At 31.6% G+C, this 57,671-nt stretch carries 60 protein-coding genes (2 of these 60 cut by a window edge); 59 read left to right on the top strand and 1 reads right to left on the bottom strand.

Features of this window, described 5'->3' with window-relative positions:
• From C245_RS22615 to C245_RS0102050, 59 genes are all read left to right on the top strand, one after another.
• Positions 1-436 carry the 3' end of a glycosyltransferase family 2 protein gene (locus C245_RS22615; RefSeq protein WP_017494983.1) on the top strand. Its footprint begins 443 nt before the window's first position, so the window shows 436 of its 879 coding nt (coding positions 444-879); its start codon lies off the left edge, out of view; its stop codon occupies positions 434-436.
• Between the two features lie 44 nt (positions 437-480).
• Positions 481-2,289, top strand: coding sequence for an asparagine synthase (glutamine-hydrolyzing) (asnB, locus tag C245_RS0102340; protein WP_017494982.1), 1,809 nt, complete (start codon positions 481-483; stop codon positions 2,287-2,289).
• The gene (locus tag C245_RS0102335; protein ID WP_017494981.1) at positions 2,286-2,801 is read left to right on the top strand and encodes a DapH/DapD/GlmU-related protein; all 516 of its coding nucleotides are present in this window, start codon (positions 2,286-2,288) and stop codon (positions 2,799-2,801) included. Before asnB ends, C245_RS0102335 begins: the two co-directional genes overlap by 4 nt.
• 5 nt (positions 2,802-2,806) lie before the next feature.
• Positions 2,807-4,000, top strand: a complete 1,194-nt coding sequence (locus tag C245_RS0102330) for an EpsG family protein (protein ID WP_017494980.1) — start codon at positions 2,807-2,809, stop codon at positions 3,998-4,000.
• A 42-nt stretch (positions 4,001-4,042) separates the two neighbouring features.
• Entirely contained in the window at positions 4,043-5,134 is a 1,092-nt protein-coding gene (locus C245_RS0102325) for a glycosyltransferase (protein ID WP_017494979.1), read from the top strand.
• Between the two features lie 9 nt (positions 5,135-5,143).
• Positions 5,144-6,286, top strand: coding sequence for a glycosyltransferase family 4 protein (locus C245_RS0102320; protein WP_017494978.1), 1,143 nt, complete (start codon positions 5,144-5,146; stop codon positions 6,284-6,286).
• 89 nt (positions 6,287-6,375) lie between these two features.
• Positions 6,376-7,224, top strand: a complete 849-nt coding sequence (locus C245_RS0102315; protein WP_017494977.1) for a glycosyltransferase family 2 protein — start codon at positions 6,376-6,378, stop codon at positions 7,222-7,224.
• Positions 7,221-7,820, top strand: coding sequence for a DapH/DapD/GlmU-related protein (locus C245_RS24670; protein ID WP_017494976.1), 600 nt, complete (start codon positions 7,221-7,223; stop codon positions 7,818-7,820). The genes C245_RS0102315 and C245_RS24670 overlap by 4 nt, the downstream gene beginning before the upstream one ends.
• 63 nt (positions 7,821-7,883) lie before the next feature.
• Complete coding sequence (locus C245_RS0102305) at positions 7,884-8,807, top strand: glycosyltransferase (protein ID WP_017494975.1); 924 nt, start codon at positions 7,884-7,886, stop codon at positions 8,805-8,807.
• Entirely contained in the window at positions 8,807-9,409 is a 603-nt protein-coding gene (locus C245_RS0102300) for a sugar transferase (protein WP_026109816.1), read from the top strand. The genes C245_RS0102305 and C245_RS0102300 overlap by 1 nt, the downstream gene beginning before the upstream one ends.
• Before the next feature lie 10 nt (positions 9,410-9,419).
• Positions 9,420-10,061, top strand: coding sequence for an acetyltransferase (locus C245_RS0102295; RefSeq protein ID WP_017494973.1), 642 nt, complete (start codon positions 9,420-9,422; stop codon positions 10,059-10,061).
• A gap of 13 nt (positions 10,062-10,074) precedes the next feature.
• Complete coding sequence (locus C245_RS0102290; protein ID WP_017494972.1) at positions 10,075-10,299, top strand: hypothetical protein; 225 nt, start codon at positions 10,075-10,077, stop codon at positions 10,297-10,299.
• 2 nt (positions 10,300-10,301) lie between these two features.
• Complete coding sequence (locus C245_RS0102285) at positions 10,302-11,354, top strand: 3-oxoacyl-ACP synthase III family protein (RefSeq protein ID WP_017494971.1); 1,053 nt, start codon at positions 10,302-10,304, stop codon at positions 11,352-11,354.
• Positions 11,355-11,356: 2 nt separating this feature from the next.
• Positions 11,357-11,749, top strand: coding sequence for a VOC family protein (locus C245_RS0102280; protein ID WP_017494970.1), 393 nt, complete (start codon positions 11,357-11,359; stop codon positions 11,747-11,749).
• A complete protein-coding gene (locus tag C245_RS0102275) occupies positions 11,749-13,332 on the top strand; it encodes an HAD family hydrolase (protein WP_017494969.1) in 1,584 nt (527 codons plus the stop codon). Before C245_RS0102280 ends, C245_RS0102275 begins: the two co-directional genes overlap by 1 nt.
• Before the next feature lie 3 nt (positions 13,333-13,335).
• The gene (locus C245_RS0102270; RefSeq protein ID WP_017494968.1) at positions 13,336-13,554 is read left to right on the top strand and encodes an acyl carrier protein; all 219 of its coding nucleotides are present in this window, start codon (positions 13,336-13,338) and stop codon (positions 13,552-13,554) included.
• A 4-nt stretch (positions 13,555-13,558) separates the two neighbouring features.
• Positions 13,559-14,311 carry an SDR family NAD(P)-dependent oxidoreductase gene (locus C245_RS0102265; RefSeq protein ID WP_017494967.1) on the top strand — a complete coding sequence of 251 codons (753 nt, stop codon included), beginning with the start codon at positions 13,559-13,561 and terminating at the stop codon, positions 14,309-14,311.
• Between the two features lie 9 nt (positions 14,312-14,320).
• The gene (locus C245_RS0102260; protein WP_017494966.1) at positions 14,321-15,460 is read left to right on the top strand and encodes a DegT/DnrJ/EryC1/StrS aminotransferase family protein; all 1,140 of its coding nucleotides are present in this window, start codon (positions 14,321-14,323) and stop codon (positions 15,458-15,460) included.
• 34 nt (positions 15,461-15,494) lie between these two features.
• The gene (rfbC, locus tag C245_RS0102255; protein WP_017494965.1) at positions 15,495-16,043 is read left to right on the top strand and encodes a dTDP-4-dehydrorhamnose 3,5-epimerase; all 549 of its coding nucleotides are present in this window, start codon (positions 15,495-15,497) and stop codon (positions 16,041-16,043) included.
• Positions 16,043-16,888, top strand: coding sequence for a dTDP-4-dehydrorhamnose reductase (rfbD, locus tag C245_RS0102250; protein WP_017494964.1), 846 nt, complete (start codon positions 16,043-16,045; stop codon positions 16,886-16,888). The genes rfbC and rfbD overlap by 1 nt, the downstream gene beginning before the upstream one ends.
• Before the next feature lie 52 nt (positions 16,889-16,940).
• A complete protein-coding gene (gene rfbA / locus C245_RS0102245; protein ID WP_017494963.1) occupies positions 16,941-17,825 on the top strand; it encodes a glucose-1-phosphate thymidylyltransferase RfbA in 885 nt (294 codons plus the stop codon).
• Between the two features lie 84 nt (positions 17,826-17,909).
• Positions 17,910-19,880, top strand: a complete 1,971-nt coding sequence (locus C245_RS0102240; RefSeq protein WP_026109815.1) for a nucleoside-diphosphate sugar epimerase/dehydratase — start codon at positions 17,910-17,912, stop codon at positions 19,878-19,880.
• A 203-nt stretch (positions 19,881-20,083) separates the two neighbouring features.
• A complete protein-coding gene (locus C245_RS0102235; RefSeq protein ID WP_017494961.1) occupies positions 20,084-20,947 on the top strand; it encodes an ABC transporter permease in 864 nt (287 codons plus the stop codon).
• 3 nt (positions 20,948-20,950) lie between these two features.
• Positions 20,951-22,252: an ABC transporter ATP-binding protein gene (locus C245_RS0102230; RefSeq protein ID WP_017494960.1), complete on the top strand. Its 1,302-nt coding sequence runs from the start codon at positions 20,951-20,953 to the stop codon at positions 22,250-22,252.
• Between the two features lie 3 nt (positions 22,253-22,255).
• Positions 22,256-23,077, top strand: a complete 822-nt coding sequence (locus tag C245_RS23545; protein ID WP_017494959.1) for a glycosyltransferase family 10 domain-containing protein — start codon at positions 22,256-22,258, stop codon at positions 23,075-23,077.
• 127 nt (positions 23,078-23,204) lie between these two features.
• Positions 23,205-23,804: a CatB-related O-acetyltransferase gene (locus C245_RS22605; protein WP_017494957.1), complete on the top strand. Its 600-nt coding sequence runs from the start codon at positions 23,205-23,207 to the stop codon at positions 23,802-23,804.
• A complete protein-coding gene (locus C245_RS0102210; protein ID WP_017494956.1) occupies positions 23,794-24,720 on the top strand; it encodes a GDP-L-fucose synthase in 927 nt (308 codons plus the stop codon). The genes C245_RS22605 and C245_RS0102210 overlap by 11 nt, the downstream gene beginning before the upstream one ends.
• A gap of 2 nt (positions 24,721-24,722) precedes the next feature.
• Positions 24,723-25,898, top strand: coding sequence for a DegT/DnrJ/EryC1/StrS aminotransferase family protein (locus C245_RS0102205; protein ID WP_198288036.1), 1,176 nt, complete (start codon positions 24,723-24,725; stop codon positions 25,896-25,898).
• The gene (locus C245_RS0102200) at positions 25,899-26,720 is read left to right on the top strand and encodes an alpha-1,2-fucosyltransferase (RefSeq protein ID WP_017494954.1); all 822 of its coding nucleotides are present in this window, start codon (positions 25,899-25,901) and stop codon (positions 26,718-26,720) included.
• Between the two features lie 3 nt (positions 26,721-26,723).
• Positions 26,724-27,797, top strand: coding sequence for a GDP-mannose 4,6-dehydratase (gene gmd, locus C245_RS0102195; protein ID WP_017494953.1), 1,074 nt, complete (start codon positions 26,724-26,726; stop codon positions 27,795-27,797).
• Positions 27,797-28,822, top strand: a complete 1,026-nt coding sequence (locus C245_RS23540; protein ID WP_017494952.1) for a glycosyltransferase — start codon at positions 27,797-27,799, stop codon at positions 28,820-28,822. Before gmd ends, C245_RS23540 begins: the two co-directional genes overlap by 1 nt.
• The gene (locus tag C245_RS0102185; protein WP_017494951.1) at positions 28,819-29,661 is read left to right on the top strand and encodes a glycosyltransferase family A protein; all 843 of its coding nucleotides are present in this window, start codon (positions 28,819-28,821) and stop codon (positions 29,659-29,661) included. The genes C245_RS23540 and C245_RS0102185 overlap by 4 nt, the downstream gene beginning before the upstream one ends.
• The gene (locus C245_RS0102180) at positions 29,662-30,561 is read left to right on the top strand and encodes a glycosyltransferase family A protein (protein ID WP_017494950.1); all 900 of its coding nucleotides are present in this window, start codon (positions 29,662-29,664) and stop codon (positions 30,559-30,561) included.
• 35 nt (positions 30,562-30,596) lie between these two features.
• Positions 30,597-31,742, top strand: coding sequence for a glycosyltransferase family 4 protein (locus tag C245_RS0102175; RefSeq protein ID WP_026109814.1), 1,146 nt, complete (start codon positions 30,597-30,599; stop codon positions 31,740-31,742).
• Positions 31,735-32,346: a glycosyltransferase family A protein gene (locus C245_RS23535; RefSeq protein WP_017494948.1), complete on the top strand. Its 612-nt coding sequence runs from the start codon at positions 31,735-31,737 to the stop codon at positions 32,344-32,346. Before C245_RS0102175 ends, C245_RS23535 begins: the two co-directional genes overlap by 8 nt.
• Positions 32,347-32,678: 332 nt before the next feature.
• Complete coding sequence (locus C245_RS0102165; RefSeq protein ID WP_017494947.1) at positions 32,679-33,176, top strand: glycosyltransferase family A protein; 498 nt, start codon at positions 32,679-32,681, stop codon at positions 33,174-33,176.
• On the top strand, positions 33,124-33,681 hold the full coding sequence (locus C245_RS0102160; protein WP_017494946.1) for a hypothetical protein: 558 nt from the start codon (positions 33,124-33,126) through the stop codon (positions 33,679-33,681). Before C245_RS0102165 ends, C245_RS0102160 begins: the two co-directional genes overlap by 53 nt.
• A gap of 4 nt (positions 33,682-33,685) precedes the next feature.
• Entirely contained in the window at positions 33,686-34,591 is a 906-nt protein-coding gene (locus tag C245_RS0102155) for a glycosyltransferase family 2 protein (RefSeq protein WP_017494945.1), read from the top strand.
• A 33-nt stretch (positions 34,592-34,624) separates the two neighbouring features.
• Positions 34,625-35,293 carry a cytidylyltransferase domain-containing protein gene (locus tag C245_RS0102150; RefSeq protein ID WP_017494944.1) on the top strand — a complete coding sequence of 223 codons (669 nt, stop codon included), beginning with the start codon at positions 34,625-34,627 and terminating at the stop codon, positions 35,291-35,293.
• Between the two features lie 15 nt (positions 35,294-35,308).
• Complete coding sequence (gene neuB / locus C245_RS0102145; protein ID WP_017494943.1) at positions 35,309-36,349, top strand: N-acetylneuraminate synthase; 1,041 nt, start codon at positions 35,309-35,311, stop codon at positions 36,347-36,349.
• A gap of 43 nt (positions 36,350-36,392) precedes the next feature.
• Positions 36,393-37,502, top strand: a complete 1,110-nt coding sequence (locus tag C245_RS0102140) for an acyltransferase (protein WP_157495762.1) — start codon at positions 36,393-36,395, stop codon at positions 37,500-37,502.
• Positions 37,503-37,512: 10 nt separating this feature from the next.
• Positions 37,513-38,640: a UDP-N-acetylglucosamine 2-epimerase gene (gene neuC, locus C245_RS0102135; RefSeq protein WP_017494941.1), complete on the top strand. Its 1,128-nt coding sequence runs from the start codon at positions 37,513-37,515 to the stop codon at positions 38,638-38,640.
• On the top strand, positions 38,640-39,581 hold the full coding sequence (locus C245_RS0102130) for a polysaccharide deacetylase family protein (protein WP_017494940.1): 942 nt from the start codon (positions 38,640-38,642) through the stop codon (positions 39,579-39,581). Before neuC ends, C245_RS0102130 begins: the two co-directional genes overlap by 1 nt.
• Positions 39,575-40,369 carry a hypothetical protein gene (locus C245_RS0102125; protein WP_017494939.1) on the top strand — a complete coding sequence of 265 codons (795 nt, stop codon included), beginning with the start codon at positions 39,575-39,577 and terminating at the stop codon, positions 40,367-40,369. Before C245_RS0102130 ends, C245_RS0102125 begins: the two co-directional genes overlap by 7 nt.
• 66 nt (positions 40,370-40,435) lie before the next feature.
• Entirely contained in the window at positions 40,436-41,344 is a 909-nt protein-coding gene (locus C245_RS0102120) for a polysaccharide deacetylase family protein (protein WP_081603500.1), read from the top strand.
• Positions 41,341-42,177: a GNAT family N-acetyltransferase gene (locus tag C245_RS0102115; protein WP_017494937.1), complete on the top strand. Its 837-nt coding sequence runs from the start codon at positions 41,341-41,343 to the stop codon at positions 42,175-42,177. The genes C245_RS0102120 and C245_RS0102115 overlap by 4 nt, the downstream gene beginning before the upstream one ends.
• A 6-nt stretch (positions 42,178-42,183) precedes the next feature.
• Complete coding sequence (locus C245_RS0102110) at positions 42,184-43,572, top strand: hypothetical protein (RefSeq protein WP_017494936.1); 1,389 nt, start codon at positions 42,184-42,186, stop codon at positions 43,570-43,572.
• Positions 43,569-44,630, top strand: a complete 1,062-nt coding sequence (locus C245_RS24765) for an acyltransferase family protein (RefSeq protein WP_017494935.1) — start codon at positions 43,569-43,571, stop codon at positions 44,628-44,630. Before C245_RS0102110 ends, C245_RS24765 begins: the two co-directional genes overlap by 4 nt.
• Positions 44,623-45,711, top strand: a complete 1,089-nt coding sequence (locus C245_RS0102100; protein ID WP_017494934.1) for a glycosyltransferase family 4 protein — start codon at positions 44,623-44,625, stop codon at positions 45,709-45,711. The genes C245_RS24765 and C245_RS0102100 overlap by 8 nt, the downstream gene beginning before the upstream one ends.
• A gap of 18 nt (positions 45,712-45,729) precedes the next feature.
• Complete coding sequence (locus C245_RS0102095) at positions 45,730-47,163, top strand: MBOAT family protein (RefSeq protein WP_017494933.1); 1,434 nt, start codon at positions 45,730-45,732, stop codon at positions 47,161-47,163.
• Complete coding sequence (locus tag C245_RS0102090) at positions 47,163-48,044, top strand: hypothetical protein (RefSeq protein ID WP_017494932.1); 882 nt, start codon at positions 47,163-47,165, stop codon at positions 48,042-48,044. Before C245_RS0102095 ends, C245_RS0102090 begins: the two co-directional genes overlap by 1 nt.
• A 3-nt stretch (positions 48,045-48,047) precedes the next feature.
• Positions 48,048-49,199 (top strand): glycosyltransferase family 4 protein, encoded by a 1,152-nt coding sequence (locus C245_RS0102085; protein ID WP_017494931.1) that lies wholly within the window; start codon positions 48,048-48,050, stop codon positions 49,197-49,199.
• 4 nt (positions 49,200-49,203) lie between these two features.
• The gene (locus tag C245_RS0102080) at positions 49,204-50,742 is read left to right on the top strand and encodes a glycosyltransferase family 2 protein (RefSeq protein ID WP_017494930.1); all 1,539 of its coding nucleotides are present in this window, start codon (positions 49,204-49,206) and stop codon (positions 50,740-50,742) included.
• Positions 50,743-50,746: 4 nt separating this feature from the next.
• Positions 50,747-51,742, top strand: a complete 996-nt coding sequence (locus C245_RS0102075) for a glycosyltransferase (protein ID WP_026109812.1) — start codon at positions 50,747-50,749, stop codon at positions 51,740-51,742.
• A gap of 8 nt (positions 51,743-51,750) precedes the next feature.
• Entirely contained in the window at positions 51,751-52,305 is a 555-nt protein-coding gene (locus C245_RS0102070; RefSeq protein ID WP_026109811.1) for a serine O-acetyltransferase, read from the top strand.
• Positions 52,305-53,423: a glycosyltransferase family 4 protein gene (locus tag C245_RS0102065; RefSeq protein WP_017494927.1), complete on the top strand. Its 1,119-nt coding sequence runs from the start codon at positions 52,305-52,307 to the stop codon at positions 53,421-53,423. The genes C245_RS0102070 and C245_RS0102065 overlap by 1 nt, the downstream gene beginning before the upstream one ends.
• Entirely contained in the window at positions 53,420-54,505 is a 1,086-nt protein-coding gene (locus C245_RS0102060) for a glycosyltransferase (RefSeq protein ID WP_017494926.1), read from the top strand. The genes C245_RS0102065 and C245_RS0102060 overlap by 4 nt, the downstream gene beginning before the upstream one ends.
• A 17-nt stretch (positions 54,506-54,522) precedes the next feature.
• Positions 54,523-55,872: an O-antigen ligase gene (locus C245_RS0102055; protein WP_017494925.1), complete on the top strand. Its 1,350-nt coding sequence runs from the start codon at positions 54,523-54,525 to the stop codon at positions 55,870-55,872.
• Positions 55,873-55,928: 56 nt separating this feature from the next.
• The gene (locus C245_RS0102050) at positions 55,929-57,323 is read left to right on the top strand and encodes a sugar transferase (RefSeq protein WP_017494924.1); all 1,395 of its coding nucleotides are present in this window, start codon (positions 55,929-55,931) and stop codon (positions 57,321-57,323) included.
• Position 57,324: 1 nt separating this feature from the next.
• On the opposite strand, the gene C245_RS0102045 is transcribed toward C245_RS0102050, so the two are convergent.
• Positions 57,325-57,671 carry the 3' end of a DUF4105 domain-containing protein gene (locus C245_RS0102045; RefSeq protein WP_017494923.1) on the bottom strand. The gene runs 790 nt beyond the window's last position, so the window shows 347 of its 1,137 coding nt (coding positions 791-1,137); its start codon lies beyond the right edge, outside the window; the stop codon is at positions 57,325-57,327.

Here is a 57,671-nt window from a genome sequence, read left to right as displayed (position 1 = left end):
CCCTAATATTAAAACGGTTTACGGGCTAAAAGATTACATTAAAAATCCCTTTTCACAAACATCTTCTTTTGTGTTTAGAAATTCCAATGAACCCCTCCCGGACTGGTTTGGTAGGGTGCATGCAGGAGATCAATCATTAGTTGTCCTAAAGACAGGGATAAATGGTAGAATAAAATATCATAGTGATTTGTTTTCAATTTATCGGTTGAATACTACTAGTGTTACATTTACTTCTAAGTACAATGTTTATGAGAAATTTGAAGAAACTTTAAGATATTGGCAGTCTTTTCTTGGGAGTGATTACGGTTTTGTTTTAAAAGTGTTAGAATTTAAAAATAATCAATATATTAAGTTTAGCAAAAGTAAATCACGTATTTATCGAGGTTTTTTAGTCTATAAAATAGAATTAATTAATGTTTTTTCAAAATTTATTTAAGCTAAGATTTTTGATTATTCACTAAAATAAGTAGCTAATTAACTATGTGTGGTATATATATAACAAATATCCCTTTCGAAAAGGAGGAGGTTGTCAATAAATTAAAATCGATTGAATTTAGAGGTCCTGATAATTTAGGTTATGAGAGAGTAGGAGATATTTCGCTCGGACACTTAAGATTATCTATTTTAGATCTGGATGGTAGATCTAACCAGCCCATGACTTATGAACATCTCCATATCGTCTTTAATGGAGAGATTTATAATTTTCCCGATATTAAAGATGAATTAGCTGCTTTAGGGTATCAGTTCCATACTAAAAGTGATACAGAAGTTTTACTTTGTGGATATAAGGAGTGGGGCGCAGAGATCGTTTTAAAATTGAACGGAATGTTTGCTTTTTCTATTTATGACGTTGTCCAAAATAAGATTTTTTGCGCTAGAGATAGAACGGGTGTTAAACCCTTTTTTTATTTTTGGAAAGATGGTAAGTTTGAAATATGTAGTCAATTACGACCATTAATTAATTCCGAAAGTAAAATATCAGAAGAAGCAATTTCTATGTATTTGGATTGTGGTTATGTCCCTAGTCCTTTTTCTATATTAGAAGATGTCTACAAATTGCCACCAGGAAATACAATGTTAATTGATTTGAAGAATCAAACAAAAACAGTTGCTGAATATTGGAATTTAAGGCCTGTAGTTTTAAGCACGATTTCCTATGATGAGGCCAAAAAACAATTGCATCAACTTTTAATTGATGCAGTTAAAATTAGACTTCAATCCGATGTTCCAATAGGGACATTTCTTTCAGGAGGAATAGATTCTGCCTTAGTGTCTAGTATTGCAGCAAAGTTATCAAAAGAGTCGATAAATACTTTTACTATTGGATTTGAGGATATTCAATTTGATGAAAGTAAAGTAGCCGCTCAGTTTGCTGAAATTATTGGAACGAATCACACAGAAACAATTTGTGGACCAAAAGACGGATTGAAGATGTTAGAGAAACTAATAGAAGTTTATGACGAACCTTTTGCGGATAGTTCAGCCTTACCTTCTTTACTTCTCAATTCGGTAACCAAAAAACATGTAACAGTTGCTTTGTCAGGAGATGGTGGAGATGAAAGTTTTTTGGGCTATGTAAATTTTGATATGCTGAATCGTTTTAACAAAGTTAAAAAGGTTCCTTTTTTTATTAGAAATTTTTTTGCATTGTTTTATAATGAAGATATAATTAAACTTCAACCTGCGACCATTAATTCTTTACTGAGAACGAAATCAAGTGATGATTATAGTTGGGGAATATTTACAACTTTTGATAGTATTCAAAAAAAACGAGATACGAAGTGGTTTGATAATTATAGTAGTTTTAGATATTTGGCAAAAGACTGTATTCAAAAAATGGCTGATTTAAACATTAAATTGTGGCTAGAGAATGATAGTAATACGAAGGTAGATAGGGCAAGTATGGCTTATTCGGTTGAGGTGAGGAGCCCTTTTTTAGATTACAGAATAATTGAATTCGCGAGAACATTACCTGTTTCTTATAGGTATGACCAAGGGATAAAGAAGAAAATTTTAAGAGATATATTATCAGAATACATACCCGAAGAAGTTTTTAATCAGCCCAAGAAAGGATTTGCAATACCCTTGCACGAGTGGATTAGAAATGATTTGAAACAGGAAGTGATTTCAGAATTATCAGATGATTTTTTACACAAAGTTCCAAACTTGGATGTTCTTAAATTCAAAAAACAACTAAGGCTTCATTTGGAGAACAAAATGGATTATACATTTAATATATGGAAGTTATTTATTTTAGCAAAATGGTATAAAAATATAGGAATTTTATGATTCTGTTTATTAAGAGGTTATATAGGAAGTTTTTTTGGTCGGATGAAAAGTATGCGAGATACGTTGGAGTTAAAATCGGGGATAGCTGTTCTATTGCTACAAGGTTTTTTGGTTCAGAGCCTTATTTAATTACGATCGGTAATCATGTTCAAATAACTAATGATGTTCGGTTTGCAACACATGGTGCTGGATGGGTTTTGAGGATGAAATATCCTGATTTTGACTGTTTTGGAAAAATAGTAGTTGGAGATAATGTTTACATTGGTAATTGTGCATTAATTATGCCAGGAGTTACCATTGGCGATAATGTAATTATAGGTGCAGGTTCTGTAGTTACTAAGAGTATTGCTAACGGAATGATTGTGGGAGGTAATCCAGCTAGAGTAATCAGTAATATCACTGATTTTGAAAAAAAAATGATTCCTTTTAATACAAAAACTAAAGGTCGCGATTCTATTGAAAAGAAAAGGATATTATCGGATATGGATGAAGAAAAGTTTTTAAAGAAATAAAGAAGATGTGGAAAAAATCTGATTTATTAAATATGACCATATTTGTAATCTCCCCATTTATGGCTATTCCAACAATTTTACTTGGGATTATAAATAAATCAAAGTTTTCATTGCAGTTATTGGTATTATTGTTTGGAGTTGTAAGTTATATTTATATTCCTAATCTATCTGACGACAGAGCAAGATATTTTGAATTTTATAGGGATTTTAGTGATAGTTCATTTCTAGAATTGTTTGGTTATTTAATGTTGACAGGACAGGATTTTATTTTGCAATGCATGTTTTATTTTGCTTCACAAATTAGTTTACCTGCTCAATATGTTTTTGCGTTCACAACAATTATAACAATGAGTTTGATTTTTTCAGTGTATTATAAAATTACTAAAAATCAAGGTGTAACTACAGTTGAACTCAGATCCTTTTCTTTTTTAATTTTATGTTGTTCGATTCCGTATATTGACCTGCTATCAGGAACCCGCTTTATGTTTGCAGCATCTTTTGTATTAATGGGATTTTATATGGGTCTCGTTGAAAGAAAGTTTTTTTCTTTGCTTCTATTGCTTGTTGCCGCTTTTATTCATTTTAGTACACTAGTTTTTATTCCTATTTTTATAGTTTTATTTGTTTTCCCAAATAATGATAAATTCTATAAAATCGTGTTTTTAATTTCACTTCTTTTTATGCTGATTCCTCAAGAAGTGATTAACTCAATATTCAACACTTTTGGTTTTTCAGGGGGGCTAGGTGCAAAGAAAGAGGCATATCTGGAAGGGGAGGATTTTGTAAAAAAAGCTTTAGAAGAATCTTATCTTTCACGGATAGGTAATTTTTTAAATTTACTTTGGATTTTTGGAAATTATTTTTATCTAATCCTAACAAACAACAGGAATGATGTTTTAAGGAGGATGGTTTTATTTACAGCAACCGTTATTAATGTATTTTACTCAGTACCAACTGTTTTTTTTAGATACGCAATTATTTTAAAATTTTTATTTGTATTTGTATTGATTTTTGATCTGTATAAATATAAGAAGAAGTTACCTGCATACGGTTTTGTTGCAATACTGAGCTGTCTTTGGTTTCTTCAAGTAATAGGTGGTTTGCCTAATATTGTATCTACTTTTTCTAAAAAAGAGAATTTTTTTTTAGCTTCTATACTTGCTGATGCTCCTATGAGTGAAAAGGATTTTTTAGAGTAAAAGTATTTTATATAATAGTTTACGTGTAAGTTATAAAAGTTAATGAAGAAAACCATATTTGTTGTTGCATCTCTTGATTCCGGAGGAATTGAAAATTATTTGTTGCGTTTTTTACGTTTTTTTGAAAATAAAATAGAGCCTACTGTTATATGTAGAGGGAACCATTTTGGTGAGCTTGAAAGCGAATATCGAAAAATAAGCAACATTAATCTTGTTAAAATGGATTTGACAAGATTTGAAATTAAGAATTATTATAAGTTTTATTCTTTTCTTAAGGATAGTAAAGCGGATAGTTTTGTAGATTTTACGGGAAGTTATGCTGGTGTTTTAATGTTGCTAGCAAATATGGCAGGAATAAAGATACGTAATCTATTCTATAGAGGCTCAAGTCATGATTTTGAACCAACATTTCTAAAAACCTTATATGTTGATTCCCTGAAAGTTTTAGGCAAATTAAATGCAACTAAAATTTTATCAAATTCAAATTCCGCACTTGATTTTTATTTTCCTAAGCGTAATTTGAACGATCTAAAATTTAAAGTCATTTACAATGGTATTGATGCCACAAAAATGATTGGCAATAAATATAATAAATGTGACTTCGGGATACCATCAGATGGTTTTATCATAGGGCACACTGGTAGATACAATAGAGCAAAAAACCATGAAACAATCATTAAAGTAGCCGAAAGGATTTGTGTTAAATACGATAATATTTATTTCGTACTATGCGGTAAAAACACAGATGTTTACTTGGCGAAGCAAATTGAGGATAGTGATGTTTTAAAGAGGAAGGTTAAATTACTTGGCTATAGAGATGACGTGCCTAGTATACTGACAATTTTCGATTTATATTTTTTTCCCTCAATTACTGAGGGACAACCTAATGCATTAATCGAAGCTATGGTCTCAGGATTACCAATAATTGCATCTAATATCGGTCCAATTATTGAAACTGTTCCTGAGGTACTCCATAATGAATTAGTAAACCCATTAGATGTTGATTGTTTTTGTAATCTCATTGAAGAGTATTATGTAAATAATTTGAAAAGAAGTAATTCTAATTTCTCTGAATGGGCAATTAAGAGGTTTTCTTCAAGTGAATTGTTTAATGAATTTTTTATGGAATTGTAATAAAAAGTTATGAAAACGATCGTTCATATTATAGATACATTGTGTGTAGGTGGTAGAGAGAATTCAGTAGTTGATATATGCAATCATTTAGATAAAAGAAAATACAAAGTGTTTATTGTTACTTTGACTAATGATTTTAATGATTTGGAATATAGAATAAATTCAGATGTGGCTTTTTTTTCTCTTCCTTTTAAGCATGATCAATTGGTTGGTTTTAAGGTGATTCCTTCATTTTTGAAAGCCGTTGGGAGTTTATCTAATCTGCTCAATTCAATATCACCGGATATAATTCATACTCATTCCTATCTTCATAGATTACTAATTCAGAATGTAGCAATAAAAAGAGTCAAAAATATCGTAAAGTGTTTTCACACAGTACATACTTCGGGGATGTACTATAATTCAGATAAGTATTTGGATCAGTTTAAGTTTTTATTTGAAAAATTTACAATTGGATTGATAAAACCTTCTTTGATTGGGATTTCTGATGTTGTGCAAAAAAATAACGTCAAGTTATACAAGAATCAGTCGAAGATTTCAAAGTATATACCGAATGGTGTCGATTTAGAAATTTATAATAGAAATATTTATAATATAAAAGCATCTAGTTTTGGTTTCAGTGAAAAAGACGTTATTATTACTTATGTAGCAAGATTTTGTGAGGGAAAGAATCATATTACATTATTGAAAGCAATAAAAATAGTTGTCGAAAAATATCCTTTTGCGAAGCTGGTTTTGGCAGGAGATGGAGAAATTAGAAAAGATATTGAGGCCTTTTTGATTAAAAACGAATTGACCCAAAATGTATTTTTGTTAGGGTCCATAAATAACGTTGCTGAACTGTTGTCCATTTCTACGTTTTGTGTTTTTCCTTCAGAATTTGAAGGTTTTTCATTAACACTAATTGAAAAAATGGCAATGGGATTACCAGTAGTAGCGGCAGATAATGATAGTTTTAAAAGTCTAATTACTCATAAAGAAAATGGATTGCTGTTTTCTATGTTTGATGAAGTTGCTTTAGCGACGTGTGTTTTTGAATTAATAGAGGATAAGGTACTCTATGATAAAATTGCAACAAATAGTGTGGCTTTTTCGGAGAATTTTTCTTTAAATAGAATTGTTTCTGTTTACGAAGACTATTATGAGAATTAATAGTATATAACGATTAATAGGGTTTGACTTAAGATGAGTAATAGGTTCAACTATTTGGGTTTTTTATTCGTTTTTCTAGTAAAGATAATATGGAAATTAAGGTGAGTTTGGTCGTGTCTACCTATGGTAGATATGAAGAATTAAAAGAATTATTTGATAGTTTATTAAAACAGGATTATAGCAGAGAAAATTTTGAAGTAATAGTAATTGATCAAAACGATGTAATTGATTTGTCTCCACTTATAGCTCACTATAAGGCAGATTTAATCTTGAATCATTATAAAACGGATGTAAAAGGTCTTTCTAAGGCAAAGAATAAAGGAGTAGAACTGGCTAGAGGAGAGATAATTACTTTTCCTGATGATGATTGTGCTTTCTATCCAAATACTATTTCAAGTGCTTTGACTTTTTTTGAGAACAATTCAACTGTGGATATTGTTTTTGGTAGTGTATTGTATGGAAACTTATATAAAAATGACCAATTAGAGGTAGCAAGTAAGTCCTTGAAATTAAATTCATTTAATTTTAGTTTTTATTATTCAGCAATTACTTGTTTTACACGAATTAAAGCAATAAAATTTGATGAAAATTATGGAGTTGGTTCAAAAATAGCATCAGGAGAGGAGTTTGATTATGTTATTAATTCTATTAATAGAAATTATAACGTATATTACTGTTCATTGATTCAAGTTTGGCATCCTATATTAGGAGTTTCGACAATGCCTAATGAAAAAGTATATAAATATGCTTATGGCTATGCAGCGATTATTCGTAAAAATTTGAATTTCAGTCTTTTTGTTTTGTTGTTGTTTTCATTTTCTTATCAATTATTGCGTTTTTTTCTAAATCTCCAGAATAAATCTAGAAAAAAATACTTATTGGCTATGAGCGGGCGTTTAGATGGTTTTTTTAATAACAAGATTAAAATATTCAAATGATAGGTTACACGAAAACTTATGGATTTTTGGGTTTTTTTCGTTTAATAAGAGATAAAATTTTTACAATTTTATTTTTTCCAAAGGCGAGAATAGTTAGACTTCCTGTCTATATTCGTGGTAAAAGTGGAATAATTGGAGGAAAAAACTTAACTACTGGGATTAATTTAAGAATCGATATTATTAATTCAAAGGAGAAGAAAAGCTTCCTTAGTATCGGAAATAATGTTCAAATTAATGATTATGTTCATATAGGGGTTTCAAATGGTGTAACAATAGGAGATAATACATTAATAGCTTCAAAAGTATTTATTTCAGATCATAATCATGGGAATTACAGCGGTGAAAACCAAAGTAGTCCGTATGAAAAACCAATCTCTAGAATTCTGGAATCGAAAGAAGTTAAGATTGGAAAAAATGTTTGGATTGGGGAATTTGTTTCGATTTTACCGGGCGTAACCGTAGGAGACGGAGCGATAATCGGTGCAATGAGTGTCGTTACAAAAGATGTTCCTTCAAATTCAATAGTTGTTGGTTCTCCAGCTAAGGTTATTAAAGTTTATAATGAAAAGGAAAAGAAATGGGAGTCAATAAAATAGTTTTGGGACGAAGATTATTTGAACAAAAAATCAATTAGATTAGAAATATACGTTTTTTATTTTATGAAAGTTTTAATAATATTAGCCTCGTACAATGGAGAGAAGTATGTAAAAGAGCAGTTGGATTCCATATTGTCTCAAGAGGCAGTGCAGGTGCATATAATGGTCTTTGATGATGTAAGTAAAGATGCCACTGTAGAAATTGTGAATTCATTTAAAGATGATGAACGCATTAATTTAATTGTAAATGATTTTCCAACAGGAAGTGCCGCAAATAATTTTTTAGGAGCAATTAAATATTTGGACAAAGATTTTATAAAAAAATACGACTATGTATCATTTGCCGATCAGGATGATATCTGGTTACCAAGAAAAATAATATCTGCCGTAGAGATGCTTACTAATGAAAAGGCTAGTTTATATTTGTCTAATTTAATTTTATGGGATGAAAAAACGAATAAAAAATCATTAATAAAAAAGTGTTATCCGCCCAAAAAGTATGATTTTTTATTTGAAGGAGGAAGTGCGGGATGTACATATGTTTTTACAAGTAAATTTGCTGCAGATCTGAAAATTTACCTAAATAAAGTTGATTATAATAATTGGAAATTTTTCTCGCACGATTGGTTTATATATTTTTTTGCGAGAATTAATAATTATAAGATATCGATTGATAGTAATGCTTTTATTTTATATCGAATTCACGCAGATAACGTTCATGGTCAATTAAATACTAGTTCTGTTTACGCAATTAAAGAAAGACTTAGATTAATAAAAGCAGGCTGGTATTTTAAACAAATAAAAGGGTTTTTGAAATTAGTGCCTGAGGATTCTGAGTATAGAAAAATCTATTATTTATATTCAAAAAATTATTTTACAAGATTGTTCGTCGTTTTTAGATATAATTTTCAATTAATGAGAAGTAAAAATAAAATGATTCAGTTTGCTATATTAAGTTTATTGCCAATTAAAATTGAAAAAAAATAATGTATAAAATTTTTAAGCCTATTATAGATATTTGTGTTGCATTGATTCTATTGATATGTAGCTTACCGATATTTTTGATATTGACATTATGTTTGATGGTTACAAATAGTGGGAAACCTTTTTTTACTCAGAGAAGACCTGGCAAAAATGGTAAAATATTTAAAATTACCAAGTTTAAAACAATGAGTGACAAAGTTGACTCAAAAGGAGTTTTGTTATCAGATAGCGAAAGATTAACAAAAGTTGGTTTATTTGTCAGAAAAACTTCTTTAGATGAAATTCCTCAGTTATTAAATGTTTTGAAGGGTGACATGAGTTTAATTGGTCCGAGACCGTTGTTGCCCGAATATTTGCCATTATATAGCGATTTTCAAAAGCAACGTCATAATGTAAAGCCTGGTATAACTGGCTGGGCACAGATAAACGGAAGAAATTCTATCAGTTGGGAGGACAAGTTCAAATTTGATGTTTTTTATGTGAATAATGTTTCGTTTTTATTAGATTTAAAAATAGTATTTTTGACAATTAAGAAAGTACTTGTTCGTGAAGGTATTTCAGCAGAAGGACAAGTTACAATCGAGGCTTTTAATGGAAATAATTGATTAAAAAATAATGAAAAGAATTGCCATAATTGGTGCAGGTGGATTTGGCCAGGAAGTTTATTGTATTTGGAGAGATATGTTACTTTCAGATGCTGAAGAATATGAGTTTATTGGTTTTTTTGATGATAATTTTAATATTAAAGCGAATAGATTTGGTAAAGTAATAGGAGGTATAAATGACCTAAATGAAATTGAATACGAGCTTAATGTCGCAATAGCAATTGGTAATCCTAATGTTATTAAAAATATTAAAGAAAATATTAAAAATCCGTTGGTAAAATTTCCGAATGTGATACATCCTTCTGTTAAATTTTTGGATAGAAGTTCTGTATTGTTAGGGAAAGGGAATATTTTTTCTTTAGAGGCATTGATTAGTTGTAACGTTACAGTTGGTGATTTCAATATATTTAATACAAGGGCAACACTAGGGCATGATGTTTCAGTTGGTCAGTTTAATGTGTTTAGTCCTAATGTTCAAATATCCGGAAATGTTAAAATGGAAGATTGTAATTTTTTCGGGTTTAATTGTGGGGTTATACAAGGAAGAAAAATAGGAGATAATAATATTATAGGGGCCGGTGCTATTCTTTTACGATCCATTAGAGATACTGGAACTTATATAGGGGTCCCTGCTATAAAAATGAAATTGTAATAAAAAAAATAACATGGAAGAGAATAAATTTATTGAAGACTTTGCTACAATTTTTGATGATACGGAAGCATCAGAACTTACGATGGAAACGGAATTTAAAAATTTAGATGAATGGGGATCTTTGGTCGCTCTAGGATTGCTTGCGGTAATGGATGAGGAATATGATGCTGAATTATCTAGTAAAGATATTGAAAGATCTAATACCATAAGAGATATTTATAATATAGTAAAAGGTTAAGTATGGCATATATACACATACCCAACGTTGCTATTAGAGGGATCTCAGCTTGTGTCCCTAAAAATGTTGTGAAAAATGAAAGTTTGGGAGAGATCTTTCCTGAAGAGGAATTAAAAAAAGTAATTGATTCAGTAGGTATCATTGAACGTAGAATTGTGGATAAGGATATTTGTGCTTCGGATTTATGTTTTCATGCTGCTGAAAAATTATTCAATGATTTAGACATAGATAGAGATTCAATAGATGTTTTGATTTTCATGTCACAGACTTCAGATTTTAGAATTCCTGCTACAGCACCTATCTTACAACATAGGCTTGGACTAAGTAAAAATTCTATCTGCTTTGATGTTTCTTTAGCATGTAGTGGATATGTTTATGCACTTACTACAGCTTTTACTTACTTGAATTTACCAAATATTAATAGAGTATTGTTGTTGGATGGTGAGACTTTTTCTAAAATTGTTAATCCTAAGGATAAGACAAATGCACTTTTATATGGTGATGCCGGGACAGCGACACTTTTAGAGAAACAAGATGGAGAAGGATTTAAGGCGGTTTTACATACAGATGGAGAAGGATGGAATGCCGTTGGTGTAACAGGTGGTGGCTGTAGAAATCCCTTCAAAGAAGAGAGTTTGGTAGAAAAACAGCGTGAAGACGGTAGTATAGGAAACGAGTTGGAGGTTCATATGGATGGTGTTGAAGTTTTTAATTTTACCTTACGTGTTGTTCCAAAAAGTATAAAAGAACTTTTGGAAAAAACGGAAACGAATATTTCGGATTATGGCTCCATAGTTTTTCATCAGGCAAATAAGTTTATGATTGAATTTTTTGCTAAAAAAATGAAGTATGATATGGCTAATGTTCCAATCAGCCTAGATAAATTTGGAAATACAAGTTCTGCAACAATTCCATTAACAATTGTTAGTGAGTTAAAGAATAGAAGTTCAATAAATAAAAAAGTTCTAATGTGCGGATTTGGTGCAGGCCTTTCTTGGGCAACTGCATCTATTGACTTATCGGACACATTTATAAGTGATTTAATTGAAGTGTGAATATGAGAGTACATCATTATGGAGTAGCAACAAAATCTATAAGCAAAAGTGTTAAGGCCTTTGCTACTTTGGGTTATTCAGAATGTTCAGAGGTAATTTTTGATCCTTTGCAAGGAGTTAATTTATTATTCTTAAAGAATGAAAATGATCATTTAATTGAGTTAGTTGAACCAGCAGTGGCCGAAAATCCAGTGTCGAAGATTTTAGCTAAATCAGGCTCTTCTCTATATCATATCTGTTATGAAGTAGACAATATTGATGAAAAGATCGAAGAGTTAAAAAAACAACGTTTTGTACAGATAATACCACCAACGCCGGCCGTTGCTTTTGATGGAAGAAAAATCTGTTTTTTTTATAATCCTACTTTAGGACTAATTGAATTGTTAGAAAAATAATGAAGAATTTTGTTTATAGAAATTATACTGTAGAATATCTGTTTAACAGTTCTACAGAATTTAGTGGATATGGAGATGTCTCTTTGCCTTCACAAGAATATAGTAATATAGTATTGTTTTATCAAATAGATCCAAGTAAAACTCCAGAAATGCAGATAGGAGAAATAGAAGAGATTAAATCAAAAATCTCGCTATTAACTAATTTGATTAAGGGAAGTAGAGTTGTGATATTTACTTTACAGGTTAATTATCAGAACAACTGGCAAATTAAACATGTTGAATTGTCTGATGCAATCCATAACTTCAATAGTTTGTTTTTAAAAGAGATAGGTGCTCTTAAATCAAATGTGAAAGTTGTAGAAATTAATCAATTCTTTGAAAATCAAGTTTCGGATAAGATAGATTGGAGATTTCTTTTTACATCTCAAATGATTGTAAATCCAAAGCTTGCAAAACCTTTTAAAAAATGGTTTGCCCTTCAATTAGAGTTTATTAGCTTAAAACGCAAGAAATGTATTGTGTTGGATTGTGATAATACCTTATGGGGGGGAGTAGTAGGTGAAGACGGCGTGCATGGAGTTAAGCTAGGTCAAGATTATCCGGGAAATGCATTTAAAAGTTTTCAGGAGTTATTATATGCTCTTTCTAAGAAAGGAGTACTTTTAGTGGTTTGCAGTAAGAATAATTTAGAAGATGTACAGGAACTTTGGAATAATAACAGTAATAATTTAATTAATGATACTGTTCTTTCTGCATATCGGATTAATTGGCAAAATAAAGCTGAAAATATTAAATCAATAGCAGAAGAATTAAATATTGGTACTGACAGTTTCGTATTTATTGATGATAATCCAGTTGAAAGAGGGCTAGTAAAAGATCTTTTACCGGAAGTTGAAGTGCCGGACTTTCCAGATAAACCATATGAATTGGTAGATTTCTTTTGGAAAGTTTACAATGAGTTTTTCTCAACATTTGAATTATCTAGTGAAGATCTAAAAAAGACGGAGCAATACAAAGAGAACTTTTTTAGAAATGAAAGTAAGAGGGTTTTTGAAAATATCGATGACTATTTGGCAAGTTTGAATATTGTTGTAGATATATTCGCAGCTAATGATAGTAATATTACAAGATTAGCCCAAATGACTCAGAAAACAAATCAGTTTAATTTGAGAACACAACGTTACACGGAAGAAGATTTAATGTTTAAGATCAATAAGGGGAGTTATATTTATTGTGCAAATGTAAAAGATAAATATGGAGATAATGGTATTACAATAGCCTGTGTAATAGATGAAGAGGAAGATCATTTATTCTTAGATTCCTATTTGCTTAGCTGTCGTATATTAGGGAGAGAGATTGAGAGAATAACATTATTGAGCATCATTAGAAAAGTGGTTACTATAACAAATAAGCCTTTAAGAGCAGAGTTTATACCTTCAAGTAAAAATGTTATGACAAAGGACTTTTTGGATAAAGTTGGCTTTATATTGGAAGATGAAAAAGATAATGGAATAAAAAAATATTTGTTTAGTCAAAAACAAGAAATAGAAATCAAAGAATATTACACACTAAATTTCAATTAAGAGATGAAAGAAAAAATAAAAGAAATAATGTCAGAAGTTTTTGAATTGCCTTTGAATGAGTTCCCTGAGGAAATTACACAAGCCAATATCGATAAGTGGGATTCATTGGGGCATTTAAATTTGATAGTTGAATTGGAAGATGTATTTGATAAGTCTTTTGAGCCAGAAGAAATTGGGGAAATGACTACTCTAGATAAGATTATAGAATTTATTCAAAAATAAAGCAATGAGTTTAGCTGAAAAAAAAATTCTTATTATTGGTGCCTCTTCTGGAATTGGGAGAGCGGCAGCGATTGATCTTTCTAAAAAAGGAGCTCAACTTGTTTTAATTGCACGCTCAGAAGATAAACTTAAAGAAGTTGTGGCATTGTGTGAAGGAGAGGGACATACTTATTTTTCGCTAGATGTTAAAGATGAAAATGCTCTTGAAGCGGCAATTAGCAGTTCAGCAAAAGAAACAGGGATACCATTTACAAGTTTTGTATATTCGGCAGGCATGGAAGGAACTATTCCTTTAAAATTTGCAAAAACTGAGTTTTTAGAAGATATTCTTAAGGTTAATACTATACCGGCATTGTTAATTACAAAAATTCTTCAAAAAAAAGGAAATTTTTCATTAGAAGGGGGATCCCTGGTATTTGTAAGTTCTGTAATGGGGAGTTTAGGACAACCTGCAAAAGCTGCTTATTGTATGTCAAAAGGAGGTTTAATTGCGGCTTCAAAAGCTTTAGCTTTAGAACTGGCTTCAAAAAAAATACGTGTAAACTGTATTTCGCCTGGTATGGTTGAAACTGAAATGTCTTCAAAGATTCTTGATTCTATCAGTGATGAAAATGTAAACGAAATAAAAAAAATGCATCCATTAGGAATAGGAGAAGTTGGGGATATTGTCAACGGGATCGAATTTCTAGTTTCGGACAACTCAAAATGGATCACAGGAATAGATTTACTGATTGATGGAGGATATAGCGCTCAATAAATTTAAGGTATGATTAATGAAAAAATATGGCTTTCTTCACCACATATGGGAGGAACAGAGCTAAATTATGTGCAAGAAGCTTTTGAGACTAATTGGATAGCGCCTTTAGGTCCTAACGTAAACTGTTTCGAAAAAGATTTAGAAAATTATTTGGATGAGGAAGTTTATGTAGGTGCACTTAGTTCTGGGACATCAGCCATTCATTTGGGTTTGATTTTGTTAGGAGTTAAATCAGGAGATGAGGTCATCTGTCAAACGATGACTTTTTCAGCATCAGCCAATCCTATAATGTATTTAGGAGCGACTCCTGTCTTTGTTGATAGTGAGTCTACTACCTGGAATTTGTGCCCAAAAGCATTAGAAAGTGCAATTTTGGACCGTATTTCGAAAGGTAAAAAACCTAAAGCTATTATTGGGGTACATCTTTATGGAATGCCATATAAAGTTGATGAAATTCAGGCTGTTGCAGACAAATACAGTATTCCAGTTCTTGAAGACAGCGCAGAAGCTTTGGGAAGTTGCTATAAGAATCAAAAATGTGGGACTTTAGGAGAAATCGGTGTACTTTCATTTAACGGGAATAAGATTATAACAACTTCAGGAGGAGGAGCAATTGTTACTAAAAATCAAAAGATCAAAGATAAAGCAGTATTTCTTTCAACTCAAGCACGTGATAATGCGCCTCATTATCAGCACAGTGAAGTAGGTTATAACTATAGGATGAGTAATGTTTGCGCTGGAATTGGTCGCGGGCAAATGGAGGTTTTAGATGTTCACGTAAAACTTAGAAGAGAGATGCATACTTTTTATGCTGATTATTTTAAAAGTTTAAATGGCGTAACAGTTTTAACGGAACCAAATAATAATTATTTTTCAAATCATTGGTTATCTGTAATCACGATTGATAAGGAGATAAACGGAGGTAAAACAAGGGAAGATTTAAGGTTGGCTCTTGAAGAAGCTAATATAGAGAGTCGACCACTTTGGAAGCCAATGCATTTGCAACCAGTTTTTGCATCATTTCCATATTATGGAGGTAAAATTGCTGAAGATTTATTTGAAAACGGCCTATGTTTGCCCTCAGGATCTAACTTGAGTTATGACGATAGAAAAAGAATTAAAAATGTATTAGACGTTTTTTTTAAGTAAAGAACATTTAAATAAAATAGCTTTATATTTTAGTATGAAGATTGAGAAAACATTTATAGAAGATTTAGTGATTGTGGAGCCAACTGTTTTTGGCGATGATAGAGGTTATTTTTTTGAATCCTACAGTAAAACAAAATTTAATGATTTAGGAATTGATATTGATTTTGTTCAGGATAATCAATCTTTTTCTAAAAAAGGGACTTTGCGCGGGTTACATTATCAGAATCCACCTTTTGCGCAAACAAAATTGATACGTGTTTTAGAAGGTGAAATTATTGATGTCGCTGTAGATTTAAGAAAAGATTCTTCTACTTACAGGAAATCATTTGCAGTTTTATTGTCAGCTGAAAATAAAAAGCAATTGTTAGTGCCACAAGGCTTTGCCCATGGGTTTTCAGTCATAAGCGAGACAGCTTCAGTAATGTATAAATGTGATCAGTTTTATAATAAAGACTCTGAAGGTGGAGTAAAATATGATGATCCATTATTGAATATCAATTGGGGGATAAATTTAGATGAGGCAATAGTTTCTGAAAAAGATCAAGCTCTACCTTTTATTGATAATTGTAATAGCTTGTTTTAATGAAAAAGGTATTGGTAACAGGAGCGAGTGGACAATTAGGATCTGAACTAAAGGTTTTATCAAAAAGATATTCAAAATTTGATTGGATTTTTGCGGACAGAACTGTAATTACTTTGGATGACTTAGGGGGGCTCAAAGGGCAATTAGATGGAATTAAGCCTGATGTTATCTTAAATTGTGGTGCTTATACAGCAGTTGATAAAGCCGAAATTGAAAAAGAAAAAGCTTTTCTGGTAAATCATCTAGCCGTTGGAGTAATTGCAAAATATTGTGCAAACAATAAGATAAAATTAATTCATATTTCAACAGATTATGTTTTTGATGGAAAGACACATGTAGCTTTAAATGAAGAAGCAGAAACAAATCCGATAAATATTTATGGAGCTAGCAAGAGAGAAGGTGAAATTACTTGTTTGAAAGAGAATCCAAATTCTATAATTATAAGAACTTCTTGGGTGTATAGTAAATTTGGAAATAACTTTGTTAAAACAATGCAACGCTTGATGCAAGAAAAAGAGGAGATTAATGTGGTAAACGATCAAATCGGTTCTCCTACATATGCTGCTGACCTTGCTGAAGCAATTATTAAAATTTTTGAATCTGTAGACTGGATTGCGGGAATTTACAATTACTCTAATGAAGGAGAAATAAGTTGGTATGAGTTTGCACTGGCTATTAAAGATATTGGATCATATAATTGTAATGTTAGGGGGATACCATCAGAATCATATCCGACACCGGCTAAACGACCTCAATTTTCATTGTTAGATAAGAAAAAAATTAAGAATACCTATAATCTGGATATACCGTATTATAAAGAGAGTTTAAGAAAAATGTTTACTTAATTGAAAGACAATTTTGTTTTAGTGTTTCATCTAAAATTAAAAATTAAAAATTATGAAAGGAATTATATTAGCTGGAGGCTCGGGTACTCGTTTACATCCTTTGACACTTGCGATGAGTAAACAAATGATGCCGGTATATGATAAACCAATGATTTATTATCCATTGTCGACTTTGATGATGTCTGGTATAAATGAAATATTGATAATTTCTACGCCTCATGATTTGCCAAATTTCAAGAAACTATTAGGAGATGGATCTGCTTTAGGTTGTAAATTTAGTTATGCAGAACAGATAATTCCTAATGGATTAGCACAAGCTTTTGTGATTGGAGAAGAGTTTATTGGAAATGATGATGTAGCTTTAATATTAGGGGATAATATTTTTTTTGGGTCTAATATGCAAGAGCTTTTAAAATCCAATACAAAGCCTAATGGTGGGGTTGTTTTTGCTTATCATGTTTCGGATCCTGAACGATATGGAGTTGTAGAGTTTGATGACAACCTAAAAGCGATTTCAATTGAAGAGAAGCCAGAAGATCCAAAATCAAATTATGCAGTGCCCGGATTGTATTTTTATGATAATTCTGTTGTTGAGATAGCAAAAAAAATTCAGCCGAGTGCCCGTGGTGAGTACGAAATCACGGATGTGAATAAAGTTTATTTAGAAAAAAAAGCTTTAAAAGTTGGGATTTTAAGTAGAGGTACAGCTTGGCTTGATACAGGGACTTTTAATAGTTTGATGCAGGCTGGTCAATTTGTTCAGGTTCTGGAAGAAAGACAAGGTTTAAAAGTGGGATGTATAGAAGAGATAGCATGGAGGCAAGGATTTATTAATGATGCGCAACTTGAAGAATTAGCTTTGCCTTTGGTGAAATCGGGATACGGAACTTATTTAATAGAATTTTTAAAACAAAAGAAAAAAGGTGCTAAAATCTAATTTAGCACAAGAAATGATTTTTTAAGACCTTTAATTTGTATTTTTGCAAGTCTTACAGAGTTTATAGAATTAAACTGAACAAAATTGGATACTGATAAATCAACCAAAATAGCCTCTATATTGCATAACTCTTTCTCACCAAGAAATTTGCGAGCTAGTATTAATAACCTAAGTTATTTGCCTAGGTGGATCATTGTTGCCATAGATATAATGGTACTGATTTTCTCGTTTACTTTTACCTATATGCTGTTTGAAGGGACGGCATTAGGTTATATTATTACCTCTCATCAGTCTTTTTTTGTCTCGAGTTTAATAGGTATTAATATATTTTTCTTTTGGTTGTTTAGAACATACTCTGGTATTATACGACACTCTTCATATATCGACGCTATAAAATTGTTGTTTTCTCAAATGTCAGTTTTGGTTTTTTTCTTGTTTTTTAATTTAGTTTTTGAACTATATACAGGACATAAAGCGTTTTTAAACACTGCTCTTTTTATTAATTTGGTATTGTCATTCTGTGGATTGTTTTTATATCGTGTGATCGTAAAGCAGACATTTGAATTGTATTTCTCTGAAAAAACAACCACAAAGTTAATCCGAACTGTAATTTATGGAACAGATGCCAATGCAATTTCTGTTGCCAATGCGTTGAAGTTTGAAACTCCTTCGAGATTTAAAATTGTTGGATTTGTTGACAAAAACAATCAGAATGCATCTAAGCGAATGTTGGATCTGCCGATTTTGATTTTAAGAAAAAAATTACCGGCCTTAATGCGTTCTGTAGCTGCAGAAGGTGTTATTATTGCTGATAAAAGTTTATCCAAAGACGAACAATTAATTATTGTAGACCAGTGTTTAGAGTTCAATTATAGAGTATACACAGTTCCCTTGATTTCGGATTGGGAGAACCAAAAAGAGATTTCTCAAAAAGTAAAAAATATTCAGATTGAAGATTTATTAGAAAGAAAACCTATTGTTCTCGACAGTAAGTCAATTTCGAAACAATTAAAAGACAAAACAGTTCTTATTACTGGTGCGGCAGGATCTATAGGGAGTGAAATTGTTAGACAAGTTCTAGGTTTTAATCCCAAAATGGTTGTTATTTTGGATCATGCCGAAACGCCGCTTCATAATTTGTGTTTGGAAACCGCAACATTTGGTTCCGAATCAAAAATTATAGCTGTAGTTGCTGATGTTAGAAGTAAAAAAGCGTTGGAAAAAGTTTTCAAAAATTATAATCCGCATGTTGTTTTTCATGCCGCTGCATATAAGCATGTTCCATTAATGGAAGAAAATCCGGCACAGGCTATTCATACCAATATTAAAGGAACTAAGAATTTAGCAGATTTATCCTGTAAGTATCATGTGAAGAAGTTTGTCATGGTTTCTACAGATAAGGCTGTGAATCCTAGTAATGTAATGGGAGCGAGTAAACGAATCGCTGAAAAATATGTTCAATCTTTATTCCTGAAAAATCAGAGAGAGAATGGTGGTGAGAGTGTAACCAAATTTATCACAACACGTTTTGGTAATGTACTAGGTTCAAATGGATCAGTAGTTCCTTTGTTTACGAAACAGATTGCAGAAGGTGGTCCGGTCACAATAACGCATCAGGATATTATTCGCTATTTTATGACTATTCCTGAAGCTTGCCAGTTAGTTCTAGAAGCCGGGGCAATGGGAAATGGAGGCGAGATTTATATTTTCGATATGGGTAAACCTGTGAAGATTATTGATCTGGCTAAGAAAATGATTAAACTTGCTGGTTTTATTCCTGATAAAGAAATAAAGATTAAAGTCGTTGGTCTTAGACCTGGAGAGAAGCTTTATGAAGAGTTGTTAAATGATACTTCTAAAACTTTACCAACGTATCACAATAAAATTATGATCGCTCAGGAAATTCAGGACGAGTATGAGAATCTGCATATCGAGATTGATGAACTTATAGGCATAGCTGATTTTTATGATAATGAAGATATTGTAGCCAAAATGAAGAAAATTGTTCCTGAATTTAAAAGCATGAATTCCACTTTTGAAGTTCTGGACAAATAAATTGACTTTATTTGAATTAGGATTTAATTTTAAGATATTAAAAGGTGTTTTTTTAAAAACGCCTTTTTTGCTTTTTTGAACGTTTTTAATAGCATAATAATCCTGTTAATTATCTATGATTAGACGTAATTAAAGGAAAAATTGAGTTTTAGAAAATAGTTTTATCAAAAATTTAGCTGCAATGTGTTTGTAACAATTATTAAATGAACAACAATAGCCCCAATGATTGGTTGTTTGAAATAACACCTAAAAATAAGTTCTTCTCGTTAAACTTAAAAGAAGTTTGGCAGTATCGTGACTTATTATTTCTTTTCGTAAAACGTGACGTAATCACGGTTTATAAGCAAACTGTTTTAGGCCCGCTTTGGTACCTGATTCAGCCATTGTTTACTTCAATAACTTTTACAATAATATTTAATAATGTTGCTGGGATTAAAACAGGAGCGGTTCCTCCATTTTTATTTAATCTGGCGGGAATAACAGTTTGGAATTATTTTACTGCTTGTCTTACCGGGACATCAGACACTTTTAAGGCAAATGCTGCGATTTTTGGAAAAGTATATTTTCCCAGAATCATTACTCCTCTGTCCGTTGTAATTTCAAATCTTGTAAAGTTTGGAATACAATTTTTAATTTTTATTGGATTCTATATTTTCTACTATTTTCAGGGAGCAGATTTAAGTTTAAACGGTCTTGTTTTATTTTTTCCTGTTTTAATAATCATAATGGGGATTTTAGGATTAGGTCTCGGAATGCTTATCTCAGCGATGGTAACAAAATATCGTGACTTTAGTCATTTAATTGGTTTTGGTATACAATTATTGATGTATTTGTCAGCGGTAATGTATCCTATGGAACTTATTAAAGATAAATTACCGTCTTATGGCTGGCTTGTTGTATATAATCCATTAGCTTATATTATAGAAACTGCCCGCTTCATGTTATTAAATGTAGGTGATATTTCGGTTTTGGGATTGACTTATACTTTAATTGTAACTATAACAGTATTTTTTATCGGATTACTGGTTTTTAATAGAACGGAGAAAAGCTTTATAGATACAGTTTAATTAATGATTTATCATTCACAATTGGAAAAAGATATAATATTAAAGGCCGAAAGCATTTCTAAACAATATCGTTTAGGACAAGTAGGTACTGGAACCTTAAGTCATGACATTAATCGTTGGTGGCATAAGATTAGAGGTAAAGAGAATCCTTATTTAAAAATTGGGGATACAAATGATCGTTCCACAAAAGGAAATTCAGATTATGTCTGGGCACTGCAAGACATTAATTTTGAAGTTGAACGAGGAGAAGTTCTCGGAATTATTGGTAAAAACGGAGCAGGAAAATCAACACTTTTAAAGATACTTTCAAAAGTAACAGCTCCAACTACCGGAAGTGTCAAATCTCGTGGTCGTATTGCTTCACTTCTTGAAGTGGGAACTGGTTTCAATGGAGAAATGACCGGAAGAGAAAATATTTTTCTAAATGGTGCCATTCTTGGAATGACCAAAAAAGAAATTTCTTCTAAGCTTGATGAAATTATAGAATTTTCAGGTTGTGAACGTTATATAGATACGCCTGTAAAAAGATATAGCTCCGGAATGACCGTTCGTTTAGCTTTTGCGGTAGCGGCATTTTTGGAACCCGAAATTTTGGTAGTTGATGAGGTTTTGGCAGTTGGAGATGCCGAATTTCAAAAGAAGGCAATTGGTAAAATGCAGGATATTTCAAAAGGTGAAGGGCGTACCGTTTTATTTGTGAGCCATAATATGGCAGCTGTAAAGAGTTTGTGTACTAGAGGAATCGTACTCGAAAATGGCAAAATTAAATTTAATGGAGATATTGATGAGGCGTTAGATGTTTATTCAAATAATGGTAATTCTACTGATCATACTGTTGTTTTTGATTCAGATACAAAACGAACTGGCAGCAGAAATATAGAGTTTATCGCTGTAGAGATAAGAGATCAAAACCAAAAGCTAAATCATGAGTTCTCTATTGGAGATGATTTAATTATTAAATTCAAACTACAAAACAATACAAACGAAGCAAAATCTGAAGTCGGAATCCAGATAAGATCTTCAGACGAAATGCCTATTTTTCATATTATGGGGAGAGATTCAAATTTTGAATTAACCCATGTAGAAAAACAAGAAGAGTATGTTGTAAGTATAAAAGACATAAGACTTTTTCCCGGGATGTATACCATTAGCTTTACAAGTAATACTACAACGGGACACCAGATATTTGACTGTATTGAAAATGCATTGTCTTTTCAAATTATAGATGGAGGAAAATATACCATTAGAAGTTTGCCAAGAGCAGCCGGTCTTTTCTTTTTAAATCCGGAATGGAAAAAATTGTAAATAATGAAAATAGTTAAGCTAACATTTAATTACGATTGGCCTCTTTTTAGACAAACTCCAAATTTCTCTCAGATCTGGGGAGACTATAAGTTTGTTATTGATGATAATCTGAAAGAGTGTGATTTTTGGATTGTATATACCGATTACAAAATAAAAACAGAGATTGTAAAGTGTGATCCCGAAAATGTAATTTTTATTCCGGGAGAATGTTACAATACAAGTCCTAAGTTTACTCAAAAATTCTTAGACCAATTTGGTACAATTATTACGGTACAAAAAGAGTTAAAACATAGAAATATTATTTATTCACATAATGCAAATCCTTGGTTTATAGGGAAATCATACGATGAATTAAATTCTTTAGAGACACCGGATAAAACAAAATTAATTTCAGTTGTCTCTTCTAATAAAGCTTTTACTGAAGGGCATCGAAAAAGAGTTGATTTTGTTAAAAAGCTCAAAGAGTATTTTGGAGATCAGTTAGACGTTTATGGACGTGGGATAGCAGATTTTGAAGATAAATGGGATGTTTTGGCTAATTACAAATATTCAATAGCTATAGAAAATGATTATTGTGACGATTGGGTCACCGAAAAATTCTTTGATTGTTTATACGCTCATACATTACCATTTTATTACGGCTGTCCTAATTTAGGAAGTATAGTTAATAAAGAATCTTTTATCCGGATTAACATAGATGATTTTGAATCCAGTGTAAAAATAATTGAGTCCGCGATTAAAGAAAATGAATTTGAAAAAAGATTGGAATTGATTAAAAAAGAGTCAATTGATAGTCTTCATCGCGATAATTTTTTCCTTTTTTAGTTAAAATTTTGGATGATAAAAACATTCTTTCTAAAAAGAGATTTGTGAAAATAAAATCTGATTTTGAGATAAATAAAAGAAATGTTTTGGTTGGATTCTTAGGTAAAATAAAAGGAGCTTTAGTAAGATGAAAAAAATATTAAAACGTATTTATAGAGCTATTAATCGCAGGTTAGCTAAAGGAGAAAATTTGTTAGTGAACCCAAATCAGGGTAAATTCCATAATGTGGAGATTATGTCTTCGGCAATATTAAGTGGTGAGAATGAAATTGGGGAATATACTTATATTGGATTTAATAGCATCGTAACCAAATCAAAAATTGGAAGATACTGTTCTATTGCAGGTAATGTTAGTATTGGTATAGGAGAGCATAAAATAAACAGGGTCTCTACAAGTAGTCATTTTTATAAAAATGCCTGGGAAACACTGACTGAAAAAGAATGTGTAATTGGAAATGATGTCTGGATTGGCACTAATTCAGTTATAAGAAGAGGTGTTACTATAGGAGATGGTGCAGTAATTGGTGCAAATTCATTTGTAAACAGAGATGTAAAATCTTTTGAAGTTGTAGCTGGTGCACCTGCAAAATTCATTAAGATGAGATTCCCTGCTTTAACAATAGAGCATATTCTGGGATCTGACTGGTGGTCTAAAGATCTAAATGAAGCTAGGATGATAATAGAAAAATTAGAGCTAACAGGATTATTTGAGCAAGATGATAAATAAAAACGCCAAATTGTATATTACCGGACATACAGGAATGTTGGGCAGTATAACTTTAAATCTTTTTAAGGAAAGAGGGTATTCTAATATAATAACGACAACACACAAAACTTTAGACTTAATCAATCAACAAGATGTTGATGCTTTCTTTGAGAAAGAAAAACCAGAGTATGTCATTCATATTGCGGCTAAAGTTGGAGGTATTAAAGCTAATATTGATAACCCGGCAGTTTTCTTGTATGACAATTTAATGATACAGTCAAATGTAATTAATTCGGCATACAAGCATCAGGTTAAAAAGTTTGTTTTTATTGCAAGTTCTTGTATCTATCCAGCAGCTTCTCCACAACCGATGAAAGAAGAATATCTTTTAGATGGTAAACCTGAACCCACAAACGAAGGTTATGCAATTGCAAAAATTGCCGGTATTAAGTTATTAGAAAGTTATAATAAACAATATGGTTTTAACGGAATTAGTTTAATTCCCAGTAATTTATACGGGCCAAATGATTCTTTTGATTTAAATCATGCACACGTTTTATCATCATTAGTAAAAAGATTTACTGATGCTAAAACCAATAATGATCCTTCTATTAGTTTATGGGGTACCGGAATTGCGAGAAGAGAATTCTTGCATGTAGAAGATTTTTCTAAGGCAATTTTATATTTTTTCGAAAATTATAATTCTCCTAACTCTATTAATGTAGGTCCCGGAACAGATATTAGTATTAAAGAATTGGCAGAATTAATTTCGTCAAAAGTAGAATACACAGGAGAAATTTTGTGGGATAATACTAAACCAAACGGAATGCTTAAAAAATGTATGGATGTTTCTAATATGATTAAAGAAGGATTTAAGCCTGCTAAATTATTAGAAACTGGAATAGAAGAGGTAATAGATAGTTATAAAAACAGGTAATAATGAGAATACCCTTAATGCGAAAAGCATTTCTTAAAGAAGAACAAACTAAAAAAGCTTTGGCTGATTTCATTCTTAATGCAGACAGATTAAGTATGGATATTGAATGTAAAAAATTTGAAGATAAATTTGCTCAATATCAAAAATGTAAACACGCAGTATTATTTAATAGTGGCGGTAGTGCAAACTTGGCGATGTTACAGGCCTTAAAAAATTTAGGAAAGCTGAAAGATGGGGACAAAGTAGCTTTTTCGGCATTAACCTGGTCGACCAATACAATGCCAATTATTCAGTTAGGAATGGTTCCGGTTGCACTAGATTGCGAACCTGATACATTGAATACCATGTCGTATCATCTACTGGAAAGATTGGAAACAACAGATCTAAAGGCTTTGTTTATCACAAATATCCTTGGTTTTGCAGGAGATATAGATGTCATAAAAGAAATTTGTGATCAAAGAAATATTATTTTAATAGAAGATAATTGCGAATCATTAGGAACTGAACTGCCAGAAGGAACTACGGGTAATTTTGGAATTGGAGGGAGCTTCTCTTTTTTTGTTGCCCATCATATGTCAACTATAGAAGGTGGAATGGTTTGTACAAGTGATGATGATTTTGCCGAAATGCTTAGAATTGTAAGGGCCAATGGTTGGGACAGAAATCTTAGTGCTGAACAACAGGGAAAATGGAGAGGAAAATATGATATTCAGTCAGAATTTCAGGCCAAGTATACTTTTTATGATTTAGGATATAACTTCAGACCTACTGAAATTACCGGCTTTTTGGGGCAATATCAAATGCAGTTTTTAGAAGAAAATATAAGTAAGAGAGAACAAAATTACTTGCGAATAGAAAATATTATAAAAGACAATTCCGACTTTGTTTATCTAAAACACGATCATATCAACAGATTGTCTACCTTCGCCTTTCCGTTTGTTTGTAAAACGCCTCAACTAAGAGAATATTATCTGGATAAATTTACAAAAGCTGGAGTCGAAATTAGACCAATGATAGCTGGAAATATGCAGGAGCAGCCTTTTTACAAAAAGTATGTAAGCGAATTATATGAAATGCCAGGTGCAGATATGATGCATGCAAATGGATTTTATTGTGGAAATTATCCGGAACTTCTGGAGGAAGATTTGTTAATTATCGAAAATTTATTAAAAAAATAAATGATCGTAGTTCAGTTAATTGGAGGTTTAGGAAATCAGTTGTTTCAATATGCAGCTGCTAAAGCTTTGGCATTACAAACAAAACAAAAGTTCTCTCTCGATGTATCGCAATTTGAGAGTTATAAATTGCATAACTATGCATTAAACCATTTTAATGTCATTTCTAAAAACTATAAAAAGCCCAATCGATATTTAAGAAAAATAAAGAGTTTTTATCAAAAAAATGTATTTTACAAAGAAGTCGATTTTGGATATAATCCTGATCTGATTCATTTAAAAGGAGGTATTATATTTCTGGAAGGTTATTTCCAATCAGAGAAATATTTTATAAAATATGAAAAAGAAATTCGGGAAGATTTTGAATTGCGGACACCGTTAAAAAAAGAGACTAAAGCTGCAATTGCAAAAATTGAGTCTGTAAATTCTGTTTCGATACATATTCGAAGAGGAGATTATATAAATAATCCATTGCATAATACAAGTAAAGAAGAATATTATAACAAAGCTTTGGAAATAGTTGAAAATAAGATAAATAATCCTGTTTATTTTGTCTTTTCGGATGATATGGAATGGGTAAAAGCAAATTTCTCGACAAAACAGGAAACAATATTTATTGATTTTAATGATGCTTCAACAAATTTTGAAGATTTGAAATTGATGACATCCTGTAAGCATAACATTATAGCCAATAGTAGTTTTAGCTGGTGGGGTGGATGGCTGAATAAAAATCCTGATAAAATTGTAATCGCTCCAAAACGATGGTTCAATGATGATTCCATAAATACTAATGACATAATCCCGACAAATTGGGTTAAAATATAGAAAATGAAAAAAGCATTAATAACCGGAGTTACTGGTCAGGATGGAGCTTATTTAGCCGAATTTTTATTAGAGAAAGGTTACGAAGTTCATGGTGTAAAAAGAAGAGCTTCATCATTTAATACGCAACGAATTGATCATTTGTTCAGGGACCTTCATGAAGAAAATGTTCGATTTATCCTTCATTATGGGGATTTATCTGATGCTACCAATCTAATAAGAATAATTCAGGAAGTTCAACCTGACGAGATCTATAATTTAGGGGCTATGTCTCATGTAAAAGTTAGTTTTGATACTCCTGAATATGTTGCAAATGTTGATGGTTTGGGAGCCATGAGATTATTAGAAGCGGTGAGAATTTTGGGTCTGGCAGAAAAAACCAAGGTCTATCAGGCTTCAACTTCAGAGCTGTATGGTTTAGTGCAGGAAGTACCACAAACTGAAAAAACACCTTTTTATCCTCGTTCACCTTATGGTGTGGCAAAAATTTATGCCTATTGGATAACTGTAAATTATCGTGAGGCGTATAATATGTTTGCCTGCAATGGAATTTTATTTAATCATGAATCGCCTCTGCGTGGAGAAACATTCGTTACCCGAAAAATTACCATGGCTACAGCTAAAATAGTTTTAGGGTTGCAGGATGCATTATATATTGGGAACTTAAATTCGCAACGAGATTGGGGCCACGCGAAAGATTACATAGAAGCGATGTGGTTAATTTTACAACAAGATAAACCAGATGATTTTGTTATTTCAACGGGTAAAACTACTCCGGTAAGAGAATTTGTTCGAATGGCATTTTTAGAATGCGGTATTGAACTGGAATTTGTGGGAGAAAATGAAAATGAAGTTGGAAAAGTCAAATCTTGTACGAATCCTAAATATCAAATTGAGACTGGCAAAGAAGTAGTAAAAGTTGATCCTACTTATTATAGACCAACAGAGGTTGATTTGTTGATAGGAGATTCTACAAAAGCAAGAACAGTTTTAGGATGGAAACCAAAATTTAATTTAGATGATATCGTAAAACAAATGGTTGCTGCCGACATAGAATTATTTGAAAAAGAAGTAAAATAATGTCTTCAACCCCCAAGATATCAGTTCTAATGCCTGTCTATAATTGCGAACTTTATATAGAGGAAGCAATAGATAGTATTTTGAATCAGACTTTTTCAGATTTTGAATTTATAATAATTGATGATGCTTCTTCAGATTCAACAGTGTCAATTATAAAAACCTATAATGATCCCAGAATACAATTAATCATAAAACCTCAAAATTCAGGCCTTACGAATAGTCTGAATTACGGACTGAGCATTGCTAAAGGAGAATATATTGCTCGTATGGACGGTGATGATATAAGTCTGCCGGAACGTTTTGTTAAACAAGCTGCTTTTTTAGATAAAAATCCTGATACAGTACTTATTGGCACATACTTTAAGATAATTGGCAAAGATAAAATCGTTGCTGTTCCTGAAGATCATGATGAAATAAAATTGGCAATGCTTAAGGATTGTTGTATAGGACATCCAACTGTAATGATGAGGAAAAGTCACCTGGATAGATTTACTTTAATTTACGATACCCAAAAAGAGCCAGCCGAAGATTATGATCTCTGGACAAGATTGTTAGTCGTGGGAAAACTGTACAATTTGCAGGAAGTTTTGCTTAATTATCGTGTTCACAATTCGCAAGTTTCTCATAAAAGAAATGAACAACAAATAAATACTGCACTGGAGATTAAAGTTAATTTACTGACGAATCTTAATTTTGAAAGAGATGATGAGACACAAGATTTTCTAAAGAAGATAATATCACGAAGAGAATTTGTTTCTTTTAGAGAAATAAATCGATTCGAAGATTTAAAAAACAAATTACTTTTGGCAAATCAAACTTCTTTTTTTGAAAAGGCAGGTTTTGAAAGATATTTGTTAGAGATTCAGAACAATTTGTTGAAAGACTATTTTTTAAAAAAAGAAAAATACTCTCCAAAAGTTTATCTGCAATATTTAAAAATTAGAAAAAAATCACCATTTAAATTAAAATCATTGCACGAAATAAAACTGTTTATAAAATCAATAATTTTCTACAGTAAAAAATGAAAGATCCAATAGTTTCTATAGTGGTTCCATGTTATAATCAGGCTCAGTATCTGGATGAAGCCTTGCAATCTGTTTCAGACCAGATATTTGAAAACTGGGAATGTATTGTAGTAAATGACGGAAGCTCCGATAATGCAGAACAAATAGCAAGAAAATGGATCGAACAAGATGTGAGATTTAAATACTATTATCAGGAAAATGGAGGGGTTAGCAGCGCTAGAAATCTTGGTGTCGCAAACAGTGTTGGTGAATTTATCCTACCACTTGACGGAGATGATAAAATTGCTAAAGACTACATCAAACTAGCTTTAAGAGCATTTGAAAATGATGAGTCATTAAAACTTGTTTATTGTAAAGCAGAAAAATTTGGTGATGAAACAGGAAACTGGAATCTGACACCATTTTCACTAAAAGAGTTGGCACTAGATAATATGATTTTTTGCTCGGCAATATACAGAAAGAAAGATTGGGAATTGATTGGAGGATATGATAATAACATGCTCGATGGTCTTGAGGATTGGGAGTTTTGGATATCACTTCTAAAGAATGGAGGAAATGTATCATGTTTAAATACTATAGGATTTTATTACAGAATAAAATTAGTGTCCAGGCAAAAAAAACTGGATGGTACTATAAAAGATAAACTATTCAACTATTTAAGTATAAAACATGCTGATTTTTTTGTAGAACATCTGGGATCTTTTGGGGCATTAAACTACAACTTACAAAAAGAAAGGGAAGTGTTTTCTGCAAAACTTAAAAGCGAAAAATTTGTACTTGATTTGTTCTGTAAAACTTTTTTCGGGTTTACAATTTTCGGAAAAATAAATAAGGGATAAATGCTGGCTATAGTTATACCATATTATAAAATCATTTTTTTTGAAGAAACCTTAAAATCACTATCGGAGCAAACAAATAAAAGATTCAGAGTATTTATAGGAAACGATGCCAGTCCGGAAGATCCCTCTTTACTTTTGGAGCAGTATAAAGACAAAATTGACTTCGTTTACCAGATATTTGAGGAAAATTTAGGAGGAATATCACTGGTGAAGCATTGGGAACGCTGTATCGCCCTTGTTGAGGAGGAAGACTGGATAATGATTTTGGGTGATGACGATATTTTGGAGAAAAATGTTGTATCGTCCTGGTATGAGCATTACAATGTTTTTCATACAAAATCAAATCTGGTAAGATTTGCTTCAAAATCATTAAACATGAATTTGAACGGAAGAATAAGTCATTCATTTATAAATCCGGTATGGGAAAAAGCATCCGATTCTTATTTTAGAAGATTTAAAGGGTTGACAAGGAGTTCTTTGTCTGAATATACATTTTCAAAAACGGCTTTTAAGAAATTTGGTTTTTTTGATTTTCCTTTAGCCTGGCATAGTGATGATGCGGCTTGGTTATTTTTTTCTGATGATAAACCTATTTACTCTATAAATGAGAGTAATTTATTGATCAGATATTCCAGTTCGTCCATATCCGGAAAACAGAATAATCAAAAGTTAAAAGATCTTGCGAGCGAAAATTTTTACAAACAATGTATTATTGAAAAAATTGAATTTTTTAGTAAGCCGCAACAGTTGGATTTGATATTAGAATATGAAATTTCAATCAAAAAGAACAGGAAACTGATATGGACAGAATGGCGTTACTTACTTCTTTTTTACCTTTCAGCAATGCAGATGAATGCCTTTATAAAGTGTTTAAGAAGATGCTGTTTAAGTTTTAGATAAATGGATTTATTGAGTAAGTTAAAACTATAGATCAAGTGAAAATACTTTTTGTATCGATGCCATCTATCCATGTTCTCCGTTGGATTGAAAACTTAAAAGATAAAGGTCATGAACTTTATTGGTTTGATGTTTTAGATCGGGGACCACTAAAGAATTTAGAGTATGTTCATCAATTCGTAGATTGGAAAAAAAGAAAATATCCCTACATAAAAGGAGAATATTTTTTGAGAAAAAAGATGCCTTCGGCGTATGATAAAATAATTCCTTATTTTGAAGTTTCTGCCAATGAAGGGTTCGAGAAAGTTATACAGGAAATTAAGCCCGATATAGTTCATAGTTTTGAATTGCATTACTGCTCTTATCCCATACTGAAAGCAATGAATAAAAATCCGGGTATTAAATGGATTTATTCTTGTTGGGGAAGCGATATTTTTAGACATCAAGTTCTTAAAAATGACATTCAGAAAATTGAATCTGTTTTAAACAGAGTTAATTTTTTAATAACAGATTGTGAAAGAGATTATGATCTGGCAAAAAAAAATAATTTTAATGGATTTTTTTTGGGAGCTCTTCCCGGAGGAGGCGGATACAATATAACAGATATTCAAACAAGTTTTCAGGATATAGAATCCAGAAAATTAATCCTGATAAAAGGTAATCATAATGAAACAGGAAGAGCCCTCTATACCTTAAAAGCTATAAAAAAAATAATTGATCTGTTGGATGATTTTCATATCGCTGTTTTTTCAGCAGGAGAAAAAGTTAGAGAATTTATTAAATCAGATTCAAAACTGGAGGGAAAAATTAAAATAATAGAAGGAATAAATCAGTCGGAGCTTCATAATTATTTCGGAAAAGCATTTCTTTATATTGGAAATAATTTTTCAGACGGCATGCCAAATTCATTATTAGAAGCTTTATTACTTGGGGTAATTCCTTTGCAATCCAATCCGGGTAATGCCACAAAAGAACTTATAGGGAAAAAATATTTTGGAGAAATAATCAATGATCCTGAGAACTCAGATGAAATAGCTGAAAAAATATTAAGTCTTATCCGTAATAAAGATAATAATGTTCAATTTGCCAAAAGTAACCATCTCAAAGCCATTGAAGATTATAACTACGAAAGAATAAGAGATTCAATAAACAATTTATACAGTACAGTAGCCATAGATGAATAAGCCTTTAGTTTCTATTATTATCCCCACTTACAATCGGGCACATTTGATTGCTGAAACACTCGATAGTCTAATTGGACAAACCTATTCTAATTGGGAGTGTATTATAGTTGATGATAATTCGTCTGATAAAACAGAAGAAACGATAAAGCTTTATAAGGAAAAGGATAGTAGATTCAAACTGATACTAAAATCAAAAGAAGATAAAAAAGGAGCAAGTGTTTCTAGAAATATTGGATTAAAAATTGCAAAAGGCGATTATATCCAGTTTTTGGATTCAGATGATATATTGGCTGCAAATAAACTCGAAGAACAAATTCAGCTAGTGTCGAATGAAGATGAATTTGTTATTTCAACATGCAAATGGGGAAGATTTGATCATATTAGCGAAGCCCTTAAATTGAATGAAAATAATCCTGATTATAGAAATTTTGATTCTGCAAAAGAATATTTTGATTTGATAGGTCTACATGGAGGCTTTTTCCCTTCACACAGTTTTTTAATGAATAAAAAACTTATAACATTTTCAGGTTACTGGAATGAAAGTTTAACAATGAACGATGATGGGGAGTTTTTTTTAGAGTATTATCGAATTGCAGTAAAATAATCTTTGCCGGTAATACCTATGTTTTATATCGAAATAATGTGTCTGGTGAGAATTTAAGTTTGTTGCAAACCACCGAAAAAGCGTATAGTCTTGTTAACAGCTGGAAAATAATAGAATCACTGTATCAGATAAAGTATGGCGATTCATACTCTGCTTTCTTAAATAAAAAAAGCAAGGTATATATTTTGGGATAAAAAGAGAATTTCCTAAAGTCATTAGGGAGAATAAGGCGTTTTTTAAGCAACAGATTAAAAATGATACCGTTTCTCTAAAATTAGCAAAACTGAAAAAAAGGATTTTTCATAAACTGAAAATTATATTTAAGAAATAAGATGCGGGTAGGATTTAATCCATTTAAAGATGAACCACAAAAAGATTCTGAATTTATTCATCAGATCATAATTCCTGTTTACATACCTAATCAGGAAGGTTATTTTAAAGATAGTTTTGCAATTTTAAAACTTTGCCTGGAATCTTTATTTGTTACCGTTCACAAAAAAACATTCATTACTATTGTTAATAATGGAAGTGATATAATTATAAAAGAATATTTAGATTTTCTTTTAAAGCAAAACAAAATACACGAATTAATTCATACTGATAACATAGGAAAACTTAATGCTATATTGAAAGGTTTAGCGGGGAATAATATAGAATTGGTTACAATTTCAGATTCAGATGTATTGTTTTTCCCGAACTGGCAATCTGAAACAGTAAAAGTTTTTACACATATTCCTAATGCTGGAGTAGTAGGCATTGTACCACAGTTTAAAATGTATGAACAAAATTGCGGAAATGTTATTTGGGATAATTTATTCAGTAAAAATTAAAATTTATTCCCGTAAAAACAAAAAAGCTTTGATTAGGTTTTATGACAGTATTGGTTGGGATAGAAATTATAATCAGGATTATTTAGAATATAATTTAGGTTTAGAGATTAGTTCAAACTTAAAAGTGTTGATTGGTTCGGGACATTTTGTCGCAAGTTATAAAAAGGATATTTTTGATGAAATCGTAAGTTATATAGGCTTTAAGATGGGCGGAACCAGTGAGGGGTATTTAGATAAATCGCCTCTTAAGAAAAATTACTGGAGAGTAACAACTCAGGATAATTACGCCTGTCATTTAGGAAATACTTTAGAGGACTGGATGTCAGTTCCGAAAGCTTCTAATACTGACATAATTCAAGGTGGATTTAATAAAAATATAAAATTAAATCCAGTTTTATATTTTATAAAAAACAGATTATTTGTAAAATTTATTTCAGTCAAATGGATGAAAAAGATATTCTTGCGATATAAAAAGTTACCACAACCAATGATTAGAAATTATTAAGTAAATGCACATTCAGAAGAAGTTTTCTATTCTCATTACAACAAAAAACCGAAAACAGGATCTAAATTTTACATTGCGTAAAATTCAGCATTTATTGGATAGAGAAGATGTATCTTGTATTATTTGTGACGATGGTTCAACAGATGGAACGTATTCATTTGTTGAAAAGAATTATCCGGAAATTCAATTAATTAGGAATAATAAAAGCGAAGGACTGATCTATAGTCGGAACAGAATGATGGATTTGGTTACGACTGATTTTGCAATCTCTATTGATGATGATTTGCATTTTATTACCACAAATCCTTTAGAAATTATAGAGGAAGCTTTTGACAAAAATCCTGATGCAGCACTGTTTAGTTTTAGAATTTATTGGAGTTTACAAGAACCTGAAATAGCGACCAGTGACGACGTTTTACATCAAATGAAAAGTTTCGCCGGTGGAGCTAATGTCTGGAGAATGTCTGCCTGGCGAGATGTTCCTAATTATCCTGAATGGTTTGTTTTTTATGGTGAAGAAGATTTTGCTTCTTTTCAATTGTTTAAAAAACAATGGAAGATTTATTATTTACCAGAAGTGTTGGTAAATCATAGAGTAGATTTAAAATCCAGAAAAAAAAATGCCGATTATAGTTTACGCCTGCGACGGTCATTACGTTCCGGCTGGTATTTGTATTTTTTGTTTTATCCTCTTAAGGTCATCCCAAAAAAAATAACGTATTCTGTTTGGATGCAGCTTAAATTAAGGGTTTTCAAAGGAGATTTTAAAGCTTTGAAAGCATTGTTTTTGGCAACAATAGATTTAATTTTGGCATTTCCTAAAATAATCAAGAATAGTAATAGACTATCCGGGCGAGAATATAAAACTTATCAGGAACTGGAAGATACAAAGTTGTATTGGAAACCATAAAATATATTGCTACAATTCTTTTAAACATTAAAAATGAAAACGATCGCTATTATTCCGGCGCGTGGAGGATCTAAAAGATTGCCTCAGAAAAATATAAAACTGCTTGGGGGAATCCCTTTATTAGCACACAGTATTATGTATGCTAAAGCCAATAGTGCTATCATTGAAGAAATTTATGTTTCGACTGATGATGAAAGTATAAAAGAAATAGCTTTGAAATATGGAGCAAAGGTAATAGACAGACCCGCAGATATTTCTGGAGATCATGAGGCGACAGCTTCGGCATTAAAACATGTTTTGCAAAATATTGATCATGAAGTAGAAAATGTGGTGTTGCTTCAGCCTACAAACCCTGTTCGTCCGGAAAGTTTACTAAAAGAAACATTTGAAATTTATCAAAAGGAAGACAGCGATAGTTTATTTACTGTTTCAAGAAACTATAAAAAGTTCGGAAAAATAACAGATCAAAAGTTTGTTCCGTACAATTACAAAATTGGTCAGAGAAGTCAGGATATGGAACCGCTTTATTTTGAAAACGGGTTGTTATATATCACAAAAGCATCATTAATTTTTGAAGATATAATTATTTCAGAAGATGCTTTTCCTTTCAAAATAGATCATATTTTTGCCAATGTGGATATTGATACGCAGGAAGATTTTGATTTCGCCGAATTTTTATACCACAAATATATAAAGCCCTAATTAACAAACTAATTTATGAAACCCTATCTTGAAATTGCAGGACGAAGAATTGGACAAGATTTTCCACCTTTAGTTATTGCCGAAATTGGAATTAATCACGAAGGTTCTTTGCAAGTTGCAAAAGAAATGGTCGATGCGGCAAAACGAGCAGGTGCCGAGGTAGTAAAACATCAAACCCATATTGTTGAGGATGAAATGAGCGGAGCCGCTAAAAAAGTAATTCCGGGTAATGCAGATGTTTCTATTTATGAAATTATGGAACGTTGTTCTTTGAATGAAGCTGATGAATTAGAGCTCAAAAATTATGTTGAAAGTAAAGGCATGATTTTTATTTCAACACCATTTTCACGTGCAGCAGCAGAGAGATTAAAAAAGTTTGATATACCTGCATATAAAATTGGTTCTGGCGAATGCAACAATTATCCGTTATTAGAGCATATAGCTTCTTTTGGAAAACCGGTAATTTTGAGCACAGGAATGAATACAATTGAAAGTATTACAAAAGCAGTGGCTATTTTTGATAAACATAATATTCCTGTTGCACTTTTGCATACCACAAATCTATATCCAACGCCCATTCATTTAGTACGTTTTGGCGCCATGACGGAATTGCATGAAGCTTTTCCCGATAAAGTATTTGGTTTAAGTGACCATACCTTAAACAATAATGCCTGTCTGGGAGCTGTAGCTTTGGGTGCTAGTATTCTGGAAAGACATTTTACGGATCATATGCAAAGAACAGGTCCGGATATTATTTGCAGTATGGATGAAAAAGCGTGTCAGGAATTAATTATTTCAAGTGCCGAAATTGCATTGATGCGTGGTGGTACAAAAAAACCTGCAGAAGAAGAACAAGTGACTATAGATTTTGCTTTTGCTACAGTTTGCGCAATTGCTCCAATAAAAAAAGGAGACAAATTAACTAAAGAAAATATTTGGGTAAAAAGACCGGGAACCGGTAAAATACTAGCAGAACATTTTAATGATCTGATAGGAAAAACGGCCTCAAGAGATATTGAAAATGATGAACAATTAAATTGGGAAGATATAAACTAGTTTTAATTACAATACACTTACTTTTTAACCCCAATTTTTAACTTTGAAACAAAATATCAGATTAAGAGAACTTGATTTTTTAAGAGGGATCGCAATTATTTTGGTCTTAATGCGCCATCAGTATGTAACAGACTGGACAACAAAAATGGGCTGGATAGGCGTTGATTTATTTTTTGTTTTAAGCGGATTTCTTGTTTCAGGACTATTATTCAAAGAGTATCTAAAATTTGGAAATATAAAGCCAGGTTTGTTTTTAGTACGAAGAGGATTTAAAATTTATCCCATATACTACTTAACTTATTTTTTATACTTAACACCTAAGATTATTAAACATCAATTTGAATGGAAAGGGGTCTTATCAGATATGTTTTTCATTCAGAACTATGTTTATGCGTGGGGTTATGCTTATACACCTAGTTGGTCATTAGCAGTCGAAGAACATTTTTATTTTGGTTTTGCCTTACTATTATGGTTCGTTACTAAATATGCTTGGATTAGTTTAAAACCAAATCAAGCAAGTAAAATAGATAAGTTTGAGGTTTTGATCTTTCTAATGATACTCTTATCATTGTGTTTAAGAATTGTCAGTAATGTTTATTTTCCTGAAAATGGAGATAAAAATTTTACAATGTCTCATTTAAGAATGGATTCGCTATTTGCCGGAGTTTTTGTTTCATATTTATATTATTTTAAAAATGAGAAGCTAAGACTTTTTTTTGAGTCAAATAGAATACTATTAATTATAATCTCATTTTTAGCTCTTACTTTTACGCCGTTTATAGACTTTGAGGAATCATTTTTCGTAAGAACATTTGGGTATTCACTTCTTTATATTGCATTTAGTATTATACTTGTGTTTTTTCTTGTAAGTACAGAAATAAATAAAAAACTGGATAGCCTATTCTCAAACAGAATAGTAAATATCATTAGCAAGATTGGATTTTCCTCCTATAGTATTTATATTATACATGGTTTCATAAATTTTTTCTTTGCCTTAGTAAATAATTTTATTTTAAATAAATTCTTTAATCAGATTTCTATATTTTTTCTTACCTGTATCATAAGTGTTTTATGCGGAATTTTTATGACGCTTAATATAGAAAAGTATTTTTTAAATTATAGGGATAAATATTTTCCCAGTCGAATAAACTGATCACCATTAAATGAAAAAAATCCTATTTCTTACAGGTACCCGCGCTGATTTTGGAAAGATAAAATCATTAATTTCAATTTTAGAACAACAATCTGAATTTGAGGTTTTTGTGTTCGTTACTGGAATGCATTTGCAGGAACAATATGGTTATACGCTGATCGAAATAGAACGCTGCAATTTTAAGAATGTTTTTACTTTCGAAAATCATACCCATGAAACAACAATGGACTTAACTCTTGCAAAAACTATTGAAGGATTATCAGGCTATTGCAAAACTATTAATCCAGATATGATAGTTGTTCACGGAGACAGAGTCGAAACCTTAGCAGGCGGAATTGTTGGTTCATTAAACAACATTCTGGTAGCACACATTGAAGGAGGTGAAGTTTCAGGGACTGTAGATGAATTAATCCGTCATAGTGTTAGTAAACTAAGCCATATTCATTTCGTTTCAAACAAACAGGCGGCAAAAAGATTGATACAAATGGGAGAGATTAAAGAATCTGTTTTTACAATTGGTTCTCCTGATCTTGATATTATGTTTTCTGATCAGTTGCCGGATCTAGTAACGGTAAAAGAATATTATAAGATTGATTTTGAAAATTATGCAATCGTAATGTTTCATCCCGTAACCACAGAAATCAAAGAAATGCAAAAATATGCCGAAAACTTTGTATCATCTTTATTGCAGGACAACCATAATTATATTGTCATTTTTCCGAACAACGATCTGGGAAGTCAATTTATTATTGAGGCTTATAAGAGATTAAAAGAAAATCAGAGATTCAGGATTTTTCCATCTTTGCGTTTCGAGTATTTTTTAACCCTACTAAAAAATAGCCAATTCATTATTGGTAATAGCAGCGCGGGGATTAGAGAAGCTCCATATTATGGAATTCCAATTATTAATATTGGAACCCGTCAGCAAAACAGAGCAGTTCATGCCGATATAATCAATACAAATTATTCTGAAGAAGGTATAATAGAATCACTTGCTGTTATTGATTCACATAAAGTTCAAAATGTAGAAGATGATTTTGGAAAAGGAAATAGTAATGTATTGTTTCTTGAATGTCTTCAAAAAGAAAATATTTGGCTATTGAACCACCAAAAACAATTTAGAGATTTATCTAATTAATGAAAGCTAAATTTAAAAGTATATATTATAAGTTGAATAAACTCAAAAACCGATTGCTGTATGGTAAGCCGGTTTTAGTTGTCATGTATCACAGAACCAGTAATGAAGTTAGAAGTGAGTTACAGTATTTAACGGTTGATTTGGTTAGTTTTGAAAAGCAACTTCATTATTTTAAGGAAAATTATCAGATTCTTAGATTATCAGACGATTGGAGCTCATTAAAAAAAACAGGAATAGTCATTACATTCGATGATGGATACGCAGATAATTTAGCAAATGCTTTACCCCTATTGGAGAAGTATGAAATACCGGCTACAATTTTTGTAACGACATTAAATATAAATACTAAAAAAGAGTTTTGGTGGGATCGTTTTGTATTTGACTATAACTTCTGTAATCAGTTTTTCTATCTTCCTGATGTAAAAGAAAAAGCATCAAAAGAAACACATTCGTTTAGCGATTTAAACAAACTTATTGGCAAACTATCAAATGAAGAAAAGGAAATTTGGTTTTTAGATTTTGAAAGTTTAAATAAAATTCCTTTTCACGATAATGAAGATTTCAGATCATTAAGCTATGAAGAGCTTAAACGTTTGTCTGAGCATCCATTAATAGATATTGGTATACATACTCATAATCATTATCCCTTTGGGAATCTAAGTTATGAGGAACAGAAAAAAGAGTTAAGTTTTTCAATTGAAAAACTAGATAAATTGATTGCAAAATCAGTAAAATATTTAGCATTACCACATGGTTCGTATAATGGCTGTACACCTAGAGTGATCGAAGAATCAGACTGTTTAGGAATGTTGATAGCAAATAATGATTACTCCAATCATAAAAATAAATCAGGTAAAAAAATAAATCGAATTTTGATTCCTAATATTAAGGATAAAGAATTGGTGAAATTTATGAATAGATTTGACTTTAAAATATGGTAGATAATAAGTTTAATATTGCCATACTTTCTACGGTTATAAATTTTGATTTATATGATAAAAGCTCTCCGTTTTTTCCGCAAGATGTTCAGAAATATGTGATAGATGGGAGAAATGGAATGCATGGTTTAAAAAGTATTTTTTATATGATGAAAATGCTAAAAAATAAAAACATTGAATGGCTTATCATGGCAGATGAAGATGTTTTGTTTCAGGATTCAGGGATAGTCTTTGATATTATCAATAAAATGAAGTCTGAAGATTATACAGTATGTGGTGTGCGGGACGGAGGAATGATTGCACACAGAACATATAATCCGTATGCAATTAATACTTTTTTTTCTATTGTAAATTTTAAAGAACTTGAGAAAATTTGGAATAAAGACGAAATTCTAAAAAATGATTACAGTTTAGAAAATGAGTTTTATGATGATTTGACAAATCTAAAATGGAATTTTGATACTAAGAGTCTTTACGAACCTTATTACTGCTTTTATCTTTGGTTAAGAAGAAAAAATAAAAAGTTTCTCTTTCTGGATACAGAAATGAACGAAGATCGAATTGCAAATTCAATTACTTACCATAATAAAGTACTTTTACACCATACCTGGTTTGCCAGGGCATATGGTAAAAATGATGAGCAAACTAAAAGAATAAATGTGTTATTTGATTTGTTGAACTCGAAAGATAGTAATACCTCTGAACCTGTAATATTTAAGGATAAAACATTTTTACTTATTCAAAGAATAAAAAAGACATATAGAAAAATTCTCATGAGACTTAAGCGCTAGAAAATGAAAAGTAAAGAAAGAATAACTGAAAACAGTTTCATTTTAAGAATTTTATTTTAAGAGAACATGCTTACAGTTAGTAATTACCATTATATCAGATCAGATTTTAAGACTAAATATCCTAGTATATTCGGTATGACTCCAAATGAGTTTAGGCGACAGCTACTATTACTGAAAAACCAGGGTAACTTTGTTCATCCCAATGATCTGGTTTCTGATTTAAATACAATATTAGAATCAGAGGATTACAATTTACTCATTACTTTTGATGACGGTTTAAAAGAGCAGTTTGATCTCGCTTTGCCCATTTTAGATGAACTAAATATTTCTGCACTTTTCTTTGTAAATTCAATTAATTCTGAAGAAAAAAAGGTAACAACCGTACATAAAATTCATCTGTTAAGATCGATTATTTCATCGTCGGAGTTTTTAGATAAATTTATTGATGTGCCTTTTTCTCAGTCAGAAAAGCAAAATGCTCAAAGCATTTACAGGTATGATGATGAAAAAAGTGCAGTTTTAAAATACATCTTAAATTTTAAATTAAATTTTAGAGAACAGGAACAAATTGTCAATAGGTTATTTGATCTTTATTTTGAAGAAGCTACGATTTTTGAATCGCTTTATATGACAGATCAAAATTTAAAAGAATTGGCCCATAAGGGGTATTTGGGTAGTCATACACATAGTCATTATCCGTTAGGATTATTAGACCGTGAAACTATAAAAAAGGAGCTTGAAAAAACAAAAACATATTTAGATACCTTAACACATTCGAATATAAAGATAGTTTCCTATCCGTATGGGACTCCTGAAGTTTGTACAAATCTGGTAGCAGATTTGGCTAAGGAAACGGGATACAGAATAGGTTTTACAACCAAAAGAGGTATTAATACTGCAGAAGAGAATCCTTTGTTACTAAACAGATTTGATTGTAACGATTTGACAGGAGGAAAAAATTATAATAAAATATGATCACCAGAGAAGCAACAATAGAAGATTGGGAAATCCTATATTCATTTTTCAAAATAATTTACAGGGAAAATCATCCGCTACATAACAAAGAATTTTGGGAATGGCAGTTTGGAAATAAAGAGTATGGACGCTCTTTTATTTGTTTAAACGAAAAAGATGAAGTAGTAGGGCATGTTGGAGCCAATTTTGGAGGTGGACTGGCGTGGATCATTAATGTATATCTTAATGAAGAATGCAGAGGTAAAGGAGTGTTAGGAAAACTATATGAATTAGCCCGAAATTATTATCCTCTTGCGGCAACAGCAGCAAATGAAGCAGGCTTAGGATTGTATAAAAACATGCGCTGGATCAGATACTATGATTTAGTTCGCTATGTGAAAATAAACCCTGATCTCGTGGAAACCGATTTTGAGACAGTCTGCAGGAAAGTTGAGGTGCATGTAGATCACTTCATAAAAAAAGACACACATTATTTTCAGCAACCTTCGATAAAAGGAATTGTTTTAGAAGATGGCTCCCGAGCTGTAAGTCAGGAGAATGTTGGAGGACTAAGAATTACAGATATTGAAAATCTGGGAAAATTAGAAGCACAAGCCTGGCAATTAGGATATTTATGGATAGATTATATAACATCCTGGAATGATCTTAAAACAAAAGATCTGGAGAAAAACGGCTGGACTTTAGATTACAAAAATACCGTGCCGTGGAGGTTAAATCCTATTGAAGAAAAATATTTTTGCGATATAACATTTCTTTCAGAAAAGCCTTTGGATAATGAATTTATAGTACATAGATCTTACTCGGATCATGGCAGAATAGGAAGCTTAAAATAATAACTGATGAAGAATTTAGGAGTTGTCATAACTGATGGGGTTGGGTTTCGTAATTTTATATTGAGCGATTTTATTCAGGAAGCCAAAACCAATTTTAATGAGGTAATCATTTTTTCATGTTTACCCAAAACGGTTTATAAAGATTTTGATTTAAATTGTAAGATTATAGAACTAGAAGTTTTTGAAGAATCATTTTACACTTGGTTTTTTAGAAAAGCCAAAGAAGTTACCCATTTGCAGTTGCATGCAAAAGGCAATTTTGGTATTGCAGATAATTTAAACATTACCCAATCAAAAGCCAGAAATCCCAGAGGTTATGCCACGAGATTTATTCATCGGTACTCTAGGTTATTTCATTCTGAAAACTGGATACTTCGATACAACAAATGGCAACAGCAAACCTTTCAATCCAATGCCATTACTAAACAATATACAGAACTGTTAAAAGAGAATAACATTTCGTTATTGTTTTTTACACATCAGCGTCCACCGTTTATAGCACCGCTTATATTTGCTGCCGAAAAATTAAAAATTAAAACATCGGCTTTTATTTTTAGTTGGGATAACCTTGCTTCAAAAGGAAGAATGGCCGGTAATTTTGATTTTTATCTTGTTTGGAGTAATTTGATGAAACAGGAATTACTAACTTTTTATCAATCAATCAAAGAAGATCAGATTGCTATTGTCGGAACCCCACAATTTGAACCTTATGTTTTAAATAAATATGGTTACGACAAAGAAACGTTTGATAAAAGATTTAAAATAGACCATAACAAGCCAACTATATTTTTTACATGTAATGATGCAAGCAGTGAGAACGACCCTGTTTATTTAGAAATATTGGCAGAATTTATGGTGCAACGAAAACTCGTGAAAGAGGTTAATCTTATTGTGAGAACATCTCCGGCAGAAGAACCTGTAAGATTTAAAAAATACATTGAAAAATATCCTTTTATAATATGGAATTTTCCAGATTGGAACATTAGCAGAGAAAGGCATCAGGAAGCATGGACACAAAGAGTGCCATCTGTTGTGGATCTCAATGATTTAAAATCTTTATTACAACATTGCGACTTGTCTGTAAATGTTTTGTCAACCATAACATTGGATGCTTTTATTTTTGATAAACCTGTGATAAATCCCGTTTTCGGGAATGAAACAAACGGATGGTTCAATGACCAAAAGTTCTTAAAATATGAACATTTGTCCAAATTAGTAGATTCAGATTCGACCGATATTGTGAAAAATGATAAAGAATATCTTGAAGCAATAAATAGAATTTTAAGTCATATTGATCTTAAAAAAGAAGAACGTGCTAAATTTCTAGAACTACAGATAGGTGGATCATTGGAAGGTACAAGCCAAAGAATCTCTCAAATTTTGGAAAAAATATGATTAGTAATGCGAAAGACAGAATTTCTGTTCTCGACGGTTTTAGAACTATAGCAATTCTATCTGTTATTTTGTATCATTACTTTTATCGCTGGAATGACTCAGAATATCCTTATTTTGGTGGAAATTACTTTCATTATGGATTTAAAGGAGTTCCCTTTTTCTTCATGATAAGTGGATTTGTAATATGTTATTCGTTAGAAGGCACAAAGGATTTTATATCTTTTTGGAAAAAAAGGCTCATTCGCTTATTTCCTTCTATATTAGTTGCTTCTGTATTAACATATTGTGTTTTATTAATATTTGATCACTATAATACATTTCCAGATAATCATTTTAGAAATTTAATCATAAGTATTACTTTTCTTCCACCTCATATTTATAATTTATTTTCTGAAACTCCGGAGCACTTTAGTTATATCAACTTCGATTATTGGAGTTTATGGCCGGAAATTCAGTTCTATCTCTTTACCAGTATCATTTATTTTTTTAGTAAAAAGAATTTTAAGAGAAATTTTATCATAGCATGTTTTGCATTCTTACTTTTATATAATGTATTACTTTTTTATGGCCTTGATCAAATCAAAATCGTAAGTAAATTTTTTAATCTATTTAATCTTATAAAGTATCTCATCTTTTTTCTATCCGGAGCATTGTTTTATATGTTGTATAATAATAAAACATTTAAACTATACATATTTTTACTAATAGTAAGTTTTTTAATTATTAATCATACTTTTGATTTGTTAGAATTTATTTCAGCAATAATCATGTTTTTATTGTTTTTTTGCTTTATATACTATCCTAGATCCTTACAATTTTTAGAAAATAGATTCATTATTAAAATTGGAGTGTCATCTTACTTTCTTTATCTTATTCACGACTATATTGGAGTAGTGTGGATTAAGAACATAGTTAGCTTTTTCTATCCAAACAGTTTTATCGCGCCAATCTTAATTATGATTGTAATGATTACTTTAAGTATTTTTTACACGCAAAAAGTAGAAACTAAGATTAGTAAATATTTACATAAATGTTTATTAAATAAGAATAATGACTAAGGTAGCTGTAATTTGCAATTATAAATTACTTCCGGAAAGAGTAGGAGGTATGGATTATTTTTTCTGGGATTTTGATAAGAAATGTAAAGAAAATAACATTGATATCGATTGGTTTTTTCCTAATAGTTCCAATCATGGTAATTATCCCAATCTAACTATTTACGGCAGTCAAGAACAAACTCCTGAAAATAATTTTCTTTCTTTTTGCAAAGAATATAAACCGGAGTACACACATATCATTACTCATTTCGTAGAATTATGCACCTCCTTTTTTTATAAGGTAAAGAAAGTTTCAAATGCTGAGGTCATTGCTGTAGATCATAATCCAAGACCTTTAAACGGATATTCATTAAAAAAGAAAATAAATAAAAAACTCAAAGGGATTTTATTCTCAGGATATATTGATGTTTTTGTTGGGGTATCCAACTATACTGTAAAAGAAATTTTAAATGACTTTGGAACTCATATAAAAGCAAAAACGATCACGATTTATAACGGAGTAATCATAGATTCAATTTTAACAAGAGCCAATAGAGCTAATAATCACCCCTTTTTTTTGGTTGCTTCTCATCTTAGAGAATCTAAAGGGATTCAGGATTTAATTGAAGCAGTATATCTTCTGTCTGCTGAAATAAAAAATGAGATTAAAATTGGGGTATATGGCGAAGGGCCTTATGAACAGCATTTATTAGAAAAAGTTAAAGAATATAAAGTACAGGATTGTTTCATTTTTATGGGTAGTAAACCTAATTTAAATGAAATTTTTTCGCAGTACGATTATATGTTACAGCCTACCCATATGGAATGTTTTAGCCTGTCAATTCTGGAAAGTCTTGCGGCAAATGTTCCTGTAATTACGACTAATGTAGGAGGAAATACCGAAGCAATAACCTCAGGAGAAAATGGATATATTTTTGAGCCCAAAGATGTAAAGGCACTGGCAGGAATTCTTGAAGATGTTTATTCAGGGCGCAAAAAGATATCCGTTAATACAAGAGAATTAATTGCTAATTCCTTTTCTTTGCCGAAAATGGTCGAAAATCATTTTGCACTACTCAAACAAAATGGAGTAAAATTTTAAATTACTGTAAACAAAAATATGTTTTTTAATTCCTTAGCATTCGCTATTTTTTTGCCAATCGTTTTCTTTCTGTACTGGTTTGTATGTAACAAAACAAAAAAAGCTCAAAATGCTTTATTAATTATCGCAAGCTACTATTTCTATTCCTGTTGGGATTGGAGATTTTTATTTCTCCTCATTTTTTCAACTTTTTTAGATTATTATACCGGGATTCAAATCGAGAAAGGGAAATCAGAGCAAAGCCGAAAGTTTTGGTTTTGGCTCAGTATTTCAGTTAATTTAGGGTTTCTAGGAATTTTTAAATACTATAACTTTTTTGCAGCATCTTTTTCAGAATTATTAAATTCGGGAGGATTCAAAGCAAGTCCTATATTGTTAAATGTTATTCTCCCTGTCGGAATTTCATTCTATACTTTTCACGGACTATCTTATGTTATTGATATCTATTATAAACGCATAAAGGCCGAATACAACTTTGTTGATTATTCATTGTTTGTGAGTTATTTTCCATTACTTGTTGCCGGACCAATAGAAAGAGCGACGCATTTACTACCTCAGGTAAAAGTTAAGAGAGAGTTTAATTTTCAAATCGCAAAAGAAGGTGTATATCAAATCATTTGGGGATTGATCAAAAAAGTAGTTATTGCAGATACATGTGCTACTTATGCCAATGCTGTTTTTGACAATTATTCTTCCATGAATTCATTGTCGCTTATATTAGGGGCAATATATTTTGCATTTCAAATTTATGGTGATTTTTCAGGATACTCTGATATTGCATTGGGAGTTTCAAAATTATTTGGATTAGATTTACTTAGAAATTTCAATTATCCTTATTTTTCAAGGGATATCGCAGAATTTTGGCGCCGTTGGCACATCTCTCTTTCTTCATGGTTTCGCGATTACCTGTATATTCCGTTGGGAGGAAGTAAAGGAGGTATTTGGATGAAAATCAGAAATACGTTTATCATTTTTATAGTAAGTGGATTTTGGCATGGAGCGAACTGGACTTACATCACATGGGGATTTATAAATGCCATATACTTTTTACCATTGCTGTTATCCAACAGTAACCGCAATAATATAGACGAGATTAAACTTAGTTTTAATACTGATTCTGTAAAAGTGATATTCAATATTCTTTTTACATTTTTTATCACTTGTATAGCCTGGGTATTTTTTAGAGCTAAAACAATTACGGATGCTGTTTCCTATCTAAAGCGAATAATTTTTAATGGGGATTTTTATTCTCAATATCTTGATAACGAGCGTTACAATTATGAGGTATTGCCTATGATAGCAATATTTGTTTTGGTCGAATGGAATAACAGAACCAAAGAAGAGCCTCTGTCAGGGAAAAGAAGCATGCTAAGGGTGATTTTGGCCCTAGTCGCTATACTGGCATTTGGAACTTATTCAGATTACAAAGAATTTATATATTTTCAATTTTAATGAAACGATTTTTAATTTATACAGCCAAAATCTTAATAGCGGTAATTTTGATTGCCGTAATACTGGATGGTTTGTATACCGCTATTTTTTTTCAATCTAAGAACAGAGGGAAGGTAGAGTCTGTTTTTAATTCTGGAGCCCGTAAATATGATGTTGTAATTTTAGGTTCTTCGAGAGCCAACAATCATTTTGTTTCTCAGATGTTTGAAGAGAAAGGATTGAAAACATTTAATTATGGTATGAGCGGAGGGCATTTGTTTGAAGCTTCATTGATGCTAAAATTAATGATCGAACGAAAATATGAAATCAAAAACGTAATTCTTGAAGCCGATTTGAATCTTTCTAATGATCAGGAATCAGATGGAGTTTCTGCAAAGTTTTTACCTTATATTCATAACTCAAAGCTTATAAAAGATCATTTCTCCGGTCAAAAGAATTTTAACGAACTGTATTACATCCCTTTTTACAGATACATAAAGTTTGATTCAAAAATTGGCTTTAGAGAAATTTACAATATAGCAGGGGGCAAAGCAACAAATGCATTAGATAACTTAGGATATTATCCATTGGTAAAACACAAAAAGGGGAATATGAAAAATAATATTGTTAATCTAAATCCTCTACCCAAAAATAAGTACTACGAAGAAATCAAAAATATTTGTAAAGCCAATAATATAAATTTTATTGCGGTAATGACTCCAATGTGTGAGAATGTGGTAGGGATGAATTATTTTGATAAAGTTAAAAAAGCATATCCGGAAATTCATAATTATGAGAATGTTGTGGTAGAAAATAAATATTTTTCATCTTGCGGACATATGACAGATGCGGGAGCAAGAATGTTTACAACCCGAATCTTAAAAGACTTTTTCAATCGATAAATTATGAAAATAGCTTTTTTAACACCGGAATATCCCCACGCTGGCACTGGAAACTCAGGCGGTTTGGGAACAAGTATTAAAAGCTTAGCAATTGGACTTTTAGAAAAAGGAGTTTCAGTTCGTATTTTGGTATATGGTCAGCATAAAGATCATATTTTTATGGATAACGGGATCACTATCCAACAAATTAAAAATAAGAAATTAAAAGGATTATCGTGGTTTCTGACCAGAAAAAAAATAGAGAACATAATCAATCAGTTATTTTTTGCTAAAGAAATTGACTTAGTGGAAGCGGCAGACTGGACAGGAATTACTTCCTTTATTCAGCCTCAAAAATGCCCGGTTGTAATACGACTGCACGGATCTGATACCTATTTTTGTCATCTGGATAATCGTCCTGTAAAATGGATTAATAAGTTTCATGAAAAAAGAGCTCTGGAAAAAGCAACCGCCTTGTTATCTGTAAGCAAGTTTACGGCAGATATAACAAATCAGGTTTTTGGTCTGAGCAAAAAAATTAAAGTGATTCCCAATCTAGTTGATATAAATCTGTTTCAGCCTTCAGACAATTTGGTTCCTGATGATAAAAGCATATTTTATTTTGGAAGTCTGATTAGAAAAAAAGGACTTTTAGAATTGCCTTTAATCTTTAATGAAGTAATAGAGAACAATACTGAAGCAAAACTTATTTTGGTAGGTAAAGATGTTCCGGATATTATTTCCGGCAATTTGTCAACTTGGCAAATGATGCAGGATCTTTTTTCAGAAAGAGCGAAAACAAATGTTTCTTATTTAGGAAGTGTTCCTTACTCCGAAATTAAGAAGAAGATTGAGCAGGCTACAGTTTGTATATTTCCTTCGTTTGCAGAAGCTTTTCCTGTTTCGTGGCTTGAAGCTATGGCAATGCAGAAAGCAATTGTGGCGTCTGATATTGGTTGGGCAGGAGAAGTGATTATTGATGGGGAAAGTGGTTTTTTAGTTGCCCCAAAGAACCATAGTTTGTTTGCAGCCAAAATTCTTCAGCTTCTTGATAATTCAATGTTGACAAAAGCGACAGGAGAAAAAGCAAGAAGCAGAGTGGAACAATTTTTTAACACCGATAAAATAACAAGTGACAATATTAATTTTTATAAAAAAATAATAAATCCGGAATAAAGAAATGGAATTGAATGAGTTTAGAACAAGTAGTGGAGAGATTATTCTTTACAGTGGGCAACCTGACTTAGAGAAACTGGAAGTTTTGTGTTCTGGCGCCGGAGATATTTGGCATAGTTCATTTGAACAAGGTTATAAAAATGCATTCCCGGAATTGGTTTATCAAACCGCTACTTTTTTTTGGTATATCAATGATTTTGATAATCTGGATGAGTGTGTGAGCTGGCGGATTAATTCAAATTCATTTGCCATTCGAAAATCTGTCTGGGAAACTTTAGGCGGGTTTGATCCTGAATATCAAAATCACCAAATTCAGGCATTAGATTTTGGATATAACGCATTACGGAATTCTGCTGCAATTCCACTTTATATAAAAGGTTTATTTACGGATAATATCGAAGAGAAAATTAATATAACAGCAAAAGACAGATACATTTTTTTTAGAAAAAACTTTAAAAAAGAACATTCATTATTCATGCTTTATCGGGAAGGTTTTTGGAAGACGAAAGAATGGAATGCTTTTTTTTATGCTGCGAAAAATTTTAAGAGAAGCTCAGACAAACCAGTTATTAAACCCCGTGAGTTAAACCGTATTGAAGGTAAACCAACTGTTAGTTATATCATTCCAACAATGATGCGTCAGGATTTTACGTTACAATTGTTAGAAGATTTGAGCGTGCAGAGTTATCCCGTTGCACAAGTAGTTGTACTAGATGCAACTCCCGAAGGGCTCAGAAATGAAAAATTGTATTCTGAAAAAGAATTTTCTTTTGAGTTAATTGTTAAATGGCAGCAAACAAAAGGAAGTTGCAGAGCCCGTAATGAAGCTATAGAGTTGTGTACGGGTGAATATATCGTTTTTGGAGATGATGATGTTCGTGTACAGTCAAATTTCATTGAAAATCATATCCGGTTAATGCAAACATACAACGTGAGTGCCTGCAATGGCTTAGATGTCAGAGCAGATAATGAACAGCAGGAATTAAAAGATTTAGAAGTTAAACTTGAAAAATTAGGAGAGAAAAGGTGGAAATCTGGCGCATCCTCAACTTTTAGTAATGCCAATTCCTGTGTGAAAACTGAGTATGTCAGAAAGCTAACAGGCAACGATATTAACTTTGATGGAGGTTATGGTGAAGATACTGATTTTGGAATATCGTTAGCTAAATTAGGACAAGTGGTTATTTTAAACCCTTTTTCTCCAAATTTACATTTAAAGCCACCTGCTGGTGGGTACCGTTTTTGGGGGAATCAGGCTAAAATCATAGGGAAAAAGAGAAAAACGCAGCCATGGGAATTAGATACTCCCGTAAAGATAATTCGTCCCGTACCAAGTCCGACAATTATGTACGGTATTGTAAAGCATTTTACTCCTCAGCAAGTAATCGAGTACAAGTACAAGTATTTTTTTCTATATCTCTTTAAAGGTTCCAAAAAAGGTCTCTTGTACCGATTTTTTAGAATTCCGTACAAAAATCTTCAGTTTAAAAAATCACTATTTTATGCTAAGAAATTAAACGATCTGGGAATCAGATATAAATAAAAATATGAAATTTTCTTTAATCATTTGTACTTACATGCGCCCTCAGCCTTTGCTGGAGTTATTGCAATCCGTAAAGACACAAACTTTATATCCGAATGAAATTTTAATTATTGATGGTTCTGTAAATAAGGAATCGGAAATTATTTTAAGTCAGAATTCATTCCAAAATTTAAAGTACTTTTTAGTCGATGATCAAAATCGCGGACTCACCAGACAAAGGAATTTTGGTATTGATAAAGTTGGTCAGGATATTGAAATTGTTTGTTTTTTGGATGATGACACAATTCTGGAATCAGATTATTTTGAAAAATTATTGCAAACCTATAGTGTGTTTCCGGATGCTATGGGCGTAGGAGGATATATTACGAATGAAGTAAAATGGGAAAAAGCAACAGAAAATTACATTCCTCAGATTAATGAATTTTATTTTGATGGGTGGCAACGTAAAGATGGGAGTAGATTTGTTTTGCGAAAAAAACTTCATTTAGACAGCAATTGTCTTCCCGGTTTTTCCCCTTTATTTTCACATGGCAGAAGTATTGGTTTTTTACCACCTAGTGGTAAAATATATGAAGCTGAGCAATTAATGGGAGGCATTTCTTCATTTAAAAAAATAGTTTTTGAGAAGCTGTCATTTTCGACCTATTTTGAAGGTTATGGTTTATATGAAGATGCCGATTTTACTTTAAGAGTAGCAAAAATTGGCAAACTTTATATAAATACAGCTGCAAGATTAGGTCATTTTCATGCCGAAACAGGAAGACCCAACCGGTATTATTACGGAAAAATGGTCGTTAGAAACGGATGGTATGTCTGGCGTGTTAAAAACCCCAATCCGAATTTTAAGGATAGATACAAATGGAATGCAATTACATTACTTTTGACATTGGTCAGATTTAGTAATACATTTACCTCAAATAACAAAAAGGCTGCTTTTACAGAAAGTCTTGGCAGAACTTTAGGCTGGTTTAGTTTAATTTTTAATAAACCTAGAGAATAAATATTTAGATGAATCTATTTCAACTTATAAAGTCAGATTATAGGAAATATCGCAAATATGGCGGTCATTTCTTTGTAATTGTGTTTTTTACTCAGGGTTTTTGGGCTACTTTTCAGTATAGGATCGCCCATTATATTTATACTAACATTACCTGGAAATTATTTAGACTTCCTCTGTTGTTCTCTACTTTAATGTGGCAAAAAACGATTGAAATTCTCACCGGGATTTCTATATCATCTTCTGTAAAAATTGGACATTCATTTTATGTAGGTCATTTTGGGGGTATTATTATCAATGCAAAGGCTATTATTGGAGATAATTGTAATATATCACAAGGCGTTACTATTGGAGTATCAGGTCATGGTGAAAAGAGAGGAACACCAATTTTAGGGAATAATGTATACATTGGAGCTAATGCGGTAGTTGCCGGTAAAATTACTATTGGTAATAATGTACTCATTGGTGCCTGCTCGATGGTTAAAGATTCTTTACCGGAGAATGCTGTTGCAATGGGGGTTCCGGCTGTAATAATTTCTCAAAACGGTTCAAAAGGATATATTTAATGAAATTATTAATTGTCTCATCGGCACCATTAATTTATAAAAACCAAATTCCATTTGCTTATAGTCCTTATGTGAAGGAGCTAATTGTTTTAGAGCAATTTAGTGATGATTTTATTTTCTGCTGTCCGGTTTGGGAAAAAGACAAAGGACTTTTAATTACTGAAATTCCCTTTACTTTCAAAAAGCATTTTCAGCTTAAAGATTTTAATTTAAGTTCTTTTTCAAATATTCTGAAATCCTTTTTTTCCAGTTTTTATAATATTTTGGTTTTATTTAAAGCAATGAAAAATGCAGGCCATATTCATTTGCGCTGTCCCGGAAATATAGGTTTGTTAGCATGTTTTGTTCAGGTATTTTTCCCAAATAAACCTAAAACAGCAAAATATGCTGGTAATTGGGATCCCAAAAGTAAACAACCCTATAGTTACAAAATTCAAAAATGGATTTTAAACAATACTTTTTTTACCCGAAATATGAAAGTTTTGGTGTATGGGGAATGGAAAAATCAGTCAAAAAATATCAAGCCTTTTTTTACGGCCACCTATGCTGATACAGAAATAGAAAGCATTAAAAAAACAAGTTTTGATGATAAGATAGAATTCATCTTCGTAGGAAGTCTTGCACCAGGTAAAAATCCTTTATATGCGATACAATTAGTTCATGGATTATTAAAAAGAGGATATAACGTAGCCTTAAGTTTATATGGTGAAGGATCTGAAAGGAATTCTTTAGAAAAGTATATTGAAAGCGATAATTTAGAAAACGAGATTGTTTTACATGGAAATCAGGATCTGGAAACAGTAAAAAAAGCTTATCAAAAAAGTCACTTTGTCATCTTGCCATCAAAAAGCGAAGGCTGGCCAAAAGCCATTGCTGAAGGTATGTTTTGGGGATGTGTGCCTATTGCAACAAAAATATCCTGTGTTCCCTTTATGCTCGATTATGGTAACAGAGGTCTTTTGTTAGAAATGGATTTCGAGAAAGATGTTAATCAAATATGCGGAATATTGGAAAATCAAATGCTTTTTTTGAACAAAAGTAATTTAGCAGGTAAGTGGTCGCAAAATTATACGACCGATGTTTTTGAAGCCGAAATTAAAAAACTCTTCTCAAAATGAGAATCGTACAAATAATAGACTCCCTAGAAGCTGGCGGAGCAGAACGTATGGCTATTAATTATGCCAATTCGTTATCAAAAAACATATCGTTTTCTGGTTTAGTTGTTTCCCGTAAAGAAGGACTGTTGGTCAATCAAATAGATCAAAAAGTTTCTTATTTGTTCTTGAAGAAAAGAAAAACAATAGATCTTCAGGCTGTTTTCAGGTTACGAAAGTATTTAAAGAAGAATAAAGCAGATCTGATTCATGCTCACAGTTCCTCTTTTTTTATGGCAGTTTTAGTAAAATTGACGTTGCCTAAAATCAAAATTATCTGGCACGACCATTATGGTATTTCGCAAGATCTGTCTTCCCGGAAAAATTTAAGCTTAAAAGCAGGCTCTCTTTTCTTTACAGGTATTATTGCAGTAAATTCAGCTTTGAAAGACTGGGCTAAATCTTATTTATGGTGTTCAAACATTGTTTATTTTCCTAACTTTATAATTGATGCTGTTTCTGATGAAAAACAAATTTTAAGAGGTGTAGCAGGTAAGCGAATTATTTGTGTAGCGAATTTACGTCCGCAAAAAAATCACGAATTATTAATTGATGCTGCCAATTTGATGAAAGATAAATTCGCCGATTGGACATTTCATTTATTCGGAAAAGATTTTGAAGATTCCTATTCTGCAAAACTGAAAAAAAAGGTCAGTGATCTAAAACTTCAGGAAACAGTTTTCTTTTACGGAACAAGCAGTAGTGTTAGTTCAGCATTACAACAATGCGAGATAGCTGTTTTGCCGTCACTTTCAGAAGGGCTTCCTTTGGCTGTTTTAGAATATGGTTTGCATAGGATACCTGTTGTAGCAACCAATGTAGGTGAAATTTCAAAAATAATTACCTCTGAAAAAGAAGGGCTAATAGTAGAACCTGACAACTTAAAAGAGTTTGCCAGGGCAATCGAAAAATTGATAGTATCTGGTAAATACAGAGATGAAATGGCTTTAGGATTGTACAATAAAGTGCAGTTAAATTTCAGTGAAAGTGCGATTGTAAAAGAATATCTTTTATGGTTAAAATCTTTACCTACTTTTACATCTTGAAAACAATAGACATATAAATGAAAAATAAAAAAGAACATTACATTCTTCTGCTTCTAATTCATGCAGTAATTGCTGTGGTTGTTTTTGCCATTCCTTTTTTATCGAAAATATATGCGCTTTTAATTCCTGTTGTCGGTCTTTTTATTGTTTATCGGACTAAAAATGCAAACAATGAAGTATTGATAGTTGCGGCATATTTAGTTGGTGTTGAGGTTTTTTTGCGGATGACCGGAGGAAATTTTAACAATGAATATGTTAAAGCTAATGTCATTTTTTTCATGCTGTTGGGTATGATTTACCGTAATTTCTCGACAAATGCCTTTATATATTGGGTTTTTCTGATTTTTCTGATTCCGGGTATCTTAATAACATCCACCGCTTTTAATCCTTCGATAGATATTAAAAAATCATTGGTGTTTAATTTATCAGGACCATTATGTTTAGCAATATCTTCAATCTACATGTTTAAAAGAAGAATTTTGTTTTCGGATTTGCAGAATGTCTTAGTTGCAATGGGATTACCTATATTGAGCACAACAGTATATTTGTTTTTATTTAATCCTAGTGTTAGAGATGTAGTTACAGGGACACAATCTAATTTTGAAACTTCCGGAGGATTTGGCCCTAACCAGGTTTCTACCGCTTTGGGTTTAGGGATGTTTGTGTTTTTTACACAATTGATATTGTTTTCAAAATCGAAAATAAAAATTATTTTAAACGGAGTTTTGCTAATATTTGTGACCTATAGAGGTATTGTTACTTTTTCAAGAGGAGGAGTTCTAACGGCAGTGGTCATGATTGTTTGTTTATTATTCTTATTATATAAGTACTCAAATTTAAGAGGGAAAGGCAAATTTGTACTGGTTTTTATTCTTACGGGATTAATAGGTATGGGAGTTTGGGCGTACTCTTCTTTTCAGACCAAAGGACTTATAGAAAAACGTTATGCAAATCAGGATGCCAGAGGGCGGGATAAAAAAGACCGTTTGGGAGGAAGGGAGCAAATTATGAATGAAGAGCTTGCTCTTTTTATCGATAACCCCATTTTAGGAGTTGGAGCAGGAATGGGTAGATATGTTAGGGCAGAAAGATTTAGAGATGACGCTGCTTCACACAACGAAATTACCCGTATGTTGAGTGAACATGGTTTGTTTGGGGTTTTTGGACTGATTATACTATTTCTGACTCCTTTTGTTGTCTATATAAGTAACAGACAGCATCTCTACTTTTTATCTTTTTTTGTCTTTTGGCTGTTAACGATTAATCATGCTGCCATGCGTACTGCAGCACCAGCTTTCGTATATGCACTGTCATTACTTTTTGTTCAGGTTAAAATTCCTGAAAAAGCAGAAAATTCCGTCGATTAAGTTCTTTTTTTTATAATACATTTGCCTCAAGTTTAAGCCCCTAACAAACTTATTAAATGTTTTCAAACCAAAAAATGCATTTCGAAATTTCGGAAAGAAAAGTATTACTTCTTCTTTTTGATGTTGTTTTTATTTTGTCCGCATTGTATCTGTTAAGTTTAGTATTTCATTATAACTATTTTGTTTTTGATAAGAAAAATTTCCCAAGTATACTTTTACTTCTGACTTATGTATACGCCTTTGGAATAATATTTGAAATGTACAATTTACAGGTTGCCAGCAGTCAGTTGCAAATTCTTCAAAGTGTAATATTTACGGCCACAGCTTCAAGTCTCGCTTACTTATTTACCCCTGTTTTATCTCCGGAATTGCCTAAACAGCGATTAATTATCGTAATTTTTTATTTTACAATACTTGTTACATTGTTATTGTGGCGTTTGTTTTATGTTTACTTTTTGGCATCGCATCGTTTTTCTCAGAATGTAGTTTTAATATGTGACCAGAATCAGGTTGAAGAATTGGTTTTGGGACTTGAGAATGTTGACCCGCATTATAAAATTATTGGTTTTGTAAATTCAGATGCAATTTCAGAAGAAGATTCAAACTTTCATTATGTAAAAGAAGTCAAAAAGAAAGATTTAGAAGAGTTTGTAGCTCGTAATCAGGTTTCGGAGATTGTGATTGCTTCCCAAAAAACAGATGGAATCACTGCCGATTTATACCAGCAATTACTTCACTTGTTAGAATCAGGAAATATCATTAGGGAGTATACTCAGGTTTACGAAAGTAAAACACAGCGTATTCCGGTACATTATATAGCCCGTGATTTTTATAGATTCTTTCCCTTCAGCAGAAATAATAGTAATAAATTATACTTGTTTTTTGTTCGTTTCATAGAGTTGTTGTTCTCCATTACCGGGCTGTTGATTTGTTTTCTGTTTATTCCCGTTATTCTTGTTACGAATTTGTTAGCGAATAAAGGGACTTTGTTTTACACGCAGGAACGCGTAGGTAAAAACGGAGTTGTTTTTAAAATCTATAAGTTTCGAACTATGGTAGAAAACTCGGAGTCTAATGGGATTGTTTTCGCTACTTCAAATGATAAACGGATTACGCCTTTCGGTAAAATGATGCGCAAATCAAGAATTGACGAATTACCGCAGTTTTTTAATATTTTAAAGGGCGATATGGCTGTAATAGGGCCAAGACCTGAGCGACCATTTTTTGTGGATGAAATAGCTCGTATAATGCCTTTTTACGAGACAAGACACGTTATAAAACCAGGACTTACTGGTTGGGCGCAAGTAAACTATTCTTACGGAGAATCTATAGAGGAGAGTTTGATCAAACTGCAGTACGACTTGTACTATATCAAGCACAGAAGTATCTTTTTAGATTTGAGCATTACTTTTAAAACGATTACCACCGTTCTGTTTTACCGCGGACAGTAAATTAGATAATAATTGGAATACGTTTTTTGTTTCGGATTGCTACTCTTACCAAAACAAATCCACTAGTTATGATCATTGGCAGAACAATAAAGAAGTGCGCTTTGTTGATCATAAAAAGGGTGTAAACGATCAAAAATAGTAAATGTAGAACTGCGAATCGATACGTCCATCTTTTGTTTTTTAAGAGCGAAAAGAGGATTAATACCAATAAAAGCGGACTTAATAAAAGTACATTATAGTTCATTGCCAGTTCCTGATGAAGCGAGTAGAACCCAACCGTAACAAAAAAGATTCCTATCAACGATAAGATTAAAAGATAAATTTTATCTACCACTTTATGGTGTGCCA

Origin of the sequence: Flavobacterium sp. WG21 (assembly GCF_000335775.1) — a bacterium.
Taxonomy (GTDB): domain Bacteria; phylum Bacteroidota; class Bacteroidia; order Flavobacteriales; family Flavobacteriaceae; genus Flavobacterium; species Flavobacterium tructae.
The sequence above is the reverse complement of the archived record's forward strand: the minus strand, read 5'-3'. Positions and strand labels throughout refer to the sequence as shown.

Coding starts and splice junctions, on each gene's coding strand:
- asnB (WP_017494982.1), top strand. CDS start 481: ATGTGTGGTATATATATAACAAATATCCCTTTCGAAAAGGAGGAGGTT.
- C245_RS0102335 (WP_017494981.1), top strand. CDS start 2,286: ATGATTCTGTTTATTAAGAGGTTATATAGGAAGTTTTTTTGGTCGGAT.
- C245_RS0102330 (WP_017494980.1), top strand. CDS start 2,807: ATGTGGAAAAAATCTGATTTATTAAATATGACCATATTTGTAATCTCC.
- C245_RS0102325 (WP_017494979.1), top strand. CDS start 4,043: ATGAAGAAAACCATATTTGTTGTTGCATCTCTTGATTCCGGAGGAATT.
- C245_RS0102320 (WP_017494978.1), top strand. CDS start 5,144: ATGAAAACGATCGTTCATATTATAGATACATTGTGTGTAGGTGGTAGA.
- C245_RS0102315 (WP_017494977.1), top strand. CDS start 6,376: ATGGAAATTAAGGTGAGTTTGGTCGTGTCTACCTATGGTAGATATGAA.
- C245_RS24670 (WP_017494976.1), top strand. CDS start 7,221: ATGATAGGTTACACGAAAACTTATGGATTTTTGGGTTTTTTTCGTTTA.
- C245_RS0102305 (WP_017494975.1), top strand. CDS start 7,884: ATGAAAGTTTTAATAATATTAGCCTCGTACAATGGAGAGAAGTATGTA.
- C245_RS0102300 (WP_026109816.1), top strand. CDS start 8,807: ATGTATAAAATTTTTAAGCCTATTATAGATATTTGTGTTGCATTGATT.
- C245_RS0102295 (WP_017494973.1), top strand. CDS start 9,420: ATGAAAAGAATTGCCATAATTGGTGCAGGTGGATTTGGCCAGGAAGTT.
- C245_RS0102290 (WP_017494972.1), top strand. CDS start 10,075: ATGGAAGAGAATAAATTTATTGAAGACTTTGCTACAATTTTTGATGAT.
- C245_RS0102285 (WP_017494971.1), top strand. CDS start 10,302: ATGGCATATATACACATACCCAACGTTGCTATTAGAGGGATCTCAGCT.
- C245_RS0102280 (WP_017494970.1), top strand. CDS start 11,357: ATGAGAGTACATCATTATGGAGTAGCAACAAAATCTATAAGCAAAAGT.
- C245_RS0102275 (WP_017494969.1), top strand. CDS start 11,749: ATGAAGAATTTTGTTTATAGAAATTATACTGTAGAATATCTGTTTAAC.
- C245_RS0102270 (WP_017494968.1), top strand. CDS start 13,336: ATGAAAGAAAAAATAAAAGAAATAATGTCAGAAGTTTTTGAATTGCCT.
- C245_RS0102265 (WP_017494967.1), top strand. CDS start 13,559: ATGAGTTTAGCTGAAAAAAAAATTCTTATTATTGGTGCCTCTTCTGGA.
- C245_RS0102260 (WP_017494966.1), top strand. CDS start 14,321: ATGATTAATGAAAAAATATGGCTTTCTTCACCACATATGGGAGGAACA.
- rfbC (WP_017494965.1), top strand. CDS start 15,495: ATGAAGATTGAGAAAACATTTATAGAAGATTTAGTGATTGTGGAGCCA.
- rfbD (WP_017494964.1), top strand. CDS start 16,043: ATGAAAAAGGTATTGGTAACAGGAGCGAGTGGACAATTAGGATCTGAA.
- rfbA (WP_017494963.1), top strand. CDS start 16,941: ATGAAAGGAATTATATTAGCTGGAGGCTCGGGTACTCGTTTACATCCT.
- C245_RS0102235 (WP_017494961.1), top strand. CDS start 20,084: ATGAACAACAATAGCCCCAATGATTGGTTGTTTGAAATAACACCTAAA.
- C245_RS0102230 (WP_017494960.1), top strand. CDS start 20,951: ATGATTTATCATTCACAATTGGAAAAAGATATAATATTAAAGGCCGAA.
- C245_RS23545 (WP_017494959.1), top strand. CDS start 22,256: ATGAAAATAGTTAAGCTAACATTTAATTACGATTGGCCTCTTTTTAGA.
- C245_RS22605 (WP_017494957.1), top strand. CDS start 23,205: ATGAAAAAAATATTAAAACGTATTTATAGAGCTATTAATCGCAGGTTA.
- C245_RS0102210 (WP_017494956.1), top strand. CDS start 23,794: ATGATAAATAAAAACGCCAAATTGTATATTACCGGACATACAGGAATG.
- C245_RS0102205 (WP_198288036.1), top strand. CDS start 24,723: ATGAGAATACCCTTAATGCGAAAAGCATTTCTTAAAGAAGAACAAACT.
- C245_RS0102200 (WP_017494954.1), top strand. CDS start 25,899: ATGATCGTAGTTCAGTTAATTGGAGGTTTAGGAAATCAGTTGTTTCAA.
- gmd (WP_017494953.1), top strand. CDS start 26,724: ATGAAAAAAGCATTAATAACCGGAGTTACTGGTCAGGATGGAGCTTAT.
- C245_RS23540 (WP_017494952.1), top strand. CDS start 27,797: ATGTCTTCAACCCCCAAGATATCAGTTCTAATGCCTGTCTATAATTGC.
- C245_RS0102185 (WP_017494951.1), top strand. CDS start 28,819: ATGAAAGATCCAATAGTTTCTATAGTGGTTCCATGTTATAATCAGGCT.
- C245_RS0102180 (WP_017494950.1), top strand. CDS start 29,662: ATGCTGGCTATAGTTATACCATATTATAAAATCATTTTTTTTGAAGAA.
- C245_RS23535 (WP_017494948.1), top strand. CDS start 31,735: ATGAATAAGCCTTTAGTTTCTATTATTATCCCCACTTACAATCGGGCA.
- C245_RS0102165 (WP_017494947.1), top strand. CDS start 32,679: ATGCGGGTAGGATTTAATCCATTTAAAGATGAACCACAAAAAGATTCT.
- C245_RS0102160 (WP_017494946.1), top strand. CDS start 33,124: ATGAACAAAATTGCGGAAATGTTATTTGGGATAATTTATTCAGTAAAA.
- C245_RS0102155 (WP_017494945.1), top strand. CDS start 33,686: ATGCACATTCAGAAGAAGTTTTCTATTCTCATTACAACAAAAAACCGA.
- C245_RS0102150 (WP_017494944.1), top strand. CDS start 34,625: ATGAAAACGATCGCTATTATTCCGGCGCGTGGAGGATCTAAAAGATTG.
- neuB (WP_017494943.1), top strand. CDS start 35,309: ATGAAACCCTATCTTGAAATTGCAGGACGAAGAATTGGACAAGATTTT.
- neuC (WP_017494941.1), top strand. CDS start 37,513: ATGAAAAAAATCCTATTTCTTACAGGTACCCGCGCTGATTTTGGAAAG.
- C245_RS0102130 (WP_017494940.1), top strand. CDS start 38,640: ATGAAAGCTAAATTTAAAAGTATATATTATAAGTTGAATAAACTCAAA.
- C245_RS0102125 (WP_017494939.1), top strand. CDS start 39,575: ATGGTAGATAATAAGTTTAATATTGCCATACTTTCTACGGTTATAAAT.
- C245_RS0102120 (WP_081603500.1), top strand. CDS start 40,436: ATGCTTACAGTTAGTAATTACCATTATATCAGATCAGATTTTAAGACT.
- C245_RS0102115 (WP_017494937.1), top strand. CDS start 41,341: ATGATCACCAGAGAAGCAACAATAGAAGATTGGGAAATCCTATATTCA.
- C245_RS0102110 (WP_017494936.1), top strand. CDS start 42,184: ATGAAGAATTTAGGAGTTGTCATAACTGATGGGGTTGGGTTTCGTAAT.
- C245_RS24765 (WP_017494935.1), top strand. CDS start 43,569: ATGATTAGTAATGCGAAAGACAGAATTTCTGTTCTCGACGGTTTTAGA.
- C245_RS0102100 (WP_017494934.1), top strand. CDS start 44,623: ATGACTAAGGTAGCTGTAATTTGCAATTATAAATTACTTCCGGAAAGA.
- C245_RS0102095 (WP_017494933.1), top strand. CDS start 45,730: ATGTTTTTTAATTCCTTAGCATTCGCTATTTTTTTGCCAATCGTTTTC.
- C245_RS0102090 (WP_017494932.1), top strand. CDS start 47,163: ATGAAACGATTTTTAATTTATACAGCCAAAATCTTAATAGCGGTAATT.
- C245_RS0102085 (WP_017494931.1), top strand. CDS start 48,048: ATGAAAATAGCTTTTTTAACACCGGAATATCCCCACGCTGGCACTGGA.
- C245_RS0102080 (WP_017494930.1), top strand. CDS start 49,204: ATGGAATTGAATGAGTTTAGAACAAGTAGTGGAGAGATTATTCTTTAC.
- C245_RS0102075 (WP_026109812.1), top strand. CDS start 50,747: ATGAAATTTTCTTTAATCATTTGTACTTACATGCGCCCTCAGCCTTTG.
- C245_RS0102070 (WP_026109811.1), top strand. CDS start 51,751: ATGAATCTATTTCAACTTATAAAGTCAGATTATAGGAAATATCGCAAA.
- C245_RS0102065 (WP_017494927.1), top strand. CDS start 52,305: ATGAAATTATTAATTGTCTCATCGGCACCATTAATTTATAAAAACCAA.
- C245_RS0102060 (WP_017494926.1), top strand. CDS start 53,420: ATGAGAATCGTACAAATAATAGACTCCCTAGAAGCTGGCGGAGCAGAA.
- C245_RS0102055 (WP_017494925.1), top strand. CDS start 54,523: ATGAAAAATAAAAAAGAACATTACATTCTTCTGCTTCTAATTCATGCA.
- C245_RS0102050 (WP_017494924.1), top strand. CDS start 55,929: ATGTTTTCAAACCAAAAAATGCATTTCGAAATTTCGGAAAGAAAAGTA.